Genomic DNA, 41,800 nt, shown 5'->3' with positions numbered 1-41,800 from the left:
ACACACGTTATCCACCAAAACTGTGGATAACCTGCAAGGCGTGATTCCCTACGCGAGCGGGATCAGAATCCTGTATAATCCCCACACCTGCTAATAAGAATTCATCCTCGTCGGCGCCTCGTCACCGACGGTCACGAGAACGTTATGAACAAGCACCTACTCCTCGCAGAAACCGACGATATCAAACAGGAATGCCTGTCGCGCCACGCGGTCTGGCAGCGCAACGATCTGGCACAGGCGCATCAGGATTGGCTGGCGGAAGAAGTGCCGGTCGCCCTGGTGTACAACGGCATTTCCCACGTGGTGATGATGGCGACGCCGAAAGATCTGGCGGCCTTCGCCATCGGTTTTTCGCTGTCCGAAGGCATTATCGCCTCCCCCGACGACATCTACGACATCCGCCAGCAACCGGCTTGCAACGGCATTGAAGTGCATGTGGAACTCTCGAGCCGCCGCTTTATGCAGCTGAAAGAGAAGCGCCGCAGCCTGGCCGGCCGCACCGGCTGCGGCCTCTGCGGGGTGGAACAGCTGCAGGAGGTTGCTCAGCCCATCCCACCACTGCCTTTCACGCAACGTTTCGATTTAGCGCAGCTCGACCGGGCGTTGGCTCAACTGCAGGAGGTGCAAACGGTAGGAAAACTGACCGGCTGCACCCACGCGGCGGCCTGGATCCAACCGGATGGCGCGCTCAGCGGCGGATGTGAAGACGTCGGCCGCCACGTGGCGCTCGACAAGCTGCTGGGCTACCGCAGCCAACAGGCGTGGCTGCAGGGTGCGGCGCTCGTGTCGAGCCGCGCCAGCTATGAAATGGTGCAAAAATCCGCCATGTGCGGCGTCGAGATCCTGTTCGCCGTTTCCGCCGCCACCCGCCTGGCGGTGGAGGTGGCCGAGCGCAGCAACCTGACGCTGGTGGGCTTCAGCAAGCCGGGGCGCGCCACCGTCTATACGCACCCGCAGCGGCTCTGGCAATCGACAACGGCGGCCTAACGCCGCCGGATAAGAATCGACTATTCTCAATAGCAGGACACCAGGAAGCATCCACGTCATGATAATTCGCCCGCACCAGAACTGGTTTTTTCGCCTGTTCGCCTGGCACGGTTCCGTGCTGTCAAAGATCACCTTTCGTCTGTCGCTGAACGTGCTGATGTCGATAGTGGCGGTGATCAGCTACCAATGGTACGAACAGCTCGGCGTGCATTTAACCATCGCGCCGTTCAGCCTGCTGGGCATCGCCATCGCGATTTTTCTCGGCTTTCGCAATAATGCCGGCTACAGCCGCTTTGTCGAAGCGCGCAACCTGTGGGGCTCGTTGCTGATTACCGAGCGATCCCTGCTGCGACAGATCAAAAGCCTGCTGCCGGACGAACCGGCGGTGCAGCAAAAGGTCGCCAAGCTGCTGATCGCCTTCAGCTGGAGCCTGAAGCATCAACTGCGCGCCACCGATCCCACCGCCGATCTGTACCACAATCTCAGCAGCAAAGAGCTGGCCGAGGTGATCGCCAGCCCGATGCCGACCAACCGCATCCTGCTGATGCTGGGCCAGGAGATCGGCAAGCTGCGCCGACAGGGGCTGCTGAGCGACATCACTTTCGAGCTGCTCGACAACAAGCTGAGCGAACTGTCCCACGCCCTCGGCGGCTGCGAACGGCTCGCCAGCACGCCGGTGCCGTTCGCCTATACCCTGATCCTGCAGCGCACCGTTTACCTGTTCTGCAGCCTGTTGCCTTTTGCCCTGGTGACCGACCTGCATTACATGACACCGTTTGTTTCGGTGTTCATTTCCTATACCTTCTTATCCTGGGACTCACTGGCCGAAGAGCTGGAGGATCCGTTTGGCGTGTCGGCCAACCATCTGCCGTTAAACGCCATCTGCAACACCATCGAGCGCAACCTGCTGGAAATGAATGACCAAAGCCCGCTGCCACCGCCGATGAAACCCGACGAGCACTTTAATTTGATCTGATCTATTTCACCCGAACACACTGGAGCCGAATGCAATGAATGCAAATACCCCCCTGCCGCAAGCCGTATTCACGCCGGTGACGCGCCATGCCATCTTTATCGTCGCCACCCTGTCGCCCGTTCCCGCCCATCTGGCGGCGGTGCGCGCCTGGTGCGGCGACATCGCCGCCGTGGTGCGTTCGGTCGGCAAACGCGCGCCGGCGGGCAACCTCACCTGCGTCTGCGGCTTCGGCTCCGAGGCCTGGGATACGCTGTTCGGCGCGCCGCGCCCTCGCCAGCTGCATCCGTTCAGCCCGATCGGTAGCGGGGAGCGCGTTGCGGTCGCCACGCCCGGCGACATCCTGCTGCACATCCGCGCCGATGAAATGGATCTGTGTTTTGAACTGGCCTCCCAGTTGACCGCCAAGCTCGGCGACGCCGTGACGGTGATCGAGGAGGTGCACGGCTTCCGTTATTTCGATCAGCGCGCCATGATCGGCTTCGTCGACGGCACGGAGAACCCGGAAGGGCACGAAGCCTTCGACTACACGGTGATCGGCGACGAAGACACGGCGTTCAGCGGCGGCAGCTATGTGCTGGTGCAGAAATACCTGCACGACATGCAGGGCTGGAATTCGCTCAGCGTGGAAACGCAGGAGAAGATCATCGGCCGCCATAAGCAGTCCAACATCGAGCTGGATGAAGCGGTCAAACCGTCGTCGTCGCACAGTTCGCTGACCACCATCACCGACGAGCAAGGCAACGAGGTGAAAATTCTGCGCGACAACATGCCGTTCGGCCGCCCCGGCCTGCGCGAGTTCGGCACCTACTTTATCGGCTATGCGCGCTCCCCGCAGCCGATCGAGCAGATGCTGGAAAACATGTTTATCGGCCGCCCGGCCGGCAACTACGATCGGCTGCTCGATTTTAGCCGCGCGGTGACCGGCACCCTGTTCTTCGTGCCTTCCGCCCCGCAGCTGGAAGCGCTGGCCGATCGCAGCGGCGCCGAACTGCACTGATTGGCCGAAATGCGGGGCCGCAGCGATCAGCCTTAGGTGATCCTGCGGCCCTGCGCGTCGATCACCGGCTCGCCGTCTTCTTTGCTGAAGGCGCCGCGCTGCGGATCCGGCAGAATCTCCAACACCGCCTCCGACGGACGGCATAGGCGCGTGCCAAGCGGCGTCACCACGATGGGGCGATTGATCAGGATCGGCTGTTGCACCATGAAGTCGATCAGTTGTTCGTCGCTCCAGGCGCTGTCGTCCAGCTGCAGCTCGGCGTAAGGCTCGACGTTTTTTCGCAACAACGCGCGCGGCGGCATGTTCATGTCGGCCAGCAACGCAATCAACCGTTCGCGGCTGGGAGGCGTTTCCAGATACAGAATCACCTCCGGCTCAACGCCGCTGTTGCGGATCAGCGCCAACGTATTGCGCGACGTGCCGCAGGCCGGGTTGTGATAAATCTTGATACTGCTCATGACGGTTTCTCCGGTTAGGATAAAACGGACAGCCGCAGCGCCAGCGCTGCCAGGGTGACGAACAGAATTGGCAGCGTCATCACCAGTCCTGCGCGGAAATAATAGCCCCAGGTAATGACGATGTTTTTCCTTGCCAACACATGCAGCCACAGCAACGTGGCCAGGCTGCCGATCGGGGTGATTTTAGGGCCGAGATCGCTGCCGATGACGTTAGCGTAAATCATCGCCTGCCTGATGACGCCTTCCGCGCCGCTGCCGTCGATCGACAGCGCCCCCACCAGCACCGTCGGCATGTTATTCATGACGGAAGAGAGAAACGCACTCAGGAAGCCGGTGCCGAGCGTCGCCGCCCACAGCCCCTGCCGCGCCAGCGCATCCAGCACGCCGGACAGCAGATCGGTCAAGCCGGCATTGCGCAGCCCATAGACCACCAGATACATGCCCAGCGAGAAAATCACGATCTGCCAGGGCGCCCCGCGCAGCACTTTACCGGCATCGATCGCCCGCCCGCGTTTCGCAACCGCCAGCAGCACCAGCGCGCCGCTGGCGGCGACCAAACTCACCGGCACGCCGAGCGGTTCCAGGGCGAAAAAGCCAATCAGCAACAGCGCCAATACCGCCCAACCGGCTCGAAACGTCGCGCGATCGCGAATCGCTTCCCGCGGCGCCGGTAAACGCGTCAGCGCATAGCCCGGCGGAATATCCTTACGGAAGAACAGATGCAACATCACCAGCGTCGCCGCCACGGCGACGAGGTTGACCGGCACCATCACCGCCGCATACTCCGTAAAGCCCAAGTGAAAGAAATCCGCCGAAACGATATTCACCAGGTTGGACACCACCAGCGGCAGGCTGGCGGTATCGGCGATAAAGCCCGCCGCCATGACGAAAGCCAGCACCGCAGCAGGACGAAAACCGAGCGCCGACAGCATGGCGATCACGATCGGCGTGAGGATTAACGCGGCGCCATCATTGGCGAACAGCGCCGCCACAGCCGCGCCCAACAGGAGCATATAGGTAAACAGCCAGCGGCCCCTGCCGTTGCCCCAGCGCGCGACGTGCAAGGCGGCCCAGGCGAAAAAGCCGCTTTCATCCAGCAACAGGCTGATGATGATGACGGCGATAAAGGTCGCAGTCGCATTCCAGACTATCTGCCATACCACGGGGATGTCGCCGACGTGCACCACGCCGCTCAATAATGCCAATCCCGCCCCGATCGACGCACTCCAGCCAATACCCAGCCCTTTCGGTTGCCAGATGACCAAGATCAACGTCAGAATAAAGATCGCCCCTGCCACTATCATCGCTGCCTTTCCGCCCTTTTAAGTTTACATATTCGATTTTTCATATGTGTTTGCGTAAATTTTTTACCGTTACGGACAACCTTTCGCCACGCGTTGCGCTAACTCCGACATCTGTTCTGGCCGGCACTGATAAGCCTGCTCAATAATCGCCGCCGCCCAGGCCGGCATATGCGGCGACAGGCGATAATGTATCCATTTGCCATCGCGCCGATCGAGCAGCAGCCCGCTTTCACGCAGCATCGCCAGATGCCTTGAAATCTTGGGTTGCGGCAGCGCCAGTGCGCCCGACAGCTCGCACACGCACAGTTCACCGGCGTGGCGCAACAGCAGCACCAAGGTCAGGCGCGTCTCGTCAGACAGGTTTTTAAACAGCTTCAGCGGCGTCAATGACGGCATGTCACACTCCCGTTAACCTTTCTCTTCATCACAGCTCGCTCGTGAAGATACCAGCTTCACATTCGAAAAAACAAATATAAAATGCAAAACGTTGCCCTCCTCACCGAGACATATACTTATCTTTATGCCGTTCTTGCAGGAAGGAGGCACCATGCCGCTCACATTCAAACGTTCGGAAAGGCTCTCCATCGGCACCGAAATAGAGTTACAGCTGGTCGATGCCGAGCACTACGATCTTACGGATCGAGCCGATCGGGTGGTCAGCGCGGTCGGCGACCGCCGGCGCGTCAAGCATGAGCTCACCAAATCGATGGTGGAGCTGAACAGCTCGGTGCACCGCGATCTCGATGAGCTGCACACCGAGCTGCGCGCCCTGACCCATACCGTCCGGCGCTGCGCGCAGCGCCTGGGCTGTGACGTCTGCGGCGGTGGCCGCCACCTGAGCAACGACTGGCGCAAGCAGGTCATCAGCGACAACGCGCGCTACAGGCAGCTGGCCAGCCGTTTTGGCTATCTCTCCAAGCTGGCCTGCGTGTTCGGCCAACACATTCACCTCGGCGTCAACGACGGGGACGAGGCGATGTACCTGTGCCATGCGCTGACGCCCTACTTTCCGCAGCTGATCGCGCTCAGCGCCTCGTCGCCGCTGTATCAGGGCGTCGACACGCGCTTTGCCAGTTCCCGCTTCAGCGCTCAGAACTCCTTCCCCAACTACGGATGCCTGGAACACATCTACAGCTGGCATGAATTCAACGCCTACTACGAACGGTTGAATGCCGCCGGCGTGATTGAAAGCGTCAAGGATATTTACTGGGATGCGCGGCCAAAACCGGAGCTGGGCACGGTGGAGATCCGCATCTGCGATACGCCGCTGCGCCTCACCCACGCCGTGCTGCTGGTCGGTTACTGCCGCCTGCTGGCCGATTTTCTGTTGCAGCGCCGTTCGCCGATCGCGCCGGAATACGATGCCTTCACCAATTACAACAAGATCAACGCCTATCGCAGCGGCTTTGCCGCCGAATACGTCGATCCCGCGACGCTGCGCCGCAGCAGCCTGACCGCCCACATCCTGCACACTCTCGAAGCGCTGAGCGGTTTTGCCGAGCGACGGGAGGATCGTGCCCTGCTGCAGGCCGTCGAGCGCCATGTCCGCCAGGGCATCAGCGATTCGGAGCATATCCGCCAGATGTTGCACAACGGCCTGCCGCAAGCTCAGGTGATCAAGCGCCTGTGCGATGAGCTGTTGCAACCGGCAAGTTAAGTTTCGGCTATCGATTCCATACGCCAAAGCCGCTGTTCATTATGTGCTCTTTCGCTACAATCGTGAGCACTGACATTCACCGTATCGAGGACACCATGTACAACTTCTCCCGCTATCAGGCAAAAGAACTGGCGCTGGCTTACATGAGCGGCAAAAAACACGATCTGTCGCCGCAGGAATTTTTGCAGCAGCTGAAAAGCAGCGAGCGATCGTTTGAGCATCTGCTGAAACACGGCAGCGAAATGCCGCGTGACGTGCTGGTTAAAAGCTTCTGAACAGCCGGTTGCCGGCCATTTTCCCTCTACGCCGCCGGTGGCGAGCCTGACAGGCCCGCGCATTCCCGGCCGTTCATTCCCCGTTCCTCATCCTGCCTCATTTCGTCCCCACAGGCGAAAACCCCATAAATTCGCACTCAGAGGCGAATTATTGACATATTCGTATCCAGGTGCGAATTTATAGTTATCTCTCCACAAACAATGGAACGCGCCATGCCGACGCCAATCAGCGTAATCAGCGGCGATCTGGTGGATTCCCGCCGATCAGACACCGTCAACTACCTCAATGGGCTGCATAACCTGCTCGATCGACTGCGGCGTGACGGGCGGCTGCATCAGGTGGAAATCTTTCGCGGCGATGCCTTCCAGGCGCAGGCCGCCCCGGAGGACGGGCTGTTGCTGGCGGTGTACATTCGCCTCGCGCTGCGAGCGATGGGCGCCGCGCACTGGGATGCGCGCATCGCCGTCGGGCTGGGCAGCCAACGGCCCGACGCCGCCGGTTACGGCAGCGCCTTTATCAACTCCGGCAGCGCGCTGGACGCCATGGCAAAAAATTGCCGGCTGGCTCTGAAAACCGACAACGATCGGACAAACGCCATTGTCAGCGATCTGCTGCCGATGTTAGATCATGTGATTGGCCGCCTGTCACAGGCCGAAGCGCGCATCGTTCAGGCGAGAATGTTCGCCGACAGCGGCGCCGCCGTGGCGGACCAGCTGCAAAAAGCCGCCTCCACGGTCTCCGCCGCGCTGAAACGCGCGGCCTACGAGGAAATCATGCGGTTTATTCACGCCATTAACAGGATCGTCTGACCATGGATCTGACCTATGCGCCTTTGCTGGCCTGGCTGTTGCTCGTCCATCTGCTGGCGGATTTTCCGCTGCAGCCGCTGAGTTGGGTGGAAGATAAAATTCGGCATCGCGCGCGTTCGCGTTTTCTGGTGTTGCACGCGTTGCTGCACGGGGTGCTGGCCGCCTGGGCGGTGGCCGGTTTCGGCCTGCTGCATGGCGGGCTTTCTTCACTGCAGGTGCTGGCCAGCCTGCTGGCCATCGCCGTCAGCCACTACCTGATCGATTTGCTGAAAGTCACCGCGATGAACCGCCTGAGCCCGGCCCGCAGTTTCCTGCTCGATCAGGGATTGCATCTGGCGGTGATCGCCTTGCTGTGGCTGGGGCTAACGCCGAACGCCGGTGAACTGCTCGCCGCGCTGGGGCGGCAGCTGGGGCGTTGGCAAACCGGGCTGGTGCTGGTGGCCTACAGCCTGATTTATCTGCCGATGAGCCTGCTGATCGGGCAACTGCTGGCGCACTGGACGCCGCAAATGCCGCCTTCGGCCAAGGCCGACAACGACTCGCTGCTGCGCGCGGGCAAACAGATTGGCTATCTGGAGAGAACGCTGATCCTGACCTTTGTGCTGCTGGGGCAAATCCCGGCGATCGGCTTTTTGCTGGCGGCCAAATCTATCTTCCGTTTCGGCGATCTGCGCCAGAGCGATGATAAGATGCGTACCGAGTATGTGCTGCTCGGCACGTTGTTTTCCTTCACGCTGACCATCATGCTCGGCCTGCTGGTCAACAAACTGCTGTAGCGGTGCAGGGGCGAAGAATTTCGCCCCTGGAGTGAACGCCGAGGCGGCTTACAGCCACTCGCCGAAGCGGCGGATATAGAAACGCTTCATCAACTGGGCGACCACGCAGTAGCTGACCAGCGTAGCGGCCAACCACGGGAAGTATTCCCACGGCAGCGGCTGCAGGCCAACCAGGGCGCCGAGCGGCGAGAACGGAATATAGATGCCGAGCGCCATCACCAACCCGGTGGTCAGCAACACCGGCAGCGCCGCGGTGCTCTGAATGAACGGGATCTTCTGGGTGCGCAGCATATGCACCACCAGCGTTTGCGACAGCAGCCCCTCAATGAACCAGCCGGACTGGAACAGCGCCTGGTGTTCTACGCTGTTGGCGGCGAAGACGTACCACATCAGCGCATAGGTCGTAATATCGAAGATCGACGAGGTCGGCCCAATCCACAGCATAAAGCGCCCGATGTTTTTGGCATCCCACTTGCGCGGCTTGCGCAGGAACTCTTTGTCCATCTTGTCCCACGGCAGCGACAGCTGGGAAATGTCGTACATCAGGTTTTGAATCAACAGGTGGATCGCCAGCATCGGCAGGAACGGGATGAAAGCGCTCGCCACCAGCACCGAGAACACGTTGCCGAAGTTGGAGCTGGCGGTCATGTTCAGGTACTTGATGATATTGCCGAAGGTTTCGCGCCCTTTGATCACCCCCTCTTCCAGCACCATCAGGTTCTTTTCCAACAGGATGATGTCCGCCGATTCCTTGGCGATGTCGGTGCCGGTGTCGACCGAGATGCCGACGTCGGCGTCGCGCAGCGCCGGCGCATCGTTGATGCCGTCGCCGAGGAAGCCGACGGTATGGCCGTTGCTCTGCAACATTTTCAGCACCCGCGATTTCTGCAGCGGCGTCAGCTTGGTGAAGACCGTACGCTGTTCCACTTCGCGCGCCAGCTCTTCGTCATCCATCTGTTCAATCTGCAGCCCGGAGAGCGGCTCGCCCGGCTCCAGGCCGACATCGCGGCAAATCTTACAGGTGATCACCGGGTTGTCGCCGGTCAACACCTTCACCGTCACACCGTTTTCCTGCAGCGCGGCGATCGCCTGCTGCGCGCTCTCCTTCGGCGGATCGAGGAAAGTCAGCAACCCTTGCACCACCATGTCGCGCTCGTCGGCCACGCTCAACGGTTCGGCCGGGCGCTGCGCATCCAGTTCGCGCGTCGCCAGCACCAGCACTCGGAAACCGTCTTCGTTATACTCGCGAGCCAACGCCTGCAGCGCCGCACGGCGCGCGTCGTCCAGTTCCAGCGTTTTGTCGCCTTCGCGCACGTGAGTGGCGATCTCCAGCATCTCCTCTACCGCGCCCTTACAGATCAGCTGCTGCTTGCCATTTTCGTCCGCCACCACGATCGACAAACGGCGGCGCACGAAATCGAACGGCAGCTCATCCACCTTGCTGAAACGCCCCAAGGCTTCAATCCCCGGTTTGCCGCGGCCAAAGCGGATCACCGCCTGATCCATCAGGTTCTTCATGCCGCTCTGATGGAAGCTGTTCAGCCAGGCCAGGTGCAGCACCTCGTTATCTCTGGCGCCAGTGACGTCGATGTGGTGCTCGAGAATGATGCGATCCTGGGTCAGCGTGCCGGTCTTGTCGGTGCAGAGCACGTCCATGGCGCCGAAGTTCTGAATGGCGTTCAGGCGCTTCACCACCACCTTGCGGCGCGACATGGCGATCGCCCCTTTCGCCAGGTTGGAGCTGACGATCATCGGCAACATTTCCGGCGTCAGGCCGACCGCCACCGCCAGTGCGAACAGCGCCGCCTCGCTCCAGTCGCCTTTGGTGAAACCGTTGATCAGCAACACTACCGGCACCATCACCAGCATGAAGCGAATCAGCAGCCAGCTGACGCTGTTCACCCCGCGATCGAACGCGGTTTGCGCCCGCGAACCGACGATCGACTTGGCCAGCGAGCCGAAGTAAGTGCGCCCGCCGGTCGCCACCACCACCGCCGTGGCGGTGCCGCTGGCGACGTTGGTGCCCATCAGGCAGATATTGGACAGCTCAAGCAGCGCGTTCTCGCTGGATACTTCCCCTTCGCTCGACTTCTGCGCCACGTTGCCCATGGCATCGTATTTCTCGATAGGGATCGCTTCGCCGGTCAAAATCGCCTGGCTGATGAACAGATCGCGCGAGGCGATAAGACGCACGTCGGCCGGCACCATGTCACCAGCGGAGAGCTGAATGATATCCCCCGGCACCAGTTCACGGATCGGCACTTCCAGCGTCAGCGGATGCGCGCTGTAGCTGCTGCGGCGCAGCACCGTGGCGGTGGTGCGCACCATCGACTTCAACGCTTCCGCCGCTTTGTTGGTGCGGTATTCCTGCCAAAAACGCAGCAGCCCGCTCAGCGTGACCATGGTCAGAATGATAATGACGCCGGTGAGTTCAGTTTCTTCACCGTTCTGGCGCGGCAGCCAATAATCGGTAAAGAAACTGATCGCAGCCAGCACCATCAGTACGAAGATAAACGGGTTGTTGAAGGCCTTGATCAGCTGAATCAAGGCATGCGGTGCCTTGTCGTGGGCGACCTGGTTGGCGCCGAACTGCTCCAGCCGCTCATCGGCGTCGTCCTGGGTCAAGCCGTTGCGGTTGCACTTCAGGTTCGCCAGCGTTTGGGCGATGCTGTTGGTCGCCTCTTGCGCAATGGCGTAGGCCGCCGCATCTTTATCACGGCGACGCATTCTTTCATTAATCTGAGTCATAACGCTATTCTCTTATTTTCGTTCTACGCACAGGGATATCCCGCCCGATAAACAGGTGACTCTGCGCAGAGTGGAATTTTTAATTAGCGTGACTAAATGGCGGAATTACCCTGTCAGCCACGCAAGAATCATTTCCCTTCCGGGGTCATCGTCCATAACGCCTCCTTAATGCCCCACGTTATTCAAGGTGCTCATGAATAAAACCGAACATATAATCAAGTTAATCAATATTTATATTATTATTCAGACCGGTAATTCGGACGCGACGCGCCAGCGAACGGCACTCACGCTTTTTTCCAGACTGACGCGGCAAACAATACCTTCGATTTCTTTTTGCGCGGCCGGGGTGGCGGTAATTTCCGCGCACACTTCCAATTGCCCCGGACTGGAAATATCGGCGCTGCGCAAGGATTGCAGCCGCAAGGCGACGCCGTTCAGCGCCTGCAGGATCAGGGTGCGCACCAGAATTTCGTCCTGCTCGCCGCAGGTCACCTGAATGCGGTAGCACAGTTCCAGATCGGTCGCCTGCTGATGCGGCTGCAGATTGATGCGCTGCGCGGCTTCGCGCAGCAGGATATTGGCGCACAGGATCACCAGCGTAGCGACCACCGCATCCCAATGCTGGCCCAGGCCGCACAGGACGCCAATCCCCGCCGAACACCACAGCGTGGCGGCGGTGTTGAGGCCGCGAATGTTCAGCCCTTCACGCATGATAACGCCGGCGCCGAGGAAACCGATACCGGATACGATCTGCGCGGCCACCCGGCCGGCGCTGGCCGGATCGGTGGACATGGAGCTGAGAATAAAGACCGCCGCACCGGTCGCCACCAGCGCATTGGTGCGCAGGCCGGCCATGCGCTGGCGCCACTGGCGCTCAGCGCCAATTACCGCGCCCAGGCACATTGCCAGCAATAAATTTAAAACGAAAGGAGTCATCGCCATGACTGTCCCCTTAATTAACCGCAGGAGATAAAATCATGTGCTGTTTAGCACACGCGAAAGCGCGCTGAAAATAAATCAGCGAATCAGCGTGTCGTGCCTGGAGGGAAAAGGCTGTGGCTGTAAAATACCATAATAACGTCCAACTCGATTCACCTGAAACCGTCAGGCATCAGGAAACGTTTATTACTCGGGTATGCACAGCTCAGAAATAACTGGAGAGGGGTGCTGCCCGCCGATAACGGCAAGCAACAAATCAGAAGAGAATTGGTCAGCTTGCCTTATTTGTTTTATTACAACTACAACTGTCCAATTGGGTTTCTCCACCGAAATTTTGGCTGAGTATAGTGACGTCGGATAATGAAGTAAAGGCTAATTTATTAAACGAAAAATAAACTGGAATACGGCGATGATATTTCGATGTCACGAATAGAAGATGGCGACATTGGGCGCCGACGCCGCCTTCCGGCCGCTGCATCAGGCCCTGTGGGACAAAGCGCTGACCGCCAATTTCAGCGCGCAGCCTTTCGCCGGCATCGCGGCCCACAGCCTGCGCGCCACACTGGCCGACGGCCGCACGTTCGACGTTGCGCCTTAGCAAGGTCGCCGGCGGTGGGCTACGCTAGGCTATATTTCCGACGACCCGCAAGGAGTGGCCGATGACGCCTCTGATCCACACTCTGCTCGACGAAATTTGGCAAAGCCTGGGGCAGCGCCCCGCCCCCGCCGACCGGCTAACCGTAAGCGGCACCGGCGCATTGCCTTCGGCGTTTCCCGTGACCGAATTGGCTACCGCCGCCTGGGGCGCCGCCGGTTTGGCCTGCGCCGAGTTGCTTCGCCGCGAGGCGGCCGACGCGCCGCAGGTCTGGATCGATCAACGCCTGGCCTCGCTCTGGTTCGGCTGGACGCTGCGTCCGCTGGGGTGGACGCTGCCTGCGGCCTGGGATGCACTGGCCGGCGACTATGCGACGGCGGATGGCTGGATACGCCTGCATACCAATGCGCCGCACCATCGGCGAGCGGTGGAGCAGGTGCTGGGTTCGGCATCGGATAAAGGCACGCTGGCGGAACGCGTGCTGGGCTGGAAAAAAAGCGAGCTGGAGGAAGCGGTGATCGAGGCCGGCGGCTGCGCGGCCCAAATGCGCTCGGCGGCCGCGTGGCGACAACATATTCAGGGCAAAAGCGTGGCGCTCGAACCGCTGATCCACGCCTCACTGCAGCCGGAAGCGCCACCGCCGGGCTGGGCGCTACCCGTCGCCCGGCCGCTGCACGGCGTGCGGGTGCTGGACCTGACGCGCATTCTCGCCGGGCCGATCGCCACGCGTTTTCTTGCCGGTTTGGGCGCCGACGTGCTGCGCATCGATCCCTACGGTTGGGATGAGCCCGGCGTTGAACATGAAGTCATGCTGGGCAAACGCAGCGCGCGCCTCAACCTGACCAATGCGCACGATCGCCATACGTTTGAACATCTGCTGAGAAACACCGACGTGATCGTGCACGGCTACCGTGCCGGTGCGCTGGAGAAGTTGGGCTATGGCGCGGAGGAAAGACGCGCGCTGGCGCCGGGCCTGATAGACGTCTGCCTGAATGCCTACGGCTGGAGCGGGCCGTGGCGCACCCGGCGCGGTTTCGACAGCCTGGTACAGATGAGCTGCGGGTTGGCGGAGGCGGGCATGGTTTGGCGCAGCGCCAGTTTGCCGGTGCCGTTGCCGGTACAGGCGCTGGATCACGCCACCGGCTATTTGATGGCGGCGGCGGTGCTGACCGGTATGGCGCAGCGCCTGAGCCGCGGCACCGGCTACCACGCGCGGCTGTCGCTGGCGCGCACGGCGCAGTTGCTGCTGGCGCATCCCTGTTCGGCAGACTATCGGCCGGAACCGCTGGCGCCAGCCGGAACCGCCGACGAGAACCCGGAAACGGAATTGACTTACTGGGGGGCCGCGCAACGCCTGCGCGCCCCGTTAAGCCTGCAGGGCACGGCGCTGCAGTGGGCGCTGCCGGCGACTACGCTCGGCACCTCGCAACCGGAATGGCTACGCCGCTAAATCGCCGCCAACTGTTGCTGCAGCCACTGCAGCAAGCGGGTGACCGCCGGCGTCAACCCGGCGGTCTGCGGCCACACCAGATAAACGTCGTCATCGCTCAGACGACGGGGCGCGGCCAACGCCACCAGTCTCCCCGCGTCGAGAGCATCCTGGACCAGCAGCTTTTTCGCCAACGCGATGCCAAACCCTTGCTCCGCCGCGCGAATCAACAACCCGGCATCGTTGAACAACGCCTGTTGCCGCCCGCATAACGGCCGCCCCTGCGCGTTGAACCAGTCGCGCCAGGGACTGACGTCGTGCTCGAGCAACGGAATATCGCCACCGTTCTCGAACGCCGCCCCCCATTCTCGCGCCATATCCGGCGAAGCGACAGGCAGCACGTCACCCGACGCGATGCGCTGCGCCTGCAGCCCCGCCCATTGACCGCTGCCGATGCGGATCGCCGCATCGAACCCTCGCTGCGACAGATCCTGCAGCGCCAGCGACGCATCGATATCCAGCGCAATATCGGCGCAGGCCTCATGAAAAGCAGGCAGACGCGGCAACAGCCAATAATGGGCAAAAGACGGCAACACGCTGATGCGCAGCGTCTGGCTTGTCGCCGCACGCCGGGCGCGGGCGACGCCCTGCTGCAGCGCCTGCAGCGCCGGTTCCACCGCCGCCAGCATCTCTTTCCCGGCGGCATTCAGGCGCACGCCGCGCCCGCGCCGTTCAAACAGCGGATAGCCGACCGCCTGCTCCAGCAGCTGAATTTGCTGGCTGACCGCACCGTGCGTCAAATGCACCTGTTCCGCCGTAGCGCGCAAATTTTCCAACCTGGCGGCGATCGCAAAGGTCGGCAAGACATGCAGGGGAATGCGTTCATTCATCATTGGTTAACCAGGCTATCCAAAAAGGTTATTTTTCATCGATTTTGACCGGCAGGCAAATGTTCTATGTTTACCCCATCATCCCTGACGCTTTCGGAGCCACCATGCACCCACGTTTACAACAGGATCTCGCGCAGTTTCCGCAGATCCTCGACCACACCCGCCAGTTGGCGGAAGATTTCCTGACCGGGCTGCAGCAACGCTCGGTCTGCCCGCCGCTCGAGCATCAGCAGCTGCAACCGGGCGACGATCGACTAGATGAAAACGGCGAAGGCGCCCTGGCGACGCTGGAGCGCTTTTGGCAACGTTATCAGGCCGGCATTTCCGCCAGCGCCGGCCCGCGTTATTTCGGCTTCGTCACCGGCGGCGGCACCCCGGCGGCGGTCGCAGCGGACTGGCTGGTTAGCGTGACAGACCAAAATAGCTTGCTCAGCCATGATACCATCGCAGCCACGATCGAGCTGGCGGCCGTGACGCAGTTGAAATCCCTGCTGGGCCTGCCGGAAACGTTCAGCGGCAGCCTGGTCAGCGGCGCGACCATGGCCAATTTCACCGGGCTGGCCATTGGCCGGCAGTGGCTGGGACAACAGCACGGCGTGGATATCGCCCAACAGGGCCTGGCGGCGCTGGGTTCCATCCGGGTATTGTCGGCCAATCCACATTCCAGCAGCGTGAAGGCGCTCAGCATGCTCGGTATCGGCCGCGAGGCGCTGACGACCGTCGCCAGCCTGCCGGAGTCTGAAGCCATGGATATGGAAGCACTGGAACGGCAGCTCGCCGCCGGCGCCGGCCAGCCAACGTTGGTACTGGCCAGCGCCGGTACGGTCAACACCGTCGCTTTCGACGACCTGCCGCGCCTGCTGGCGCTGCGGGAGCGTTATCCGTTTTGGCTGCATGTCGATGCGGCATTTGGCGGCGTGGCGGCCTGCTCGCCGCTCTACGCTCCAAGACTTGAGGGCTGGCAGCATGCCGATTCCATCACTGTCGACGCGCACAAATGGCTGAACGTGCCTTATGACAGCGCGATCCAATTTACCCGCCATTTAGATCTGCAAATGCAGGTATTTCAGAACCATTCGGCCTACCTGGAAGCACCAACATTGCGGCCAGACAACTATCTGCATCTGACGCCGGAAAATTCGCGCCGCTTCCGCGCCCTGCCGCTTTGGCTGACGCTGAAAGCCTATGGCCGCAGCGGCATACGGGATATCGTCGAGCGCAACGTCCGATTGGCGCAGGCGCTGGGGGCGGCGCTGGCAGCCGATGACGGTTTCCAACTGCTGGCGCCGGTGAATTTGAACGTGGTGTGCTTCGCACTCAGCCATCCACAGGGCGACAGCGAGGCGGCGCGCGATCGTTTTCTCGAGCGCCTGAGCCGGCACGGCGTGGTGCGCTGCACCCCTACGCGTTATAACGATCAGCCGGGGATCCGCGCCGCGCTGGTCAACTGGATGACGGAGGAACAGGACATCCGGCTGGCGTTGGACTCGCTGCGCCATTGCCTGGCGGAAACGGCCTAGCGCGCGCGGCGTATTACCCGAGTTGGAAGGCCTGCAAACGCCGTTCTTGCCGCCCGTCATCGCCGATGTTATTCGGCGACAGCCAGGCGGCAAACGCCGCGCGCCGCGCCGGCCATTCCCCGTCGACGATCGACAGCCAGTCGGTGTCGCGCGTGCGTCCTTTGACGACGACGGCCTGGCGGAACGTGCCTTCATAGCGGAAACCCAAGCGCTCGGCGGCCTGGCGTGAAGGCAGATTGAGGCTATCGCATTTCCATTCGCAGCGCCGGTAGCCAAGATCGTCGAACAGATGCCGCAGCATCAGGAAAATCGCCTCGCTGCCCAGCGCGCTGCGCTTCATCAGCGGCGACCAGTTGATGGTGCCCAGTTCGGCCACGCCGTTGGCAGGATCGATGCGCAAAAAAGCGCAGCTTCCCACCGCGCACCCGTTTGACTGATCGATCACTACCATCGTGTTTCTGTCAGAGCTGGACGCCTGAGCCTGAAGATAACGCTGGAAATCTGCGCGCGACTGCGGCCGTTCCCAAAACAGATAAGTCCAGTCGCGATCGTCCTCGGCGGATTGATAAGCCTGATAAAGCGCCTCCCCCCAGCGCGCGAGGTTAAGCGGTTCGAGGCGGCAAAACCGCCCTTGCAGCGGCGAGTGCCCGGGCATGCCTGCCGGCTGCCAATGAGGGAGGGCTTCGCCTATCGGCTGCCCATACTGATTCCGTCTCACCGCGACATCCTGTTTTTGAAAGGTGGAGAGGCAAGTTAAAACCAACGCGAGCCAGAGACAACTCCGACCTGCCATTCCTCCCCTGCGGATCGGGCCGCAGGATGATAGTTTAGAGAAATCACTGAATCACCGTTAAACATTCACGAAAACTATTTCATGTAAAATAAATATCCAGATAACTCATTGTAAAACGGTGATTTATAGCAACAAATAAGCTACACATTCCGGCCATAATGTTAACTTTCGTTTGCCGTTATGATAAAAAAAGAAGTGCTAATCATTAGCATGGAAAGCAGAAAAACACCATAACTTAATGATTTTTAAATAAAAAAAACGAAAAACATCAGAGAGAGCGTTTTTTGTTCACTCAAAAAATGCGCTGAAAGACGTCAAAAAAACGACACATGAATTTTTTTTAAGACTTTTCCTAGCAAACTAAAATTTTGTTTCGTGACATGATGAACAGATTCGCGGCAAGCAATGCAGACAGGCACGGGCGCCAAGCGCAGATCAGGCTCAACATGCCGAAGCTGGACGAGCAGCAGATCGCTCTGACTTAAGCCAAACTTATAGATTCATGCAATTAATAAGTTTAGTATGAAAATATCATTGAGTGACGCCGTGTTTATTGATAGAACACTCGCTACACTGAATTATTGCTCCATTTTGCCTTTCGGCTTTTTAGGCTTTTTCTCATATTACCGCAGTAAAACGGATTTAAGTGGGGGTGCGATATGCCAACGATTATCATGGATTCATGTAGCTATACCAGATTGGGGTTAACCGACTATCTGACTTCGCATGGCGTGAAGAAGCGCCATATTAATGCCATCGAGGACATTGACAGCCTGCATGAAAAATGCAGCAAGTTGAATCCGAGCCTGGTGTTTATTAACGAGGACTGCTTCATCCACGAAGCAAACGCCACCGAGCGAATAAAACGGGTCATTTCACTGCACCCGGATACGTTATTCTTCATCTTCATGGCCATTACCAACGTACATTTCGACGATTATTTATATGTTCGCAAGAACGTCATCATATCGTCAAAATCCATCAAGCCAGAGACTATGAATCAGCTACTTAGTCACTATCTCGAGAGAACGTCTCTGCGTACGGAGAAATCCTCTCTGGATCAAACGCCGGTAACGCTGAGCCAGACTGAATCAAACATGTTACGCATGTGGATGTCCGGTCAAGGCACCATCCAGATATCAGACCAGATGCAAATAAAGGCCAAAACGGTCTCTTCCCACAAGGGAAACATCAAGCGGAAAATAAAAACGCACAACAAGCAGATCATTTATCACGTTGTTCGTTTGACCGATACATTGACCAGTGGAATATTCGTCAATAGCCGCTGAACCACAGAGAACGCCCCCGCTCTGTTTTACCAGCCGTTAAATACCCGGTGATAATGTCATCTGGATAGAAGCCGCTGGAACCACAAAAAAATACCTGCTGCGTTATCCCCCGCTAGCGCAACGGGTATTTTTTTGCCGTCGATAAAAAAAATCCTACCGCAATGAAATAATCTCAAAATGGACAATTTCATTAGCAAATTAATGAGATTAGCCTAAGTTAGTGCCCGTGCTCGCGACAGGGCTCCACAAACGTGCCGTCACGGCTGTCGATTTCATTAAAAAACCAGACGCCCGCCGGATAGTCGTCAAGAGAAACCAGGTACATGGTGCCTTCGTTGAACACCTCTACGGCCAGAATGACGCCTTCACGCCGCGGACCGCCGTCTGTTTTTACCGTCACTCGATCGTTAACCTGCATACCCTTCTCCATTATTTGCGATTGCCGTCAGTGTATTACAAAACCGGAGGCGATGGACACCGCTCCAGCCCTGCCGGCCTCTGCTATCAGCGTAGCAGCCGCCTGGATTTTCACTTTCTTAACGGTTTGGCCGCAGAATCTTAAGCCGGTCTCGCGTAGCCTGTCTTCAGGCGTTTCCCCCCCAGAGAAGCGCTCGCAAATGAAGAAGTAACAAGGAACTTTTGCCCGCAGACTTGCGGGCTTTTTTTTTGCGCACCGCTGAATTGCAGGCATAAAAAAACCCGCCGCGGCGGGTTTTTCTCAATCAGCGCCAGGCGCCAATTAGATAGCGGTAACGTTAGCCGCAGATGGACCTTTCGCACCGTTCTCGATAGAGAACTGTACGTTCTGGCCTTCAGCCAGGGTCTTGAAGCCTTGATCCTGGATAGCAGAGAAGTGTACGAATACGTCTTTGCTGCCGTCTGCTGGGGTGATGAAACCAAAACCTTTAGCTTCGTTGAACCACTTCACTTGACCTTTGATCATGTTAGACATGTCTAATTTCCTTCAATAATAAATGTAAGCCGCCATGGGCGAGGTAGCCGGTCATCAGTTACTTATGGAGGCACTGGAAAGGAAATTCGTCAGAGAAGGGCTATCCGGGATAACGCTTTAAATTTGAACTACTTTACTCAAAATGTCGTGCATAAATAGGTCTGTACCACAGGCCGACATCATTAACTCATGAGCGAGCGGCAATAGCAACCTTTTTCGCCGCAATGGGGCGCTAATCTCGGCTAAACGCACAGGATTTGACCCTGTCTGCCGATAGGGCCGCCGCCTGACTCGCCCGTAACGCCCAAGGCAAATGATAGTAATTCTCGTTCTGCTGTTTTATAGTTGCCTGACGAAATCATTCAGGGAGATTCACCATGCCGAGATGGCTTACATTACCGGCTGTCAGTACCGCCGCCCTGCTGGCCGTTGCCGCTTACAGCGCTCCGCAGAGTGCACTGGAGCTCAATTATCAAGCCCCCGACCCCAGCATGGCTCCCGCGCCCAAGCCGCCTGCCCCCTCTGAGCCGGCCACCAAAACGGGAAAACCGCCGATCGCTTGGACAGAGGCGAGAGATAAAAGCGGTTTTCGCGTCGATATTGAGTGCGATCATCCTGGCTGCAGCAAACCGCGCGCCAAACCTTATCCCGCGTATGAAGGCCCGGTGAAGAAAACCGATCGCCGCCGCCAGTCTGATCCTTATTCCACCAATCAGGATCCCGATTACAACATTCAGTTGGGCTATGAGTGGTAGTGGCGCTTTCGGAGTAATGCCTATATCAGCCTCCTTTGCCGCTGCATAGAATATGCCTCAGTTCACCACTCCTCCTGGTGTTGAACACAACAAGCTGTGTTGCAAATCTTTATGCGCCTCCCTATAGGCGCTTTTTTTTTGGGGCCTATCCCTCAAAGCGTCTTCCGATTACAGATTGCTCTCATTGCCCCACAAAGTGATGAATGTCACAAATACGCCTCCTTGCCATTCTTATTCGGAGGTAACGTTCATGGCCACAGGATCCCTTGCCCTCCTGGCCGTCTTGGCCGGCATTGCGGGCTTCGCCCTCTACAAGCATTTAAAATCTCAGAAAAAAAGCACACTCGTCCGCCCGCACGATCGGTAACCGACAACGCGCTTTCACCGCGAAGGCCCGGCACATCGCACGCCGCGCCTTCGCGGGCTGTCATGCTTTCATCACAAAATTGTCACATTATGGCCATATGATGATTCGCGTTTATCCGCTCTGGCTTAACACCAAGGATTTCGCCCATGACCATAATTAAAGCTGCAAACCATCAGGAAGCAGAAAAACTCATCCGCGCCGGCACCGCCAAGAAAATCGAACTGGCCTACGATATCGGCAGCGACGACTTCTTCCAGCTTGCCAGCCTGTGGTGCGATAAAGGCGCCAAAATCTCCAAAGGAAAAGAACACTTCATCGTCTCGTTGAAAGGGTTCCGCATCCCGCCTAACGATTAATGCCCAGCCGCCCATCGCGGCGGCTTCGCCCCTTCCTCACAAAACCGCTCTATTCAACCACGCGCGCCTCATTCGATTTCGCTAAGCTAACAGCAGACTTTATTGCGGACGTTTCGCCTGATAATCACGTCCGCCACGATGAGGAGAGTAACCATGTCAACAAATGCAGCGCTGCCCGGCACGATGAAAGCGATTGAAATCAGCCAACCGGGCGCTCCCGACGTTCTGGTCGTTACCGAACGCCCAGTGCCCGTTCCGCAAGCGGGCGAACTGCTGGTGAAAATCGCCGCCGCCGGCGTTAACCGCCCCGACGTGCTGCAGCGCCAGGGGAACTATGCCCCGCCGCCCGGCGCCTCGGATATCCCCGGCCTGGAAATTGCCGGCGAAGTGGTGGCCATCGGTGAAGGCGTGACCCACTTCGCGCTCGGCGATCGGGTTTGCGCCCTTATCGCCGGCGGTGGCTATGCGGAATACTGCACCGTGCATGAAAGCAATGCGTTGCCGGTGCCGGCGGGGCTGAGCCTGACCGAAGCCGCCGCGCTGCCGGAAACCTTCTTCACCGTCTGGGTCAACGTGTTCCAGCGCGGTCATCTCAAAGCCGGCGAAACCGTGTTGATCCATGGCGGCACCTCCGGCATCGGCACGGTCGCCACCATGCTGGCGAAGGCCTTCTGCGCCCAGGTGATCACCACCGTCGGCTCCGAAGAGAAACGTCAGGCCAGCCTGGCGCTGGGCGCCGACGTGGCGATTAATTACCGCAGCGAAGACTTTGTCGCACGCACCAAAGACGCCACCAACGGTAAAGGCGCCGACGTCATCGTCGACCTGATCGCCGGCGATTATGTCGCCAAAAACTATCAGGCCGCAGCGATGGAAGGCCGCATCGTGCAAATCGGCACGCAAAACGGCGTGGTGAAAGAGCTCAATCTGATGCCGCTGCTGCTGAAACGCCTGACCCATACCGGGTCGACGTTGCGCTCGCGCAGCGTGGCGGACAAAGCGCAGATTGCCGCCGATCTGCGCGAAAAGGTTTGGCCGCTGCTGGAGCGCGGCGTGCTGAAACCGCAAATTTTCAAAACCTTCCCGCTTGAGCAGGCCGCCGCCGCGCATACGCTGATGGAGTCCAGCGAGCACATCGGCAAGATCATGCTGACGTTCTGAGCCTATTCCCCGCGGCCGGTGCTGCGGGGAAACCGATGCCGCACTCAGGGAATGATGCGGCGGCGGCGGAACTCATCGAACAGCGAGAAAAACATGGCTTCGGTTTCGACAAACTGGTGGAAACCGAAGCGCCGCGCCTTGCTGCCATCCGCGAACATGTCATAGTCCCAGGAAAAGACGAAATCGGCGAAACGCCAGCCGGCCACCGCGCGATAGTCCGGTTCGGCCAATTGGTGCCGCTGCACCAACTCCCGCCACAGCGACGCTTTGCCCGGCATCATGCTCTCCAGCGGCATCGGCAGCGGCGGCGCACATTCCAGCCCAAAGTAAGCGGCGATTTTCGGCCACATCTCGCTCCAGCGAAACAGATCGCCGTTGTTGATATTAAACGCCTGATTGGCCGCCGCCGGCTCGGTCGCCGCCCACAGCGTGGCGCGCGCCAACAGCCCGGCGTCGGTCATTTCCAGCAGGCTGTGGTAAGCGCCCGGTTTACCCGGGAAGCGCAACGGCAGCCCGAGCGCTTTGCTGATCGAGGCGTAAACCGCGATGCTTAACGCCAGATTCATCGGATTGCCGAGGGAGAAGCCCCCCACCACGCTTGGACGGATGGCGCTCCAACGCCAGCGCTTGCCGGCCTGCCGCTGCACCAGATACTGCTGCTGCGCCACGTTAAACTCCGGCGGCATATGCCCGGCGTCGCTTTCGCGCGCCGGCGTTTTAAACGGCCCCAAATGCGCGCCATACACCTTATAGCCCTGCATCAGGCTGATATGTTCCAACGCCGGCGCGACCGGCTCCAGCTCCTCGACGACGTGTTGCAGCATCTGCAGGTTCGGCGCCACCAGCCCCGCCCAGTCCGGCGCATCCTGATAGGCGGCATAGAAAACGTGGCTAATCGCGCTCAGCGGCCGCAGCGCGTCGCGCGTCGCCGCTGCATCCAGCAGATCAACCTGAAGGTGGCGCACCCCCGGCGCCGGTTGCCCACCCCGCCGCGAGACCCCCACCACTTGCCAGCCCTGTCCGGCCAGTTCCTCAATCAATCGGCGCCCAATCACGCCATTGGCGCCGATCACCAATGCCTGCCGCTTTGCATTCATCTTGTCACTCCTCGGGTTATCGATGCCCTGAGTGTCATTGATTAGCAATGCTTGCGGTAGAAGAGACTTTCCACTAACACTTATAAGAAAAATCTAGAGGCAAGATCGACATGGATAAGCTGAACGCCATGAAAACCTTTATGCGGGTGGCGGAGCTGGGCAGCCTGTCGGCCGCCGCTCGCGATCTGCGTTTGACGCAGCCGGCGGTCAGTCAGCAAATCGCCGGCCTGGAGCAACAACTCGGGGCCCAACTGCTGTTTCGCAGTACCCGGGCGGTCACCCTGACCGATGCCGGCAGCAGTTATTATCAGCGCCTCAAACCGATTCTGGCGGCGGTCGACGAAGCGGAAGAAGCGCTGCGCGGCCAGCGCCACCAGTTACAGGGCAATCTGCGCATTCATGCCCCGACCGGGTTCGGGCAGTTGCACGTCACGCCGCTGGCCATCGCTTTCCAGCAACGTCATCCGAGCCTCGCCATCGAGCTGTTGCTGGACGATCGTCGCGCCGACGTGATCGGCGAAGGCATCGACGTAGCGCTGCGTTTCGGTGAACTGCATGCGCCCGGCATGGTGGCGAAACGTTTGGGCGAGCTGCAACGCCTGCTGGTGGCGTCACCGGCCTATCTGGACAAACATGGCACGCCCCGTTCACCGGCGGAGCTGGCTAAACATGCGCACATTCGTTACAGCGGTTTGAACGACGGCGATACGCTCACTCTGTTCGGGCCGCACGGCCCCGAGATGGTTGCTGTGCGGCCCACGTTCCGCGCCAACAATACGCTATCGCTGCTGGCCGCCATTGAGGCTGGAGCCGGTATCGGCGGCGCCCAACGGCCGTTAATCGCCGAGCAGCTGGCGACGGGGGCGCTGGTGCCCGTTTTGCCGGAATACCGCTACCCGCCCATGGCGCTGCACGCGATCTATCCCGCCTTACGTTTTATTCCGGAGAAAGTGCGCGCCTGGGTGGCGCATCTGCAGCAGGCGTTGACGGCGATCGAGGGAATTAGCGGAGTGAAGGCTCCCGGCCAGACGCCGGGAGCCTAATCATTATTTGAACAGTTTACCGACCATATCGCCCAGCTCGTTGCTGTCTTGCTGAACTTCACCGTTTGGTGAGGCGGCATCCGCGACCGTTGGCAAGAACTGCGCAATGGTGCTGGACGCCTGTGCCGGATCGATGCCCAGCTTTTCAGCCAGTTGGTTGATGGCGTCGCTACCCAACGCCTGCTGCACATGGTCGCCGGTAATCGACTGATTTTCGCCATTGCCGAGCCAGGAACCGACGATATCGCCGAACTGCCCCTGACGGAACTTGTCCAAAATGGCCTGCAGGCCGCCTTGTTGCTCGATCCACTGCATAATGGCGATGTAGTCGATACCTTTACCACCGTTGGCGCCGCCGCCCAGAATGTTACCCAATACGCTATCGAACAGACCCATGATATTCCCCTTTCAGCGGGTACGGCCCGCGCCGCACCGCCGGATTGATTTCACGAAAAAGGGCCGCCGCGGCGACCCTGTTGAGCAACGGCTGCTTAGCCTTTGATCTTCCTGTAGACAAAAAGCACCACCAGAGCACCGATTACCGCCACCACAAAGCTGCCCAGGTTAAAACCGTCAACGCGGCCCATACCGAAGAAGGTGCTGATATAGCCGCCGACGACGGCGCCCACGATCCCCAATATAACGGTCACAATAAAGCCGCCGCCGTCTTTGCCCGGCATAATCCACTTGGCCAGGATACCGGCGATTAAACCAAAAATGATCCAGGAAATGATGCCCATCTTTACTCTCCCTATTACCTTTTGCCTAACAGAAATCCTATTACCAGGCCCACGACGGCGCCGGCGCCTATCCCCGCCCAAGGGTTATCCTTAAGGCAGGCACATGATTGCTCGAGCGCTGCTTTTACACCGCTGCTCACTTCGCAGGCGGTGCTTTTCACGTAGTCGCTCGGTTGCTCAACACCGTTTAGATCGTCATTTTCATATGACATGTCAAACCCTTACAGACCAACTCTCTGAGAATTTCGTCACATGTTTCGCGCCAGGCGCCGTCCGCTCCGCGATCTTGCTCTGGGCAATCTGCCCGCTGCCGCTCAATGCGGAGGCGTCCGGCGACAAACGCACAACTTCACACTATGACTATAGTAAAAAATCAGCGGTTTACCCATTTCCGTCCGTCTGAATTTCACCATACAAAAAACGATCTGATTTCATCCCGGTGTCATCTTGCAAGGCTAAACTTTAAACACATCCTCCCGGAGGAAACGCCAATGTTCAATGCCCCCGTTGTCCTGATCCTCGCGCTACTGTACGCACTGGCCGCCGCTTGGGACGGTTCCGCGGCGTTACTGTTTCATTGAGGTTACATAGCCGTTGTCACTTTTGCGATGCGCTTAATTGTGTCTTTATTTTTCAATTTCGCCAGCCGGTTGAAATAGCGGAAAATATCCCCTCCTTCCTCGGTAAAAATCCTATTTCGCTTCGTTTTTCGCCTGCGTTTAAATAAAGCGTAAAAAAAGCATTAATGGAAAATCCTGTTTAGCACAAAATATTCTATCATCTTCCTTATGGAAATTTGGGTTAAGGTCCCATTGGGAAAGAAAAGGAATAACAGGAAAAATGCTTTCTAACCAACGCTTTGAGCGCGAATTCTTGCGCCCTCGTTATTGGTTGTTGTGGATAGGACTGGGAATACTCTATCTCTTGGTATTACTGCCCTACCCGCTCATTTATCGGCTCGGACACGGCCTTGGCAGAATAGCCATGCGCCTAATGAAACGCCGGGTAAAAATAGCGCGCCGCAATTTAGAACTCTGCTTCCCCGCGATGCCCGCCGCCGAGCGCGAGGCGCTGATCGTCAAAAATTTTGAGTCCGTCGGCATGGGGCTGTTCGAAGTCGGCATGGCCTGGTTCTGGCCCGACTGGCGCATCGCCCGTTGGTTCAAGGTGAGCGGCATGGAAAACATGCGGTTGGCGCGTCAGGACGGCAAAGGCGTTCTGCTGATCGGTCTGCATTTCCTGACGCTGGAACTGGGCGCGCGCATTTTCGGCATGCAAAACCCCGGCATCGGCGTGCATCGCCCGCACAACAACAAGCTGATGGAATGGGTACAGACCCGCGGCCGGCTGCGCTCGAATAAATTCATGATCGATCGTAAAGATATCAAAGGCATGATCCGCAACCTGAAACAGGGCGAAATCCTGTGGTACGCGCCGGATCACGATTATGGGCAGCAAAGTAGCGTATTCACACCGTTCTTCGCCGTGGAAAATGCCGCCACGACCACCGGCACCTTTATCCTGGCGCGCATGGGGCGGCCGTCGATCGTGCCTTTCGTGCCGCGCCGCCTGCCAAACGCTCAGGGCTATGAGCTGATCGTGCAGCCGCCGTTGACGGACTTCCCGCTGGATGATGAAACGCGCGCGGCGGCCATGATGAACCGCGTGGTGGAAGAACAGGTGCTGCTGGCGCCCGATCAATACATGTGGTTGCACCGCCGCTTTAAAACCCGCCCACCCGGCGAGCCGTCGCTGTATTAACCGCGTTCGCGCCTTTGCCCGTCCTACCGGCGGCGAAGGCGCTCACCTCGCACGAGCATTCTACGTCAGGGGGACTACACTAATAAGTCACCGACGGCAATTATTGCCGCCAGCAATCATTTCTTCCCGCCCGAGGGCCGGTCGTTGCCTGTCGGGCCACAACCGAGGTCAATGTCATGCTGGTACAACCCTATTTGTTCTTCAGCGGCAACTGTGAGCAAGCGATTAACTTCTATGTACAGCAGTTGAATGCCAAAATTGAAATGGTCATGCGCTTCAAAGACATGCCCGAAGAAGCCCGCCAAGGCGGGCCGGAGGACGTCAATCCTGAAGCGATCATGCATGCGCGCCTGCTGATCGGCGACGGCGTACTGATGGCCTCCGACGGCTGTCCGCAAGATGACAGCGGCGGTGCTTCCCACAAAGGTTTCTCGCTGTCGCTGAACCCCAGCGATGCGGAACAAGGACGCAAACTGTTCGACAATCTGGCGCAGGGCGGCCAGGTGACGATGCCTTACCAAGCTACCTTCTGGGCCAAAGGTTTTGGCATGCTGACCGACAAATTCGGCGTCAACTGGATGATCAACGTCGAATAACCCCGCATGGCGCCGCTAGCTGTAGCGGTGCCAGTCATACGCCGCTTTGGCGAACAGCGCGAACAGCAGCGCCAACAGCGCCAATCCCAACCGCCAATAGGGCGACCGGCGGCGGCGCCAGGCGAAATACATCATCACCGCCAGCGTTCCCAGCGTAAGGGGGTAATACACCGCCAGCGTCAGTAAAGCGATAATGATGTAATCAGACATTGCTCTTTCACTCCGAGGTGCTCACAGCGCCGCTGATGCGGGCTGCGATCGACCTTTCGCCTTATCGCCTCGTTAAAGGCTAGAGGTCTGGCGCATTTATGCATAAAATATAAGATTGCTCTTAACTCAAACTGAATAGTAATCACACAACAAGGGTGACATGACTCAGCAGCAACCCATACAGGATGCCGTGCCGGCGCGCAGCGTTAAAAGCTCCCCATTATTATTTCAGGCCGGCGTGTTTGTCATCATCGTTGCCGCCACGCTGATCCTCTTTAACAGCTGGCAAATCTGGAACGCACACCAGCGCGATCTGCGCAGCGCCGAGCATGAATCCGCCAACCTCGCCCGCTCGCTGGCGCAGCATGCCGACGATACTTTCATGCAGGTGGACGGCAATCTGCTCGATCTGACCGAACGTCTCCAGAACGACGGATTGGGGCCCTCGCAATTGACCCGGCTGCAGCGGGTGATGCAAACGCAGGTCGGCAACCTGCCGCAGCTGCATGGGCTGTTTCTCTACGATGCGCGCGGCCGCTGGCTGGCGACCTCCTCGGGCAAATTCATCAAGAACGCCAACAACGCCGATCGCGATTACTTCATATACCATCAAAACCGCGACGACGGCGGCCTGTACATCGGCAAGGTGATCCGCAGCCGCACCACCGGCGATCTGATCATTCCCGTTTCGCGGCGTTTCAACAACCCGGACGGCAGCTTTGGCGGCGTGGTGTTGGCGACGCTGTACATCGATTATTTCCGCCAGTTTTACGACAGCTTCGCCCTCAACACCGACGCCTCACTGAACCTGCTGCTGGCGGACGGCACCATCCTTTACCGCCGCCCTTACTCGGCGGCGTCGATCGGTAAAAACATCGCCAAGGGCGTGCTGTTCAGCGAAATTTTGCCGCATTCGGAATTCGGTAACGCCACCATCACCTCGCTGTACGATAAAGTAGAGCGCATCTACGGCTATTCGCGGGTCAACCGCTTTCCGCTGGTGATCGCCGCCGGGCTGTCGAAACGCGACGCGCTGGCGGACTGGCGCACCGACGCCGGGCTGTTCGCCGCCGGCGGCCTCTCGCTGCTGGTGATCCTGTTGGCGATGGGCATGGTGCTGCTGCGGCAAATCAAGCACAGCATGCAAACCGAAGCTGAGCTGATGCGTACCCGCGATCAGTTGACCAGCATCAACCAGATGCTCGAAGAGCTGGCGCTGCTGGACGGCCTGACCGGGCTGGCCAACCGCCGCCAGTTTGATATCGCGCTGAAGAACGAGTTAGCGCGGGCTTCGCGCAACTACCGCAGCGTGGCGCTGCTGATGCTGGATATCGACTATTTCAAACAGTACAACGACAGCTATGGCCACGTCGCCGGTGACCAATGCCTGCAGCAGATCGGCCAAACGCTCAAAGGGTTGGCGTGCCGCAGCAACGACGTTCTGGCGCGTTACGGCGGCGAAGAGATGGGGATTATCCTGCCGGATACCGACGTCCAGGGCGCACTGATTTTCGCCGAACGCGTCATCAACGCGGTGCGCGATCTGAAAATTCCGCATCAGGGTAATCCGCACGGCATCGTCACCATCAGCATCGGTATCTGCGCCAAAGTGCCGCATATGTATAACGATACGCCGATCAGCTTTATCAATGAGGCGGACAGCGCGTTGTATCAGGCCAAGAAAAAAGGCAAAAACTGCATTTACGGCGCTTAATCATTAATCGGGCCACCAAAATTTGGCGGCCCGATTTATTACCAACCCAAATGAAATAATTCCCCTCCGCAACATTATTTCCCCGGTTTACCCTGCGCTCTGGATAAAATAACGCCAATAATAAGCGCAATATTTATTTCTATTAAAATTCAATGAGATAAAAACTCGCCATTCCGCAGACAATTCGTGCCATTTTTGATTATTCGTGCCTACACGCAGCTCCGTTTAGCCCTCGTTTACTTTTCATTGGTATTGCCGGTGATACTCTTATCAGGACTATTCTCTATATCAGGAAGCCATCGCACGCTTCGGCGCACTGCGCCCTGCTGATACATCCATAATAGAACCCACAAATTTCACGTTGCAATTGGGCGGCCTGTTGACGCCGCTCCAGCCAGCCACGGCGCAAGCCAGTGCAGCCAACCACGCGGCAACCTGAAAGCGGGAATAAAGCGATATAGATTTGCGAGGAGATCTCATGCCTACTGGCGATATTATGCGTGAACAGGCCGTCCTGACGCTGCCGTTGCGACAATGGGCGGCAGCGGAAGCATCCAGCGCGGTCAGCGAACTGGAACAGGGCAAGGTGCTGTTTCTGCCCGAGCTGGCCTTCACTCTATCTGAGCAGGAAATGTCGCTGCTGGATCCGACGTTGGTCGATCCGAAGCGCAAAAACATCAGCTATCAACCGCTGTCCGGCAAACTGAGCGGCGTGGCCGTCGCGGAACGCCGGCAACAGGTTCAGCAACTGCTGGAGCGCTATTATCAATCTTGCCGCCAGCTGATCGCCGGGCTGTTGCCCGAGTATCAGGAGGCGCTGCACCACCCCACCGGCAGCCTGCGTTTGCACCCGGTTTCCGCCTGGCGGGCGACCAGTTCCTGGCGCAAAGACGACAGCCGCCTGCACGTTGACGCTTTCCCGTCGCGCCCGAACTACGGCGAACGCATTCTGCGCATTTTCACCAACATCAACCCGCACGGCGAGCATCGCCAATGGCGCGTCGGCGAGCCGTTCCCTGAACTTGCGCAACGCTTTATGCCGCGCCTCGCTCGCTATTCCGCCTTCAGCAGCTGGCTGCAGCACCAGGTGCGCATCACCAAAACCCGGCGCAGCCATTATGACCACCTGATGCTGCAGTTGCATGACGCCATGAAGGCCGACGGTGATTATCAGCAACAGGGTCCGCAGCTGGCGCTGGAATTCCCGCCGGGCAGCAGCTGGATTTGCTTCTCGGATCAAACGCCGCACGCCGCGATGGGCGGCCAGTTTATGTTGGAACAGACCTTCCTGTTGCCGGTGAACAAGATGCAGGATCCGCAGCGTTCGCCGCTGAAAGTGTTGGAACAGCTGCGCGGGCAGCCGCTGATCTGAATGACTCGCCGCCGCCGGGATGCCGGCGGCGGCGAAACGCGCATTATGCCTCGAAGTCCCCTTGCTGGCGCGCCACCAGCGTCAGGATGCTGTACAGCGCCACCGGTTGCTGTTCCTGATTCAACACCTGAACATCCCACACCACCACGCCGTGCGGCCGATCTTCGGCGGTTTTTTGCGGCTTGCGGATTTTCTTTTTGCAGGTCAGCCGCACCTGAATGGTGTCGCCGATCTTCACCGGTTCGATAAAGCGCAGATTCTCCATGCCATAGTTGGCGATCACCGGCCCGACGGCGGCGTCGACAAACAGCCCGGCCGCGGCGGACACCACAAAGTAACCGTGCGCCACCCGCTCGCCGAACAGCGAATCGGCAGCGCCGATCTTGTCCATGTGCGCGTAAAAGTGGTCGCCGCTCAGGCAGGCGAAGTTGACGATATCCGCCTCGGTCACGGTGCGGCGCGCGGTCAACAGGCTGTCGCCCAGCTGCAGCTGCTCGAAGTATTTCCGGAACGGGTGCACCGGGTGTTCGGCGACCGGCGCGCCGCGCACCCATTCGCCGCCGATGGCCGCCAGCATCGCCGGGCTGCCCTGGATCGCCGTGCGCTGCATATAGTGCTTCACCGCGCGCAGTCCACCCAGCTCTTCACCGCCGCCGGCGCGCCCCGGGCCGCCGTGCACCAGCATCGGCAGCGGCGAACCGTGGCCGGTGGACTCCGCCGCCGCCTGTTCATCCAAAATCAACATGCGGCCATGGGCGCACGCCGCCGCGCGAATGAAACGCTTGGCCAATGCCGGATCGGCGGTCACCAGCGATCCCGCCAGGCTGCCCTGCCCCAGCAACGCCAACGCGATCGCCTGCTCGGTATCCGCATACGGCATCAGCGTCGCCACCGGGCCGAAGGCCTCAGTGCCGTGCACCGCCTGATGGGTGAACGGATCGGCGCAATACAGCAGGGTCGGCGGATAAAACGCCCCGCCGCGCGCGCCGTCGCCCATGATTTCCAGCTTATCCAGCGACACGCCGCACAGCGGTTCGCAGCCGTTGCGCAGCAGGAACTCCACCTTGCTTTGCACATCATCACGCTGCTCGTGGCTGACCAGCGCCCCCATGCGCACCTGCTCCAACTGCGGGTCGCCCACCGTCACTCCCGCCAGACGCTGCAACAAGGCCTGACGTACCGCCGCCACCTGCGCCGCCGGCACGATGATGCGGCGGATCGAGGTGCATTTCTGCCCCGCCTTGGCGGTCATTTCACGGCACACTTCTTTGATAAACAGCGCAAATTCCGGCATCTCCGGCGTCACGTCTTCCGCCAGCACGCAGCAGTTGAGCGAATCCGCCTCCATGGTGAACGCGATCGATTTTTCCAACAGGCGCGGATGCGCCCGCAGCCGCTGCCCGGTCTGCGCCGAGCCGGTAAAGGTCACCGCATCCTGGTAATCCAGGTGCGCAAACATGTCGCCGACGCCGCCGCATACCAACTGCAGCGCCCCTTCCGGCACCAGCCCGCTGTCGACGATCAGCCTGACCATCGCCTGCGTCAGTTGCGCGGTGGCGGTGGCCGGCTTGATGATGGCCGGCATGCCCGCCAGCCAGGTCGGCGCCAGTTTTTCCAGCATGCCCCAGCAAGGGAAGTTGAAGGCGTTGATATGCAGCGCCACACCGGGGCGCGAGGTCAATACGTGGCGGGCGGCGAACTGCGCCTGCTTCGACAGCGGGATCAGCTCATCTTCCGGCCACAGCGTATCATCCGGCAGATCGCGGCCGGCCATGCCGGCATAGGCGAACAGCGTGGCGATGCCGCCTTCGATATCGACCCAGCCGTCGCCGCGCGTCGCGCCGGTTTGATAGGAAATCTGATACAGCGCCTCTTTATGCGCCAGCAGGTGTTTCGCCACCGCTTTCAGCATCTGGGCGCGCTGCTGGAATGTCATGTGCGCCAGCGCCGGGCCGCCGTGGCTGCGCGCATAGCTCAGGCTCGCCGCTAACGGCAGGCCGTCGGAGCAGACCTGGTACAGCGCTTCGCCGGTCACGGCGTGACGGATCTCGCGCGCCTCTCCCTGCCCGTACACCCAGGCGCCAGAAAGATAACTGTGTAACTGCTGCATGTGCCCTCCGGAATTCATAAATTTTCACCATACAGCTTAATTACGTATCACATAAATGCCAGTCGACGCCAAACTCAATTTTAACAAAAAGAGAACAAGAAGCGCTTTCAAGCCGATTTCCCGGCGTTAACACGGAGTCATTGCTTTTATTTATTAAATATAATCAAAAAGTTAACACAAACACTTGTGAGTGAGCTCGCAAAACCACATAAATCTCGTTTGATCTTTTTGTTATCAGTTTGTAGCCTTATGGTTAGTTAAAGTGATTCACATTTTTATATTTAATGTGAAAAATACGAATCACCAAGAGGCAAGCATGACAACTGACGCACAGTATCAGCAGCATTTCGACGACAAGATCGCGGCGGATATCGCCATTGAGGCCAAGGACTGGATGCCGGACGCCTATCGTCAGAACCTGATTCGGCAAATCGGCCAACACGCCCACTCGGAAGTCATCGGCATGCTGCCGGAAGCCAACTGGCTGACGCGCGCCCCCACGCTGCGCCGCAAGGCGGTGCTGCTGGCCAAAGTGCAGGATGAGGCCGGCCACGGTCTGTATCTCTACAGCGCCGCCGAGACCCTCGGCTGTTCGCGCCAGGACATCTACCAAAAGATGCTCGACGGCAAGATGAAGTACTCCTCCATCTTCAATTACCCCACGCTCAACTGGGCGGATATCGGCGTGATCGGCTGGCTGGTCGACGGCGCCGCCATCGTCAACCAGGTGGCGCTGTGCCGCGCGTCCTACGGCCCCTATGCGCGGGCGATGGTGAAGATCTGCAAAGAGGAAAGCTTCCACCAGCGCCAGGGCTACGAGGCGGTAATGGCGATGGCCAACGGCAGCGACACGCAGCGCGCCATGCTGCAGGACGCCATCGATCGCTTCTGGTGGCCGGTGCTGATGATGTTCGGCCCGAGCGACGCCGACTCCCCCCACAGCGCCCAGAGCATGGCGTGGAAGATCAAACGCCACAGCAACGATGAACTGCGGCAGAAGTTCGTCGACAACACCGTACCGCAGCTGGAAGCGCTGGGCATGACGGCGCCGGATCCGGATCTGCACTGGGATGCCGCCGCCGGCCACTATCGCTTCGGCGAGATCGACTGGAGCGAGCTGCATGAGGTGATCAAAGGGCGTGGCCAATGCAACCACGAACGCCTGCAGGCCAAACGCCGCGCCTGGGAAGACGGCGCCTGGGTGCGTGACGGCGCCATGGCCCACGCCGCGAAAAACGCCGCTTCCGCCGCATAGCCAACATAAGGAACCGAGATCATGAGCCACGTTGAATGGCCGCTGTATGAAGTGTTTATCCGCAGCAAACAAGGGCTGGCGCATCGCCACGTCGGCAGCCTGCACGCCGCCGACGACCAAATGGCGCTGGAAAACGCCCGCGACGCCTACACGCGCCGTAATGAAGGCTGCTCAATTTGGGTGGTGCAATCCCGCCATCTGATCGCCTCGCAGCCGGAAGACCGCGGCGCCTTCTTCGATCCGTCCGAAGACAAGATCTACCGTCATCCGACGTTTTACACCATTCCCGACGGCATCAAGAACATGTAGAGGCGACCATGACGGTTAACGATCCGCGCATCAGCTATTTGCTCCGCCAGGGCGACACGCCTTTGATCCTCGCCCAGCGTCTGTGCGCCTGGTGCGGCCACGCGCCCGAGCTGGAAATCGATCTGGCGTTGGCCAACATCGGGCTCGATCTGCTCGGCCAGGCGCGCAACTTCCTGAGCTACGCCGCCGAACTGGCCGGGCAGCCCTGCAGCGAAGACAGCCTGGCCTTCGGCCGCGACGAACGCCAGTTTCATAACCTGTTGCTGGCGGAACAGCCGAACGGCGGTTTCAACGACACGTTGGTGCGCCAGTTCCTGCTCGACGTCTACCACGTGCAGCTGCATCAGGCGTTGAGCCGCAGCGGCGATGCGCAGATCGCCGCCATCGCCGCCAAGTCATTGAAGGAGGCCGATTACCACCTGCGCTTCAGCCGCGGCTGGATGATCCGCCTCGGCGACGGCAACGACATCAGCCACCGCAAGATCCAGCAGTCGCTGGATAACCTGTGGCGCTTCACCGCCGAGCTGTTCCACGCCGACGCGCTGGAGCTTGAGCTGGCGGAACAGGGCATCGCCGTCGATCCGCGCCAGCTGCAGGCTCCCTGGCAAGCGCAGGTGGAGGAGACGCTGCGCCAGGCGACGTTGACGCTGCCCGCCGAGCAGGCGTTCCGGCACGGCGGCAAACAAGGCCGACACAGTGAACACCTCGGCCCGCTGCTGGCGGAGATGCAGTTCCTGCAACGCGCCTATCCAAACGGCCAATGGTAGGAGGCTGCGATGAACGTCACTCGTTTGCAACCCGCTGAAATCCCGCAGATTTGGCACTGTCTGCAACAGATCAGCGATCCCGAACTGCCGGTGCTGTCGATCACCGATTTGGGCATGGTGCGCGACGTGGCCCGCGACGGCAGCGGCTGGCGCGTGACCTTCACCCCAACCTATTCCGGCTGCCCGGCCACCGAATTTCTGCTCAACGCCATTGAGCAGCGGCTGACGGCCGCCGGCTTCAGCCCGGTGCAGGTGGACATCCGTCTCAGCCCGGCCTGGACCACTGATTGGATGAACGCCGACGCCCGCGAGCGGCTGCGGCAATACGGCGTAGCGCCGCCGCAGGGCCACACCTGCGATCGGCCGCATGCCTACGGCCCGGTAGCCTGCCCGCGCTGCGGCAGCACCCACAGCGAGAAGATCAGCGAGTTCGGCTCCACCGCCTGTAAAGCGCTGTACCGCTGCTGCGACTGCCGGGAACCGTTCGACTATTTCAAATGCATATAGGAGCGCTGACACCATGACGGTCTTTCATCGCCTGAGCGTCGCCGCCATCGAGCGCGAAACGCCGGACGCCGTAGCCATCACCCTGCGGGTGCCCGACGAGCTGCAAAACCAATACCGCTATACCCCCGGCCAGCACCTGACGCTCAAGGCGCTAGTCAACGGCGAAGAACTGCGGCGTTGCTATTCCATCTGCAGTTCGCCGCAGGAAGGCCTGCTGCAGATCGGCGTAAAAGCGATTGATCAGGGCCGTTTCTCCGGCTTCGTCAACCGCATGCTGAAAGTCGGCGATGCGCTGGAAGTGATGGTGCCGCAGGGGCGCTTCGGCTACCAGCCGCAGGCGGAGCGCCGCGGCAACTATTTGGCGATCGCCGCCGGCTCCGGCATCACGCCGATGCTGTCGATCATCAAGGCGACGCTGCAGTTCGAACCGGGCAGCAGCTTCACCCTGATCTACGGCAACCGCAACAGCCGTTCAATGATGTTCAAAGAGGCGCTGTCGGATCTGAAAAACCGCTATCCGCAACGTTTTCAGCCGCTGTACCTGTTCAGCCAGGAGAGCCTCGACAGCCCGCTGCTCAGCGGCCGCATCGACCGTGAACGCCTGGCGGCGATCGGCGGCGCGCTGCTGGATTTCCGCGACTATGACCACGCCTTTATATGCGGGCCGGAATCGATGATGGACGACGCGCAGACCGTGCTGGAGCAGGCCGGCGTACCGGCCAATCACATCCACAGCGAACGCTTCAACACCAGCGGCCTGGTCACCCGCCCGCGCCACAGCGGCGATCGCAACGCCACCCGGGTGGCGATCCTGCTCGACGGCCGCCGGTTGGATATCGAGGTCGGCGAACAGGACGACAGCATTCTCGATGCCGCGCTGCGCCAGGGCGCCGATCTGCCCTACGCCTGCAAAGGCGGCGTGTGCGCCACCTGCAAATGCCGTCTCAAGGCCGGCCAGGTGGAGATGGGCGTCAACTACAGTCTGGAGCCGGATCAGTTGGCGGCGGGCTATGTATTGAGCTGCCAGTCGTGGCCGAAAGGCGACGGCGTGGTGTTGGACTTCGACGTCTAGGAGCCGCGATGGACACCCCCTTTATTTTGCATCAGCAGCAACACCGCGTGGTCACGCTGACGCTGCATCGCCCGGAGGCGCGTAACGCCCTGAGCACGCCGTGTCTGGAACAGCTGGTTGCTCGGCTAGAGCAGGCCGACGCCGACAGCGGCGTGGGCGCCGTGGTGATCGCCGGCGCGGCGCGCTTCTTCGCCGCCGGCGCCGATCTGCGCGAACTGCAACAGCAGGATCTGCCGGCCACGCTGGCGGATCGCCGTCCGCAGCTGTGGCAGCGGCTGGCGCAGTTCAGCAAACCGCTGCTGGCGGCGGTGAACGGTTATGCCCTGGGCGCCGGCTGCGAGCTGGCGCTGGCCTGCGACATCGTCATCGGCGGCGAAAGCGCCCGCTTCGGCCTGCCGGAGATCACCCTCGGCCTGATGCCGGGCGCCGGGGGCACCCAGCGCCTGATCCGCTGCGTCGGCAAGGCGCGCGCCAGCCAGATGGTGCTGACCGGCGAAGCCATCGACGCCCGCACCGCGCTGCAGGCCGGCCTGATCAGCGAAGTATGTGTCGATGCCCTGACGCTGGAGCGCACGCAGCAGATTGCCGATCGCATCAGCCGTCAGGCGCCGCTGGCGCTGCGCGCCGCCAAACAGGCGCTGAAACAGGCCGAGGAAATCGGCCTTAGCCAGGGGCTGGCGATGGAGCGTCAGCAATTTGTCACCCTGGCCGCCACCGACGATCGCCGCGAAGGCATCGCCGCCTTTTTCGAAAAACGTACGCCAAACTATCAGGGGCGCTGATTTATGGATAACGCATTGATTCTCAGCCATCTCGACGCCGGCGTGTTGACGCTGACCCTCAACCGGCCGGATCGGCTCAACAGCTTTAACGACGAGATGCATCGCCAGCTGAGCGAAGCGCTGACGCAAGCCGAGCGCGACGACAGCGTGCGCTGCCTGCTGATCGCCGGCGCCGGGCGCGGTTTCTGCGCCGGGCAGGATCTCAACGATCGCAACGTCAGCGCCGATCAACAGGCGCCGGATCTCGGCCTGTCGGTCGAACGTTTCTACAACCCCCTGATCCGCCGCCTGACCGCCCTGCCGAAACCGGTGGTATGCGCAGTCAACGGCGTGGCGGCCGGCGCCGGCGCCGCGCTGGCCCTGGCGTGCGATATCGTCATCGCCGCCGACAACGCCGGCTTTATTCAGTCGTTCTGCCGTCTGGGGTTGGTGCCTGATTCCGGCGGCAGTTGGTTCCTGCCGCGGCTGGCCGGCCACGCCCGCGCGATGGGCATGGCCTTGCTGGGTGACAAAATCAGCGCTCAACAGGCGCTGGAGTGGGGCATGATCTGGCAGGTGGTGCCGGCGGATGAATTGGCCGACCGCACGCAAACGCTGGCGCGCCATCTGGCCACCCAGCCGACCTACGGTTTGGGGCTAATCAAGAAAGCCATCTACAGCTCGGCCACCAACAGCCTCGATCAACAGCTCGATCTGGAACGCGATCTGCAGCGATTGGGGGGCCGCAGCGACGACTATCGCGAAGGCGTCAGCGCGTTCTTCGCCAAACGCACGCCAAATTTCAGCGGGAAATAGCCATGAACGCGCCCCTTCTTAATGGCCAGGTGGCGGTGATCGGCGCCGGCACCATGGGCATCGGCATCGCCCAGGTGGCCGCCGCCGCCGGCCACCCGGTACGGCTGTTCGATATCGCGCCCGCCGCCGCCCAGCGCGCGCTCGACGAACTCGCTCGCCGCCTGCGGCAGCGGGTCGACGGCGGCAAGGCCGACGCAAACGCCACCGAGGCGCTGCTGGCGCGCCTCGAACGCGCCGACTCGCTCGAGCAACTGGCCGACTGCGCGCTGGTGATTGAAGCGGTGGCGGAAAATCTGGCGATCAAGCAGAGCCTGTTCCGCGATCTGGAAGCGGTCTGCTCGCCCACGGCGCTGTTCGCCAGCAATACCTCCTCGCTGTCAATCACCGCCATCGCCGGCGCCTTGCAACACCCGGCGCGCATGGCCGGGCTGCACTTCTTCAACCCGGCGCCGCTGATGAAGCTGGTGGAGATCGTCAGCGGTCTGGAGACCGGGGCCGAGACCCTCGCCGCGCTGCAGGCCCTGGCGCAGCGCTGGGGTAAGCAGAGCGTCGTATGCCGCTCAACGCCGGGATTCATCGTCAACCGCGTGGCGCGGCCATTCTACGCCGAAACCCTGCGCGCGCTGGAGGAACGGGTGGCCGACGCCGCCACCCTGGATGCAGTCATGCGCGATGCCGGCGGCTTCGCCATGGGCCCGCTGCAGTTGACCGATCTGATCGGCCAGGACGTCAATTACGCCGTGACCGACTCGGTGTATCAGGCCTTCTACCAGGATCCGCGCTTCACCCCCTCACTGGTGCAGCAGGAGCTGGTGGCCGCCGGACATCTCGGCCGCAAATCCGGCCGCGGCTTCTACCGCTACGACGCGCAACGCCCCGCCGCAGAGATGATCGCCTTTGCGCCGCCGGCGCAGGCCGCGCCGCCGCAACGCGTCACGCTGCACGGCGACTGGTCTTCGCTGGCCGATTTGGCGGAACTGTTGATCGAAAATGCGGGGGCGATCAAACAACCTGGCCAGACCAGCCCGTACCTCACGATCGACGACGTTACACTGATGTTAACCAATGGTAAAACCGCCGGCCAACTGGCCGACGAACGTGGAACGCCCGTGGTGCTGTTCGATCTCTGTGCCGACTATGCGCATGCCTCCGCCATCGCCATCAGCTGCGCGGCGCAAAACGGCGCGCAACACAATGCCAACGCGATTCGCCTGCTGCAGTCCCTCGGCAAGCAGGTCATTCAACTGCCGGATTATCCCGGCCTGCTGACGATGCGCACTCTGGCCATGCTGGCCAACGAAGCGCTCGACGTGGTGAACAAAGGCGTCGCCGGCGCCGAAGATACCGATCTGGCGATGCTGCGCGGCGTCAACTATCCGCGCGGACCGCTGGCCTGGGGCGCCGCACTCGGCTGGCGCCACATTCTGACGACGCTGGAAAACCTGCAACGCTATTACGGCGAAGCGCGCTATCGCCCGATGCCGCTGCTGCGCCGCTACGCTTCCCCCGCCTCTTTCTCAGGAGCCGAACGATGAACGCCAATACGCCGCGCGCGCTGGCTCAGCGCTGCGCCGAACAGATGTTCCAGCAAGATACCTGCGCTCAGGCGATGGGGATGCATATCGACGCCGTCGACGCCGGGTACGCTCAGGTCAGCATGACCGTCGGCCCGCAGATGCTCAATGGCCACCGGACCTGCCACGGCGGCCAGCTGTTCAGCCTGGCGGACACCGCCTTCGCCTACGCCTGCAACAGCCAGGGGTTGGCGGCGGTGGCCTCCGGCTGCAGCATCGACTTCGTCCGCCCGGCGCTGGCCGGCGATCGCCTCACCGCCAGCGCGGCGGTGCGCCACCAGGGCAAAGCCACCGGGCTGTACGACGTCGAGATCGTTAACCAGCTGGGCAAAACCGTCGCCTGGTTCCGTGGCCGCGCGCACCGCCTCGGTCACAGCATTTTAGGAGATCAGGCATGAATCAGGCATTTATCTGCGACGGCGTGCGCACCCCGATCGGCCGCTATGGCGGCGCGCTGGCCCAGGTGCGCGCCGACGACCTCGCCGCCCTGCCGCTGCGCGTGCTGCTGGAGCGCCATCCGCAGGTGGATTGGGCGCAGCTGGACGACGTGATCCTCGGCTGCGCCAACCAGGCCGGGGAAGACAACCGCAATCTGGCGCGCATGGCGCTGCTGCTGGCCGGATTGCCGGTCGGCGTTTCCGGCACTACGGTGAACCGCCTGTGCGGTTCGGGCCTGGATGCGCTGGCGATGGCGGCGCGCAGCATCAAGGCCGGCGACGCCGGGCTGCTGCTGGCCGGCGGCGCGGAATCGATGACCCGCGCGCCGCTGGTGATGGGCAAGGCCGACAGCGCCTTCAGCCGCCAGGCGCAGCTGTACGACACCACCCTCGGCTGGCGCTTCGTCAATCCGCGGATGCAGGCCGAGTTCGGCACCGATTCGATGCCGGAGACCGCCGAAAACGTCGCGGCGCAGTTCAATATCAGCCGCGCCGATCAGGACGCCTTTGCGCTGCGCAGCCAGCAGCGCGCCGCCCGGGCGCAGGCGCTGGGCCACCTGGCGCAGGAGATAGCCCCGGTCAGCCTCACCGGTAAAAAAGGCGCGGTCACCCTGTTCAGCCAGGATGAACACCCGCGCGCCGACACCACCTTCGAGCAGTTGCAGGCGCTGAAAACCCCGTTCCGTCAGCCCGGCAGCGTCACCGCCGGCAACGCCTCGGGCCTGAACGACGGCGCGGCGGCGTTGATCGTCGCCTCCGAAGCGATGGCGGCGCGCCAGGGGCTGACGCCGCGCGCGCGCATCGTCGCCACAGCCACCTGCGGCGTGGAGCCGCGCCTGATGGGCATCGGCCCGCTGCCGGCCACCCGCAAGGTGCTGGAGATCGCCGGGCTGAGCCTGGCGCAGATGGACGTCATCGAACTGAACGAAGCGTTCGCCGCCCAGGCGTTGGCGGTGATGCGCCAGCTTGGCCTGCCGGACGATGCCCCGCAGGTTAACCCCAACGGCGGCGCGATCGCTCTGGGGCACCCGCTGGGCATGAGCGGCGCGCGCCTGGCGCTGGCCGCCCTGTTTGAACTGGAACGGCGAGCCGGCCGCTATGCGCTTTGCACCATGTGCATCGGCGTCGGCCAAGGCATCGCCATGATCATTGAGCGTGTCTGACCCCTGAGGCTAACCATGACAATAAATCCACAGCCCCTCGAAACGATCGAATTCGCCTCGCGCGATGAGATTGAAGCGTTGCAGTTGGCGCGTCTGAAGTGGACGCTGCACCACGCCTACGACAATGTGCCGATGTACAAACGCAAATTCGACCAGGCCGGCGTACACCCCGACGATCTCAAACAGCTGAGCGATCTGGCGCGCTTCCCCTACACCACCAAGCAGGATCTGCGCGACAACTACCCGTTCGACACCTTCGCAGTGCCGATGGAGCAGGTGGTGCGCATCCACGCCTCCTCGGGCACCACCGGCCGCCCGACGGTGGTCGGTTACACCCAGCGAGACATCGATAATTGGGCCGATATCGTCGCCCGCTGCCTGCGCGCCGGCGGCGCCACCGCCAAAGACAAGGTGCACGTCGCCTACGGCTACGGCCTGTTCACCGGCGGCCTGGGCGCGCAC

Annotated in this window: 44 protein-coding genes and 1 pseudogene; 30 read left to right on the top strand and 15 right to left on the bottom strand. The window is 60.5% G+C overall.

Going from position 1 to position 41,800, the window contains the following annotated elements; genetic code table 11:
- Nucleotides 1–144 precede the first annotated feature (144 nt).
- Genes fdhD through ADK28_RS10530 form a run of 3 tightly spaced genes read left to right on the top strand, consistent with a single transcriptional unit; the run spans nt 145 to nt 2,960 of the window.
- A complete protein-coding gene (gene fdhD, locus ADK28_RS10540) occupies nt 145–987 on the top strand; it encodes a formate dehydrogenase accessory sulfurtransferase FdhD (protein WP_048795632.1) in 843 nt (280 codons plus the stop codon).
- A 58-nt stretch (nt 988–1,045) separates the two neighbouring features.
- Nucleotides 1,046–1,963 carry a bestrophin family protein gene (locus ADK28_RS10535; RefSeq protein WP_016927223.1) on the top strand — a complete coding sequence of 306 codons (918 nt, stop codon included), beginning with the start codon at nt 1,046–1,048 and terminating at the stop codon, nt 1,961–1,963.
- A gap of 34 nt (nt 1,964–1,997) precedes the next feature.
- Entirely contained in the window at nt 1,998–2,960 is a 963-nt protein-coding gene (locus ADK28_RS10530; RefSeq protein ID WP_048795631.1) for a Dyp-type peroxidase, read from the top strand.
- 32 nt (nt 2,961–2,992) lie between these two features.
- On the opposite strand, the gene arsC is transcribed toward ADK28_RS10530, so the two are convergent.
- From arsC to ADK28_RS10515, 3 genes are all read right to left on the bottom strand, one after another.
- Entirely contained in the window at nt 2,993–3,418 is a 426-nt protein-coding gene (gene arsC / locus ADK28_RS10525; RefSeq protein WP_016927221.1) for a glutaredoxin-dependent arsenate reductase, read from the bottom strand.
- 14 nt (nt 3,419–3,432) lie between these two features.
- The gene (locus ADK28_RS10520) at nt 3,433–4,722 is read right to left on the bottom strand and encodes an arsenic transporter (RefSeq protein WP_048795630.1); all 1,290 of its coding nucleotides are present in this window, start codon (nt 4,720–4,722) and stop codon (nt 3,433–3,435) included.
- A gap of 69 nt (nt 4,723–4,791) precedes the next feature.
- On the bottom strand, nt 4,792–5,118 hold the full coding sequence (locus ADK28_RS10515) for a metalloregulator ArsR/SmtB family transcription factor (protein ID WP_016927219.1): 327 nt from the start codon (nt 5,116–5,118) through the stop codon (nt 4,792–4,794).
- A 151-nt stretch (nt 5,119–5,269) separates the two neighbouring features.
- Between ADK28_RS10515 and ADK28_RS10510 the strand changes: the two genes are divergently transcribed.
- From ADK28_RS10510 to ADK28_RS10495, 4 genes are all read left to right on the top strand, one after another.
- Complete coding sequence (locus ADK28_RS10510; protein ID WP_048795629.1) at nt 5,270–6,379, top strand: YbdK family carboxylate-amine ligase; 1,110 nt, start codon at nt 5,270–5,272, stop codon at nt 6,377–6,379.
- 95 nt (nt 6,380–6,474) lie between these two features.
- Nucleotides 6,475–6,654 (top strand): hypothetical protein, encoded by a 180-nt coding sequence (locus tag ADK28_RS10505; protein ID WP_004935085.1) that lies wholly within the window; start codon nt 6,475–6,477, stop codon nt 6,652–6,654.
- A gap of 213 nt (nt 6,655–6,867) precedes the next feature.
- Entirely contained in the window at nt 6,868–7,464 is a 597-nt protein-coding gene (locus tag ADK28_RS10500; RefSeq protein ID WP_015378329.1) for a hypothetical protein, read from the top strand.
- Between the two features lie 2 nt (nt 7,465–7,466).
- Nucleotides 7,467–8,240: a DUF3307 domain-containing protein gene (locus ADK28_RS10495; protein WP_048795628.1), complete on the top strand. Its 774-nt coding sequence runs from the start codon at nt 7,467–7,469 to the stop codon at nt 8,238–8,240.
- Between the two features lie 48 nt (nt 8,241–8,288).
- Here the strand turns inward: ADK28_RS10495 and mgtA are convergent, their stop codons facing one another.
- Nucleotides 8,289–10,988 carry a magnesium-translocating P-type ATPase gene (gene mgtA / locus ADK28_RS10490; protein ID WP_033639984.1) on the bottom strand — a complete coding sequence of 900 codons (2,700 nt, stop codon included), beginning with the start codon at nt 10,986–10,988 and terminating at the stop codon, nt 8,289–8,291.
- Nucleotides 10,989–11,231: 243 nt separating this feature from the next.
- Entirely contained in the window at nt 11,232–11,930 is a 699-nt protein-coding gene (locus ADK28_RS10485; protein ID WP_025303346.1) for an MgtC family protein, read from the bottom strand.
- A gap of 433 nt (nt 11,931–12,363) precedes the next feature.
- On the opposite strand from ADK28_RS10485, the gene ADK28_RS32465 reads away from it, so the two are divergent.
- The gene (locus ADK28_RS32465) at nt 12,364–12,525 is read left to right on the top strand and encodes a hypothetical protein (RefSeq protein ID WP_162883457.1); all 162 of its coding nucleotides are present in this window, start codon (nt 12,364–12,366) and stop codon (nt 12,523–12,525) included.
- A gap of 61 nt (nt 12,526–12,586) precedes the next feature.
- Nucleotides 12,587–13,972 (top strand): CoA transferase, encoded by a 1,386-nt coding sequence (locus ADK28_RS10480; RefSeq protein WP_048795627.1) that lies wholly within the window; start codon nt 12,587–12,589, stop codon nt 13,970–13,972.
- Here ADK28_RS10480 and ADK28_RS10475 read toward each other — a convergent pair.
- Nucleotides 13,969–14,844: a LysR substrate-binding domain-containing protein gene (locus tag ADK28_RS10475; protein ID WP_016927211.1), complete on the bottom strand. Its 876-nt coding sequence runs from the start codon at nt 14,842–14,844 to the stop codon at nt 13,969–13,971. The two genes, ADK28_RS10480 and ADK28_RS10475, sit on opposite strands and share 4 nt — an antisense overlap.
- 101 nt (nt 14,845–14,945) lie before the next feature.
- Between ADK28_RS10475 and ADK28_RS10470 the strand changes: the two genes are divergently transcribed.
- The gene (locus ADK28_RS10470; protein ID WP_048795633.1) at nt 14,946–16,361 is read left to right on the top strand and encodes a pyridoxal phosphate-dependent decarboxylase family protein; all 1,416 of its coding nucleotides are present in this window, start codon (nt 14,946–14,948) and stop codon (nt 16,359–16,361) included.
- Nucleotides 16,362–16,374: 13 nt separating this feature from the next.
- Here the strand turns inward: ADK28_RS10470 and ADK28_RS10465 are convergent, their stop codons facing one another.
- Nucleotides 16,375–17,016 carry a GNAT family N-acetyltransferase gene (locus tag ADK28_RS10465; protein WP_082172277.1) on the bottom strand — a complete coding sequence of 214 codons (642 nt, stop codon included), beginning with the start codon at nt 17,014–17,016 and terminating at the stop codon, nt 16,375–16,377.
- Between the two features lie 797 nt (nt 17,017–17,813).
- Between ADK28_RS10465 and rcsA the strand changes: the two genes are divergently transcribed.
- Nucleotides 17,814–18,443, top strand: coding sequence for a transcriptional regulator RcsA (rcsA, locus tag ADK28_RS10460; RefSeq protein ID WP_004935115.1), 630 nt, complete (start codon nt 17,814–17,816; stop codon nt 18,441–18,443).
- Between the two features lie 217 nt (nt 18,444–18,660).
- On the opposite strand, the gene dsrB is transcribed toward rcsA, so the two are convergent.
- Together dsrB and cspE are read right to left on the bottom strand one after the other, a co-directional pair.
- Nucleotides 18,661–18,861: a protein DsrB gene (dsrB, locus tag ADK28_RS10455; protein ID WP_033639981.1), complete on the bottom strand. Its 201-nt coding sequence runs from the start codon at nt 18,859–18,861 to the stop codon at nt 18,661–18,663.
- A gap of 321 nt (nt 18,862–19,182) precedes the next feature.
- Nucleotides 19,183–19,395, bottom strand: a complete 213-nt coding sequence (gene cspE / locus ADK28_RS10450) for a transcription antiterminator/RNA stability regulator CspE (RefSeq protein ID WP_004935122.1) — start codon at nt 19,393–19,395, stop codon at nt 19,183–19,185.
- 377 nt (nt 19,396–19,772) lie between these two features.
- On the opposite strand from cspE, the gene ADK28_RS10445 reads away from it, so the two are divergent.
- The 3 genes from ADK28_RS10445 to ADK28_RS10435 all read left to right on the top strand — a co-directional run bounded on the left by ADK28_RS10445 (nt 19,773) and on the right by ADK28_RS10435 (nt 22,034).
- On the top strand, nt 19,773–20,150 hold the full coding sequence (locus ADK28_RS10445; protein WP_048795625.1) for a hypothetical protein: 378 nt from the start codon (nt 19,773–19,775) through the stop codon (nt 20,148–20,150).
- A gap of 513 nt (nt 20,151–20,663) precedes the next feature.
- Nucleotides 20,664–20,873 (top strand): hypothetical protein, encoded by a 210-nt coding sequence (locus ADK28_RS10440; RefSeq protein WP_004935132.1) that lies wholly within the window; start codon nt 20,664–20,666, stop codon nt 20,871–20,873.
- A 153-nt stretch (nt 20,874–21,026) separates the two neighbouring features.
- Nucleotides 21,027–22,034, top strand: a complete 1,008-nt coding sequence (locus ADK28_RS10435) for an NAD(P)H-quinone oxidoreductase (RefSeq protein WP_033639979.1) — start codon at nt 21,027–21,029, stop codon at nt 22,032–22,034.
- Nucleotides 22,035–22,078: 44 nt separating this feature from the next.
- Here ADK28_RS10435 and ADK28_RS10430 read toward each other — a convergent pair whose 3' ends face one another.
- The gene (locus ADK28_RS10430) at nt 22,079–23,131 is read right to left on the bottom strand and encodes an SDR family oxidoreductase (RefSeq protein WP_048795624.1); all 1,053 of its coding nucleotides are present in this window, start codon (nt 23,129–23,131) and stop codon (nt 22,079–22,081) included.
- 110 nt (nt 23,132–23,241) lie between these two features.
- On the opposite strand from ADK28_RS10430, the gene ADK28_RS10425 reads away from it, so the two are divergent.
- The gene (locus ADK28_RS10425) at nt 23,242–24,174 is read left to right on the top strand and encodes a LysR family transcriptional regulator (protein ID WP_048795623.1); all 933 of its coding nucleotides are present in this window, start codon (nt 23,242–23,244) and stop codon (nt 24,172–24,174) included.
- Nucleotides 24,175–24,177: 3 nt separating this feature from the next.
- Here the strand turns inward: ADK28_RS10425 and ADK28_RS10420 are convergent, their stop codons facing one another.
- The 3 genes from ADK28_RS10420 to ADK28_RS32960 all read right to left on the bottom strand — a co-directional run bounded on the left by ADK28_RS10420 (nt 24,178) and on the right by ADK28_RS32960 (nt 25,126).
- On the bottom strand, nt 24,178–24,570 hold the full coding sequence (locus tag ADK28_RS10420) for a YidB family protein (RefSeq protein WP_048795622.1): 393 nt from the start codon (nt 24,568–24,570) through the stop codon (nt 24,178–24,180).
- A 95-nt stretch (nt 24,571–24,665) separates the two neighbouring features.
- Nucleotides 24,666–24,914 (bottom strand): GlsB/YeaQ/YmgE family stress response membrane protein, encoded by a 249-nt coding sequence (locus tag ADK28_RS10415; RefSeq protein ID WP_004935146.1) that lies wholly within the window; start codon nt 24,912–24,914, stop codon nt 24,666–24,668.
- A gap of 14 nt (nt 24,915–24,928) precedes the next feature.
- The gene (locus ADK28_RS32960) at nt 24,929–25,126 is read right to left on the bottom strand and encodes a glycine zipper domain-containing protein (RefSeq protein WP_075202063.1); all 198 of its coding nucleotides are present in this window, start codon (nt 25,124–25,126) and stop codon (nt 24,929–24,931) included.
- A gap of 628 nt (nt 25,127–25,754) precedes the next feature.
- Between ADK28_RS32960 and ADK28_RS10410 the strand changes: the two genes are divergently transcribed.
- Both ADK28_RS10410 and yjdN read left to right on the top strand, forming a co-directional pair.
- The gene (locus tag ADK28_RS10410) at nt 25,755–26,675 is read left to right on the top strand and encodes a Kdo(2)-lipid IV(A) acyltransferase (RefSeq protein WP_048795621.1); all 921 of its coding nucleotides are present in this window, start codon (nt 25,755–25,757) and stop codon (nt 26,673–26,675) included.
- Nucleotides 26,676–26,851: 176 nt separating this feature from the next.
- On the top strand, nt 26,852–27,271 hold the full coding sequence (gene yjdN / locus ADK28_RS10405; RefSeq protein ID WP_016927200.1) for a VOC family metalloprotein YjdN: 420 nt from the start codon (nt 26,852–26,854) through the stop codon (nt 27,269–27,271).
- 15 nt (nt 27,272–27,286) lie between these two features.
- On the opposite strand, the gene ADK28_RS10400 is transcribed toward yjdN, so the two are convergent.
- Nucleotides 27,287–27,481 carry a hypothetical protein gene (locus tag ADK28_RS10400; RefSeq protein WP_016927199.1) on the bottom strand — a complete coding sequence of 65 codons (195 nt, stop codon included), beginning with the start codon at nt 27,479–27,481 and terminating at the stop codon, nt 27,287–27,289.
- Nucleotides 27,482–27,641: 160 nt separating this feature from the next.
- Between ADK28_RS10400 and ADK28_RS10395 the strand changes: the two genes are divergently transcribed.
- A complete protein-coding gene (locus ADK28_RS10395) occupies nt 27,642–29,195 on the top strand; it encodes a sensor domain-containing diguanylate cyclase (protein WP_033639975.1) in 1,554 nt (517 codons plus the stop codon).
- A gap of 478 nt (nt 29,196–29,673) precedes the next feature.
- Nucleotides 29,674–30,567 (top strand): Kdo hydroxylase family protein, encoded by an 894-nt coding sequence (locus ADK28_RS10390; protein WP_048795620.1) that lies wholly within the window; start codon nt 29,674–29,676, stop codon nt 30,565–30,567.
- 43 nt (nt 30,568–30,610) lie between these two features.
- Here the strand turns inward: ADK28_RS10390 and paaZ are convergent, their stop codons facing one another.
- Nucleotides 30,611–32,677, bottom strand: a complete 2,067-nt coding sequence (gene paaZ, locus ADK28_RS10385) for a phenylacetic acid degradation bifunctional protein PaaZ (protein ID WP_048795619.1) — start codon at nt 32,675–32,677, stop codon at nt 30,611–30,613.
- Between the two features lie 316 nt (nt 32,678–32,993).
- Between paaZ and paaA the strand changes: the two genes are divergently transcribed.
- From paaA to ADK28_RS32955, 11 genes and pseudogenes are all read left to right on the top strand, one after another.
- Nucleotides 32,994–33,932 (top strand): 1,2-phenylacetyl-CoA epoxidase subunit PaaA, encoded by a 939-nt coding sequence (gene paaA, locus ADK28_RS10380; protein ID WP_015378348.1) that lies wholly within the window; start codon nt 32,994–32,996, stop codon nt 33,930–33,932.
- 21 nt (nt 33,933–33,953) lie between these two features.
- Nucleotides 33,954–34,241 carry a 1,2-phenylacetyl-CoA epoxidase subunit PaaB gene (paaB, locus tag ADK28_RS10375; protein WP_004935173.1) on the top strand — a complete coding sequence of 96 codons (288 nt, stop codon included), beginning with the start codon at nt 33,954–33,956 and terminating at the stop codon, nt 34,239–34,241.
- Nucleotides 34,242–34,249: 8 nt separating this feature from the next.
- Nucleotides 34,250–35,008, top strand: a complete 759-nt coding sequence (gene paaC, locus ADK28_RS10370) for a 1,2-phenylacetyl-CoA epoxidase subunit PaaC (RefSeq protein WP_048795618.1) — start codon at nt 34,250–34,252, stop codon at nt 35,006–35,008.
- Between the two features lie 9 nt (nt 35,009–35,017).
- The gene (paaD, locus tag ADK28_RS10365) at nt 35,018–35,515 is read left to right on the top strand and encodes a 1,2-phenylacetyl-CoA epoxidase subunit PaaD (protein WP_048795617.1); all 498 of its coding nucleotides are present in this window, start codon (nt 35,018–35,020) and stop codon (nt 35,513–35,515) included.
- Between the two features lie 13 nt (nt 35,516–35,528).
- Nucleotides 35,529–36,587: a 1,2-phenylacetyl-CoA epoxidase subunit PaaE gene (paaE, locus tag ADK28_RS10360; RefSeq protein WP_033639968.1), complete on the top strand. Its 1,059-nt coding sequence runs from the start codon at nt 35,529–35,531 to the stop codon at nt 36,585–36,587.
- 8 nt (nt 36,588–36,595) lie between these two features.
- Nucleotides 36,596–37,369, top strand: a complete 774-nt coding sequence (gene paaF / locus ADK28_RS10355) for a 2,3-dehydroadipyl-CoA hydratase PaaF (protein ID WP_033639967.1) — start codon at nt 36,596–36,598, stop codon at nt 37,367–37,369.
- 3 nt (nt 37,370–37,372) lie between these two features.
- Nucleotides 37,373–38,164 carry a 2-(1,2-epoxy-1,2-dihydrophenyl)acetyl-CoA isomerase PaaG gene (gene paaG / locus ADK28_RS10350; protein ID WP_015378353.1) on the top strand — a complete coding sequence of 264 codons (792 nt, stop codon included), beginning with the start codon at nt 37,373–37,375 and terminating at the stop codon, nt 38,162–38,164.
- 2 nt (nt 38,165–38,166) lie between these two features.
- Nucleotides 38,167–39,699 carry a 3-hydroxyacyl-CoA dehydrogenase gene (locus tag ADK28_RS10345; RefSeq protein ID WP_048795616.1) on the top strand — a complete coding sequence of 511 codons (1,533 nt, stop codon included), beginning with the start codon at nt 38,167–38,169 and terminating at the stop codon, nt 39,697–39,699.
- Nucleotides 39,696–40,136, top strand: coding sequence for a hydroxyphenylacetyl-CoA thioesterase PaaI (paaI, locus tag ADK28_RS10340; protein ID WP_048795615.1), 441 nt, complete (start codon nt 39,696–39,698; stop codon nt 40,134–40,136). Before ADK28_RS10345 ends, paaI begins: the two co-directional genes overlap by 4 nt.
- Nucleotides 40,133–41,338, top strand: coding sequence for a 3-oxoadipyl-CoA thiolase (gene pcaF / locus ADK28_RS10335; protein WP_048795614.1), 1,206 nt, complete (start codon nt 40,133–40,135; stop codon nt 41,336–41,338). The genes paaI and pcaF overlap by 4 nt, the downstream gene beginning before the upstream one ends.
- Nucleotides 41,339–41,353: 15 nt before the next feature.
- Nucleotides 41,354–41,800 (top strand): annotated as a pseudogene (locus ADK28_RS32955) (phenylacetate--CoA ligase); the annotation flags it as partial.

Origin of the sequence: Serratia sp. 506_PEND, assembly GCF_001076875.1 — a bacterium.
Taxonomy (GTDB): Bacteria; Pseudomonadota; Gammaproteobacteria; order Enterobacterales; family Enterobacteriaceae; genus Serratia; species Serratia marcescens.
The sequence above is the reverse complement of the archived record's forward strand: the minus strand, read 5'-3'. Positions and strand labels throughout refer to the sequence as shown.

What these genes read in the sequence shown, in the direction of transcription:
- arsC (WP_016927221.1), bottom strand. Translation starts at nt 3,418, where the DNA reads ATGAGCAGTATCAAGATTTATCACAACCCGGCCTGCGGCACGTCGCGC.
- ADK28_RS10425 (WP_048795623.1), top strand. Translation starts at nt 23,242, where the DNA reads ATGGATAAGCTGAACGCCATGAAAACCTTTATGCGGGTGGCGGAGCTG.
- ADK28_RS10400 (WP_016927199.1), bottom strand. Translation starts at nt 27,481, where the DNA reads ATGTCTGATTACATCATTATCGCTTTACTGACGCTGGCGGTGTATTAC.
- paaF (WP_033639967.1), top strand. Translation starts at nt 36,596, where the DNA reads ATGGACACCCCCTTTATTTTGCATCAGCAGCAACACCGCGTGGTCACG.
- ADK28_RS10435 (WP_033639979.1), top strand. Translation starts at nt 21,027, where the DNA reads ATGTCAACAAATGCAGCGCTGCCCGGCACGATGAAAGCGATTGAAATC.
- ADK28_RS10465 (WP_082172277.1), bottom strand. Translation starts at nt 17,016, where the DNA reads ATGCCCGGGCACTCGCCGCTGCAAGGGCGGTTTTGCCGCCTCGAACCG.
- paaB (WP_004935173.1), top strand. Translation starts at nt 33,954, where the DNA reads ATGAGCCACGTTGAATGGCCGCTGTATGAAGTGTTTATCCGCAGCAAA.
- ADK28_RS10440 (WP_004935132.1), top strand. Translation starts at nt 20,664, where the DNA reads ATGACCATAATTAAAGCTGCAAACCATCAGGAAGCAGAAAAACTCATC.
- pcaF (WP_048795614.1), top strand. Translation starts at nt 40,133, where the DNA reads ATGAATCAGGCATTTATCTGCGACGGCGTGCGCACCCCGATCGGCCGC.
- ADK28_RS10535 (WP_016927223.1), top strand. Translation starts at nt 1,046, where the DNA reads ATGATAATTCGCCCGCACCAGAACTGGTTTTTTCGCCTGTTCGCCTGG.
- yjdN (WP_016927200.1), top strand. Translation starts at nt 26,852, where the DNA reads ATGCTGGTACAACCCTATTTGTTCTTCAGCGGCAACTGTGAGCAAGCG.
- ADK28_RS32960 (WP_075202063.1), bottom strand. Translation starts at nt 25,126, where the DNA reads ATGTCATATGAAAATGACGATCTAAACGGTGTTGAGCAACCGAGCGAC.
- ADK28_RS10445 (WP_048795625.1), top strand. Translation starts at nt 19,773, where the DNA reads ATGCCGAGATGGCTTACATTACCGGCTGTCAGTACCGCCGCCCTGCTG.
- ADK28_RS10415 (WP_004935146.1), bottom strand. Translation starts at nt 24,914, where the DNA reads ATGGGCATCATTTCCTGGATCATTTTTGGTTTAATCGCCGGTATCCTG.
- dsrB (WP_033639981.1), bottom strand. Translation starts at nt 18,861, where the DNA reads ATGCAGGTTAACGATCGAGTGACGGTAAAAACAGACGGCGGTCCGCGG.
- paaZ (WP_048795619.1), bottom strand. Translation starts at nt 32,677, where the DNA reads ATGCAGCAGTTACACAGTTATCTTTCTGGCGCCTGGGTGTACGGGCAG.
- ADK28_RS10475 (WP_016927211.1), bottom strand. Translation starts at nt 14,844, where the DNA reads ATGATGAATGAACGCATTCCCCTGCATGTCTTGCCGACCTTTGCGATC.
- paaD (WP_048795617.1), top strand. Translation starts at nt 35,018, where the DNA reads ATGAACGTCACTCGTTTGCAACCCGCTGAAATCCCGCAGATTTGGCAC.
- ADK28_RS10515 (WP_016927219.1), bottom strand. Translation starts at nt 5,118, where the DNA reads ATGCCGTCATTGACGCCGCTGAAGCTGTTTAAAAACCTGTCTGACGAG.
- cspE (WP_004935122.1), bottom strand. Translation starts at nt 19,395, where the DNA reads ATGTCTAACATGATCAAAGGTCAAGTGAAGTGGTTCAACGAAGCTAAA.
- ADK28_RS10495 (WP_048795628.1), top strand. Translation starts at nt 7,467, where the DNA reads ATGGATCTGACCTATGCGCCTTTGCTGGCCTGGCTGTTGCTCGTCCAT.
- paaC (WP_048795618.1), top strand. Translation starts at nt 34,250, where the DNA reads ATGACGGTTAACGATCCGCGCATCAGCTATTTGCTCCGCCAGGGCGAC.
- ADK28_RS10410 (WP_048795621.1), top strand. Translation starts at nt 25,755, where the DNA reads ATGCTTTCTAACCAACGCTTTGAGCGCGAATTCTTGCGCCCTCGTTAT.
- ADK28_RS32465 (WP_162883457.1), top strand. Translation starts at nt 12,364, where the DNA reads ATGGCGACATTGGGCGCCGACGCCGCCTTCCGGCCGCTGCATCAGGCC.
- ADK28_RS10345 (WP_048795616.1), top strand. Translation starts at nt 38,167, where the DNA reads ATGAACGCGCCCCTTCTTAATGGCCAGGTGGCGGTGATCGGCGCCGGC.
- ADK28_RS10500 (WP_015378329.1), top strand. Translation starts at nt 6,868, where the DNA reads ATGCCGACGCCAATCAGCGTAATCAGCGGCGATCTGGTGGATTCCCGC.
- paaE (WP_033639968.1), top strand. Translation starts at nt 35,529, where the DNA reads ATGACGGTCTTTCATCGCCTGAGCGTCGCCGCCATCGAGCGCGAAACG.
- paaI (WP_048795615.1), top strand. Translation starts at nt 39,696, where the DNA reads ATGAACGCCAATACGCCGCGCGCGCTGGCTCAGCGCTGCGCCGAACAG.
- paaG (WP_015378353.1), top strand. Translation starts at nt 37,373, where the DNA reads ATGGATAACGCATTGATTCTCAGCCATCTCGACGCCGGCGTGTTGACG.
- fdhD (WP_048795632.1), top strand. Translation starts at nt 145, where the DNA reads ATGAACAAGCACCTACTCCTCGCAGAAACCGACGATATCAAACAGGAA.
- ADK28_RS10395 (WP_033639975.1), top strand. Translation starts at nt 27,642, where the DNA reads ATGACTCAGCAGCAACCCATACAGGATGCCGTGCCGGCGCGCAGCGTT.
- ADK28_RS10390 (WP_048795620.1), top strand. Translation starts at nt 29,674, where the DNA reads ATGCCTACTGGCGATATTATGCGTGAACAGGCCGTCCTGACGCTGCCG.
- mgtA (WP_033639984.1), bottom strand. Translation starts at nt 10,988, where the DNA reads ATGACTCAGATTAATGAAAGAATGCGTCGCCGTGATAAAGATGCGGCG.
- rcsA (WP_004935115.1), top strand. Translation starts at nt 17,814, where the DNA reads ATGCCAACGATTATCATGGATTCATGTAGCTATACCAGATTGGGGTTA.
- paaA (WP_015378348.1), top strand. Translation starts at nt 32,994, where the DNA reads ATGACAACTGACGCACAGTATCAGCAGCATTTCGACGACAAGATCGCG.
- ADK28_RS10420 (WP_048795622.1), bottom strand. Translation starts at nt 24,570, where the DNA reads ATGGGTCTGTTCGATAGCGTATTGGGTAACATTCTGGGCGGCGGCGCC.
- ADK28_RS10520 (WP_048795630.1), bottom strand. Translation starts at nt 4,722, where the DNA reads ATGATAGTGGCAGGGGCGATCTTTATTCTGACGTTGATCTTGGTCATC.
- ADK28_RS10480 (WP_048795627.1), top strand. Translation starts at nt 12,587, where the DNA reads ATGACGCCTCTGATCCACACTCTGCTCGACGAAATTTGGCAAAGCCTG.
- ADK28_RS10505 (WP_004935085.1), top strand. Translation starts at nt 6,475, where the DNA reads ATGTACAACTTCTCCCGCTATCAGGCAAAAGAACTGGCGCTGGCTTAC.
- ADK28_RS10470 (WP_048795633.1), top strand. Translation starts at nt 14,946, where the DNA reads ATGCACCCACGTTTACAACAGGATCTCGCGCAGTTTCCGCAGATCCTC.
- ADK28_RS10430 (WP_048795624.1), bottom strand. Translation starts at nt 23,131, where the DNA reads ATGAATGCAAAGCGGCAGGCATTGGTGATCGGCGCCAATGGCGTGATT.
- ADK28_RS10530 (WP_048795631.1), top strand. Translation starts at nt 1,998, where the DNA reads ATGAATGCAAATACCCCCCTGCCGCAAGCCGTATTCACGCCGGTGACG.
- ADK28_RS10485 (WP_025303346.1), bottom strand. Translation starts at nt 11,930, where the DNA reads ATGGCGATGACTCCTTTCGTTTTAAATTTATTGCTGGCAATGTGCCTG.
- ADK28_RS10510 (WP_048795629.1), top strand. Translation starts at nt 5,270, where the DNA reads ATGCCGCTCACATTCAAACGTTCGGAAAGGCTCTCCATCGGCACCGAA.